General features: G+C 64.2%; 57 protein-coding genes (2 of these 57 running past the window's edge). 18 read left to right on the top strand and 39 right to left on the bottom strand.

The features are described 5' to 3' along the window. A protein-coding gene (locus ACT6QU_RS04410) for a hypothetical protein (protein WP_444562832.1) crosses the window boundary here: on the bottom strand, positions 1-707 show its 5' portion. It extends 634 nt beyond the left edge of the window; 707 of the gene's 1,341 nt are visible here — the first part of the coding sequence; it begins with the start codon at positions 705-707; its stop codon lies beyond the left edge, outside the window. Between the two features lie 365 nt (positions 708-1,072). Here ACT6QU_RS04410 and ACT6QU_RS04405 point away from each other — a divergent pair, with 365 nt between their 5' ends. Next, positions 1,073-1,552 carry a MarR family winged helix-turn-helix transcriptional regulator gene (locus tag ACT6QU_RS04405; protein WP_444562831.1) on the top strand — a complete coding sequence of 160 codons (480 nt, stop codon included), beginning with the start codon at positions 1,073-1,075 and terminating at the stop codon, positions 1,550-1,552. Positions 1,553-1,636: 84 nt separating this feature from the next. Further along, a complete protein-coding gene (locus ACT6QU_RS04400; RefSeq protein WP_444562830.1) occupies positions 1,637-3,358 on the top strand; it encodes a thiamine pyrophosphate-requiring protein in 1,722 nt (573 codons plus the stop codon). On the opposite strand, the gene ACT6QU_RS04395 is transcribed toward ACT6QU_RS04400, so the two are convergent. The 4 genes from ACT6QU_RS04395 to ACT6QU_RS04380 form a co-directional block, all read right to left on the bottom strand. Then, positions 3,355-4,479: an alpha-hydroxy-acid oxidizing protein gene (locus tag ACT6QU_RS04395; protein WP_444562829.1), complete on the bottom strand. Its 1,125-nt coding sequence runs from the start codon at positions 4,477-4,479 to the stop codon at positions 3,355-3,357. The genes ACT6QU_RS04400 and ACT6QU_RS04395 overlap by 4 nt on opposite strands. Positions 4,480-4,483: 4 nt before the next feature. After that, positions 4,484-5,785 carry a TRAP transporter large permease gene (locus tag ACT6QU_RS04390; protein WP_444563006.1) on the bottom strand — a complete coding sequence of 434 codons (1,302 nt, stop codon included), beginning with the start codon at positions 5,783-5,785 and terminating at the stop codon, positions 4,484-4,486. Then, the gene (locus ACT6QU_RS04385; RefSeq protein ID WP_444562828.1) at positions 5,785-6,288 is read right to left on the bottom strand and encodes a TRAP transporter small permease; all 504 of its coding nucleotides are present in this window, start codon (positions 6,286-6,288) and stop codon (positions 5,785-5,787) included. Before ACT6QU_RS04385 ends, ACT6QU_RS04390 begins: the two co-directional genes overlap by 1 nt. A 69-nt stretch (positions 6,289-6,357) precedes the next feature. Continuing rightward, positions 6,358-7,389 (bottom strand): TRAP transporter substrate-binding protein, encoded by a 1,032-nt coding sequence (locus ACT6QU_RS04380; protein ID WP_444562827.1) that lies wholly within the window; start codon positions 7,387-7,389, stop codon positions 6,358-6,360. Between the two features lie 230 nt (positions 7,390-7,619). On the opposite strand from ACT6QU_RS04380, the gene deoC reads away from it, so the two are divergent. From deoC to maiA, 4 genes are read left to right on the top strand one after another with little or no spacing between them, the layout of a single operon-like run. Next, positions 7,620-8,636, top strand: a complete 1,017-nt coding sequence (deoC, locus tag ACT6QU_RS04375; protein WP_024585818.1) for a deoxyribose-phosphate aldolase — start codon at positions 7,620-7,622, stop codon at positions 8,634-8,636. 25 nt (positions 8,637-8,661) lie between these two features. Continuing rightward, complete coding sequence (locus ACT6QU_RS04370; protein WP_444562826.1) at positions 8,662-11,025, top strand: aldehyde dehydrogenase family protein; 2,364 nt, start codon at positions 8,662-8,664, stop codon at positions 11,023-11,025. 16 nt (positions 11,026-11,041) lie between these two features. Beyond that, a complete protein-coding gene (gene hpaR / locus ACT6QU_RS04365; RefSeq protein WP_444562825.1) occupies positions 11,042-11,509 on the top strand; it encodes a homoprotocatechuate degradation operon regulator HpaR in 468 nt (155 codons plus the stop codon). Then, the gene (gene maiA / locus ACT6QU_RS04360) at positions 11,506-12,156 is read left to right on the top strand and encodes a maleylacetoacetate isomerase (RefSeq protein WP_444562824.1); all 651 of its coding nucleotides are present in this window, start codon (positions 11,506-11,508) and stop codon (positions 12,154-12,156) included. Before hpaR ends, maiA begins: the two co-directional genes overlap by 4 nt. Position 12,157: 1 nt before the next feature. Here the strand turns inward: maiA and ACT6QU_RS04355 are convergent, their stop codons facing one another. The 25 genes from ACT6QU_RS04355 to ACT6QU_RS04235 form a co-directional block, all read right to left on the bottom strand. Next, a complete protein-coding gene (locus ACT6QU_RS04355; RefSeq protein ID WP_444562823.1) occupies positions 12,158-12,298 on the bottom strand; it encodes a hypothetical protein in 141 nt (46 codons plus the stop codon). Positions 12,299-12,398: 100 nt separating this feature from the next. Then, complete coding sequence (locus tag ACT6QU_RS04350; RefSeq protein ID WP_024585822.1) at positions 12,399-13,088, bottom strand: ABC transporter ATP-binding protein; 690 nt, start codon at positions 13,086-13,088, stop codon at positions 12,399-12,401. Continuing rightward, the gene (locus tag ACT6QU_RS04345; protein ID WP_024585823.1) at positions 13,088-14,368 is read right to left on the bottom strand and encodes a lipoprotein-releasing ABC transporter permease subunit; all 1,281 of its coding nucleotides are present in this window, start codon (positions 14,366-14,368) and stop codon (positions 13,088-13,090) included. The genes ACT6QU_RS04350 and ACT6QU_RS04345 overlap by 1 nt, the downstream gene beginning before the upstream one ends. Further along, positions 14,365-15,693, bottom strand: coding sequence for a proline--tRNA ligase (gene proS / locus ACT6QU_RS04340; RefSeq protein ID WP_444562822.1), 1,329 nt, complete (start codon positions 15,691-15,693; stop codon positions 14,365-14,367). Before proS ends, ACT6QU_RS04345 begins: the two co-directional genes overlap by 4 nt. Positions 15,694-16,104: 411 nt before the next feature. After that, on the bottom strand, positions 16,105-16,371 hold the full coding sequence (locus ACT6QU_RS04335; protein ID WP_024585825.1) for a DUF1467 family protein: 267 nt from the start codon (positions 16,369-16,371) through the stop codon (positions 16,105-16,107). A gap of 103 nt (positions 16,372-16,474) precedes the next feature. Continuing rightward, complete coding sequence (mce, locus tag ACT6QU_RS04330) at positions 16,475-16,879, bottom strand: methylmalonyl-CoA epimerase (RefSeq protein ID WP_444562821.1); 405 nt, start codon at positions 16,877-16,879, stop codon at positions 16,475-16,477. A 104-nt stretch (positions 16,880-16,983) separates the two neighbouring features. Beyond that, positions 16,984-18,651, bottom strand: a complete 1,668-nt coding sequence (locus ACT6QU_RS04325) for a ribonuclease J (RefSeq protein WP_444562820.1) — start codon at positions 18,649-18,651, stop codon at positions 16,984-16,986. Then, complete coding sequence (locus ACT6QU_RS04320) at positions 18,651-19,493, bottom strand: biotin--[acetyl-CoA-carboxylase] ligase (protein WP_444562819.1); 843 nt, start codon at positions 19,491-19,493, stop codon at positions 18,651-18,653. The genes ACT6QU_RS04325 and ACT6QU_RS04320 overlap by 1 nt, the downstream gene beginning before the upstream one ends. Positions 19,494-19,497: 4 nt before the next feature. Next, positions 19,498-20,934 carry an NADH-quinone oxidoreductase subunit NuoN gene (nuoN, locus tag ACT6QU_RS04315; protein ID WP_444562818.1) on the bottom strand — a complete coding sequence of 479 codons (1,437 nt, stop codon included), beginning with the start codon at positions 20,932-20,934 and terminating at the stop codon, positions 19,498-19,500. 15 nt (positions 20,935-20,949) lie between these two features. Beyond that, a complete protein-coding gene (locus tag ACT6QU_RS04310) occupies positions 20,950-22,479 on the bottom strand; it encodes an NADH-quinone oxidoreductase subunit M (RefSeq protein ID WP_444562817.1) in 1,530 nt (509 codons plus the stop codon). After that, positions 22,479-24,464, bottom strand: coding sequence for an NADH-quinone oxidoreductase subunit L (gene nuoL, locus ACT6QU_RS04305; RefSeq protein ID WP_444562816.1), 1,986 nt, complete (start codon positions 24,462-24,464; stop codon positions 22,479-22,481). Before nuoL ends, ACT6QU_RS04310 begins: the two co-directional genes overlap by 1 nt. Before the next feature lie 7 nt (positions 24,465-24,471). Next, entirely contained in the window at positions 24,472-24,780 is a 309-nt protein-coding gene (gene nuoK, locus ACT6QU_RS04300; RefSeq protein WP_024585832.1) for an NADH-quinone oxidoreductase subunit NuoK, read from the bottom strand. Continuing rightward, entirely contained in the window at positions 24,780-25,400 is a 621-nt protein-coding gene (locus tag ACT6QU_RS04295; RefSeq protein ID WP_024585833.1) for an NADH-quinone oxidoreductase subunit J, read from the bottom strand. Before ACT6QU_RS04295 ends, nuoK begins: the two co-directional genes overlap by 1 nt. Before the next feature lie 116 nt (positions 25,401-25,516). Continuing rightward, on the bottom strand, positions 25,517-26,008 hold the full coding sequence (gene nuoI / locus ACT6QU_RS04290; RefSeq protein WP_024585834.1) for an NADH-quinone oxidoreductase subunit NuoI: 492 nt from the start codon (positions 26,006-26,008) through the stop codon (positions 25,517-25,519). Between the two features lie 2 nt (positions 26,009-26,010). After that, the gene (locus ACT6QU_RS04285) at positions 26,011-26,202 is read right to left on the bottom strand and encodes a hypothetical protein (protein ID WP_024585835.1); all 192 of its coding nucleotides are present in this window, start codon (positions 26,200-26,202) and stop codon (positions 26,011-26,013) included. Continuing rightward, positions 26,199-27,248: an NADH-quinone oxidoreductase subunit NuoH gene (gene nuoH, locus ACT6QU_RS04280; protein WP_024585836.1), complete on the bottom strand. Its 1,050-nt coding sequence runs from the start codon at positions 27,246-27,248 to the stop codon at positions 26,199-26,201. The genes ACT6QU_RS04285 and nuoH overlap by 4 nt, the downstream gene beginning before the upstream one ends. Positions 27,249-27,258: 10 nt before the next feature. After that, a complete protein-coding gene (nuoG, locus tag ACT6QU_RS04275; RefSeq protein ID WP_444562815.1) occupies positions 27,259-29,340 on the bottom strand; it encodes an NADH-quinone oxidoreductase subunit NuoG in 2,082 nt (693 codons plus the stop codon). Between the two features lie 62 nt (positions 29,341-29,402). Beyond that, a complete protein-coding gene (locus tag ACT6QU_RS04270) occupies positions 29,403-30,080 on the bottom strand; it encodes an NADH-ubiquinone dehydrogenase (protein ID WP_444562814.1) in 678 nt (225 codons plus the stop codon). 12 nt (positions 30,081-30,092) lie between these two features. Next, a complete protein-coding gene (gene nuoF, locus ACT6QU_RS04265) occupies positions 30,093-31,400 on the bottom strand; it encodes an NADH-quinone oxidoreductase subunit NuoF (RefSeq protein ID WP_024585839.1) in 1,308 nt (435 codons plus the stop codon). Further along, entirely contained in the window at positions 31,400-32,464 is a 1,065-nt protein-coding gene (nuoE, locus tag ACT6QU_RS04260) for an NADH-quinone oxidoreductase subunit NuoE (protein WP_444562813.1), read from the bottom strand. The genes nuoF and nuoE overlap by 1 nt, the downstream gene beginning before the upstream one ends. Then, positions 32,465-33,655, bottom strand: a complete 1,191-nt coding sequence (locus tag ACT6QU_RS04255) for an NADH-quinone oxidoreductase subunit D (RefSeq protein ID WP_024585841.1) — start codon at positions 33,653-33,655, stop codon at positions 32,465-32,467. Between the two features lie 9 nt (positions 33,656-33,664). Beyond that, the gene (locus ACT6QU_RS04250; RefSeq protein WP_444562812.1) at positions 33,665-34,270 is read right to left on the bottom strand and encodes an NADH-quinone oxidoreductase subunit C; all 606 of its coding nucleotides are present in this window, start codon (positions 34,268-34,270) and stop codon (positions 33,665-33,667) included. Positions 34,271-34,280: 10 nt separating this feature from the next. Then, on the bottom strand, positions 34,281-34,862 hold the full coding sequence (locus tag ACT6QU_RS04245) for a NuoB/complex I 20 kDa subunit family protein (RefSeq protein WP_024585844.1): 582 nt from the start codon (positions 34,860-34,862) through the stop codon (positions 34,281-34,283). Continuing rightward, positions 34,853-35,218 carry an NADH-quinone oxidoreductase subunit A gene (locus tag ACT6QU_RS04240; protein WP_024585845.1) on the bottom strand — a complete coding sequence of 122 codons (366 nt, stop codon included), beginning with the start codon at positions 35,216-35,218 and terminating at the stop codon, positions 34,853-34,855. Before ACT6QU_RS04240 ends, ACT6QU_RS04245 begins: the two co-directional genes overlap by 10 nt. Before the next feature lie 168 nt (positions 35,219-35,386). Further along, on the bottom strand, positions 35,387-38,836 hold the full coding sequence (locus tag ACT6QU_RS04235) for an indolepyruvate ferredoxin oxidoreductase family protein (RefSeq protein ID WP_444562811.1): 3,450 nt from the start codon (positions 38,834-38,836) through the stop codon (positions 35,387-35,389). A gap of 139 nt (positions 38,837-38,975) precedes the next feature. Here ACT6QU_RS04235 and ACT6QU_RS04230 point away from each other — a divergent pair, with 139 nt between their 5' ends. Further along, positions 38,976-39,434 (top strand): Lrp/AsnC family transcriptional regulator, encoded by a 459-nt coding sequence (locus ACT6QU_RS04230; RefSeq protein WP_444562810.1) that lies wholly within the window; start codon positions 38,976-38,978, stop codon positions 39,432-39,434. Between the two features lie 196 nt (positions 39,435-39,630). Further along, positions 39,631-40,572, top strand: coding sequence for an IS5 family transposase (locus tag ACT6QU_RS04225; RefSeq protein WP_444836861.1), 942 nt, complete (start codon positions 39,631-39,633; stop codon positions 40,570-40,572). A gap of 323 nt (positions 40,573-40,895) precedes the next feature. Here the strand turns inward: ACT6QU_RS04225 and greA are convergent, their stop codons facing one another. Together greA and ACT6QU_RS04215 are read right to left on the bottom strand one after the other, a co-directional pair. Next, entirely contained in the window at positions 40,896-41,369 is a 474-nt protein-coding gene (gene greA, locus ACT6QU_RS04220) for a transcription elongation factor GreA (RefSeq protein ID WP_024588872.1), read from the bottom strand. Positions 41,370-41,542: 173 nt separating this feature from the next. Next, positions 41,543-41,893 (bottom strand): DMT family protein, encoded by a 351-nt coding sequence (locus tag ACT6QU_RS04215; protein ID WP_024588873.1) that lies wholly within the window; start codon positions 41,891-41,893, stop codon positions 41,543-41,545. 122 nt (positions 41,894-42,015) lie between these two features. Between ACT6QU_RS04215 and ACT6QU_RS04210 the strand changes: the two genes are divergently transcribed. The 4 genes from ACT6QU_RS04210 (at position 42,016) to ACT6QU_RS04195 (ending at position 45,665) form a co-directional block, all read left to right on the top strand. Then, entirely contained in the window at positions 42,016-42,441 is a 426-nt protein-coding gene (locus tag ACT6QU_RS04210; RefSeq protein WP_444564435.1) for a DUF3775 domain-containing protein, read from the top strand. A gap of 68 nt (positions 42,442-42,509) precedes the next feature. After that, a complete protein-coding gene (locus ACT6QU_RS04205; RefSeq protein ID WP_444564436.1) occupies positions 42,510-43,406 on the top strand; it encodes an extensin family protein in 897 nt (298 codons plus the stop codon). Positions 43,407-43,496: 90 nt separating this feature from the next. Further along, entirely contained in the window at positions 43,497-44,324 is an 828-nt protein-coding gene (locus ACT6QU_RS04200; RefSeq protein WP_024588876.1) for an extensin family protein, read from the top strand. Between the two features lie 48 nt (positions 44,325-44,372). Next, positions 44,373-45,665 carry a hemolysin family protein gene (locus ACT6QU_RS04195; protein ID WP_444564437.1) on the top strand — a complete coding sequence of 431 codons (1,293 nt, stop codon included), beginning with the start codon at positions 44,373-44,375 and terminating at the stop codon, positions 45,663-45,665. Here ACT6QU_RS04195 and ACT6QU_RS04190 read toward each other — a convergent pair. After that, a complete protein-coding gene (locus ACT6QU_RS04190) occupies positions 45,662-46,258 on the bottom strand; it encodes an NADPH-dependent FMN reductase (RefSeq protein ID WP_024588878.1) in 597 nt (198 codons plus the stop codon). The genes ACT6QU_RS04195 and ACT6QU_RS04190 overlap by 4 nt on opposite strands. Before the next feature lie 89 nt (positions 46,259-46,347). On the opposite strand from ACT6QU_RS04190, the gene ACT6QU_RS04185 reads away from it, so the two are divergent. Continuing rightward, on the top strand, positions 46,348-46,740 hold the full coding sequence (locus ACT6QU_RS04185; protein ID WP_024588879.1) for a winged helix-turn-helix transcriptional regulator: 393 nt from the start codon (positions 46,348-46,350) through the stop codon (positions 46,738-46,740). 31 nt (positions 46,741-46,771) lie between these two features. Here ACT6QU_RS04185 and ACT6QU_RS04180 read toward each other — a convergent pair whose 3' ends face one another. After that, on the bottom strand, positions 46,772-47,161 hold the full coding sequence (locus tag ACT6QU_RS04180; protein ID WP_444564438.1) for an acyl-CoA thioesterase: 390 nt from the start codon (positions 47,159-47,161) through the stop codon (positions 46,772-46,774). 133 nt (positions 47,162-47,294) lie between these two features. On the opposite strand from ACT6QU_RS04180, the gene ACT6QU_RS04175 reads away from it, so the two are divergent. From ACT6QU_RS04175 to ACT6QU_RS04165, 3 genes are all read left to right on the top strand, one after another. Then, on the top strand, positions 47,295-48,923 hold the full coding sequence (locus tag ACT6QU_RS04175; protein ID WP_444564522.1) for a GMC family oxidoreductase: 1,629 nt from the start codon (positions 47,295-47,297) through the stop codon (positions 48,921-48,923). Between the two features lie 183 nt (positions 48,924-49,106). Further along, complete coding sequence (locus ACT6QU_RS04170) at positions 49,107-50,324, top strand: mandelate racemase/muconate lactonizing enzyme family protein (protein WP_444564439.1); 1,218 nt, start codon at positions 49,107-49,109, stop codon at positions 50,322-50,324. Between the two features lie 108 nt (positions 50,325-50,432). After that, positions 50,433-50,831 carry a hypothetical protein gene (locus ACT6QU_RS04165; protein ID WP_444564440.1) on the top strand — a complete coding sequence of 133 codons (399 nt, stop codon included), beginning with the start codon at positions 50,433-50,435 and terminating at the stop codon, positions 50,829-50,831. Here ACT6QU_RS04165 and ACT6QU_RS04160 read toward each other — a convergent pair. From ACT6QU_RS04160 to ACT6QU_RS04150, 3 genes are all read right to left on the bottom strand, one after another. Beyond that, positions 50,828-51,403, bottom strand: coding sequence for a transglycosylase SLT domain-containing protein (locus ACT6QU_RS04160; protein ID WP_444564441.1), 576 nt, complete (start codon positions 51,401-51,403; stop codon positions 50,828-50,830). The genes ACT6QU_RS04165 and ACT6QU_RS04160 overlap by 4 nt on opposite strands. A 67-nt stretch (positions 51,404-51,470) precedes the next feature. After that, a complete protein-coding gene (locus ACT6QU_RS04155) occupies positions 51,471-52,091 on the bottom strand; it encodes a flavodoxin family protein (RefSeq protein WP_444564442.1) in 621 nt (206 codons plus the stop codon). 47 nt (positions 52,092-52,138) lie between these two features. Next, on the bottom strand, positions 52,139-52,366 hold the full coding sequence (locus ACT6QU_RS04150; RefSeq protein ID WP_444564443.1) for a hypothetical protein: 228 nt from the start codon (positions 52,364-52,366) through the stop codon (positions 52,139-52,141). A gap of 159 nt (positions 52,367-52,525) precedes the next feature. Between ACT6QU_RS04150 and ACT6QU_RS04145 the strand changes: the two genes are divergently transcribed. Next, positions 52,526-53,317 (top strand): DUF1206 domain-containing protein, encoded by a 792-nt coding sequence (locus ACT6QU_RS04145; RefSeq protein ID WP_444564444.1) that lies wholly within the window; start codon positions 52,526-52,528, stop codon positions 53,315-53,317. On the opposite strand, the gene ACT6QU_RS04140 is transcribed toward ACT6QU_RS04145, so the two are convergent. After that, positions 53,314-54,225, bottom strand: a complete 912-nt coding sequence (locus ACT6QU_RS04140) for a DMT family transporter (protein WP_444564445.1) — start codon at positions 54,223-54,225, stop codon at positions 53,314-53,316. The genes ACT6QU_RS04145 and ACT6QU_RS04140 overlap by 4 nt on opposite strands. Further along, positions 54,222-54,653 (bottom strand): hypothetical protein, encoded by a 432-nt coding sequence (locus ACT6QU_RS04135; RefSeq protein ID WP_444564446.1) that lies wholly within the window; start codon positions 54,651-54,653, stop codon positions 54,222-54,224. The genes ACT6QU_RS04140 and ACT6QU_RS04135 overlap by 4 nt, the downstream gene beginning before the upstream one ends. Positions 54,654-55,232: 579 nt before the next feature. Between ACT6QU_RS04135 and ACT6QU_RS04130 the strand changes: the two genes are divergently transcribed. Next, a protein-coding gene (locus ACT6QU_RS04130; protein ID WP_444564447.1) for an AIPR family protein crosses the window boundary here: on the top strand, positions 55,233-56,101 show its start. Its footprint extends 886 nt past the window's final position; the window shows 869 of its 1,755 coding nt (coding positions 1-869); the start codon lies at positions 55,233-55,235; the stop codon falls past the right edge of the window.

The following is a 56,101-nucleotide window of genomic DNA, read 5'->3' as shown; positions in this document are numbered from 1 at the left end:
GGCGCGATGCCCGCATAGGGATGACCGCTCACCACTTCCCATGCGACCTCTTGCAAGGCCAGAGCCAGATCGGCGTTCAAGCCCTGGACGGGCGGGTTCAGCCGCCATGGCAAGCCGACCGGCGTCTGCCTGTTCATGGTCGCATAGTGAACCATCGTCGCGAAGTAGAACCCGATGGGCGGCAAGTGAATCCCATCGATGGGAAAGAAAGTCGCGTTGAAGTCGGATATGCCCGGCAGCCCGGGCGACAGATAGGTGTCATGCAGTTGCGCGAACGCCTCGCCGACCGGCGACAGGTAGACCCGGCCCGTTCCGATGTCGCTCGCAACCTGCTCGCAGACCGGCCCGTAAGCCTCGACCGCCAGGCGTGCGATCTCACGCTTCCAAAGTTCCCAGTCCGGGTCGCCGGCCCATCCGGGAATTTCCGGCCAGATCTGATACCAGTAGACGGCAAGGTCCGGATTGGCCGCCATGCCCTGGCTTCGCCATTGCTGAAGAAAAGTCCGGGTCGAGCCGCCGGATATCGAACCTTCGATCGGCCCGCCTTCGGCCAGCATCAACTGGTCGATCGCGCCGGCCGCCAACAGGTCGCGAATGCTTTCGCCTTCCGCCGTGGCATGGTCGGCCCAATTGTAGGACAGGGGCGCCCCGTTGATGACCTGATAGGTCGCCCGATCGCCGCTGATCTGTGCATAGAGCGGCGCCATTGCCGGAGAAACCAGAGAATGGCCGACAAAACCGACGTTACGTCGCTCCGATAAAGAATTTTGACCCGCCAGGGCAAGTTCCGGCAGGCCGGTTCCAAGACCCAGCCAGGCTGCAACTTTCAGGAGCGTGCGACGCGACAGTCGAGCGTTCATGGTTGCCAGCATATCCGACATGGCGAGCGCACGCTACATTTCGACGCCAGCCGGATCGACTTCCATTTGCAAGCCAATGCGATTTCCTGCGCCGCCCTGCCTCCGCTGGCGTTCCAGATTTTTTTCACCTCTCCCGGTTGTGTTCGCAATCGCGATTTGCGTGCAACAAGACAACGGGTAAGATCGAAACATGGGTCAACGGGAATTCATTCATGAATGAGGTAAAGCCGCTTCGGGTGGAGACGGAAAACATGTCGGGCGGAGACATCGTGCTCGGCAAGCTCGACGACTATATTGGCTTTCACCTGCGCCTTGCCCAGAACGCGTCGTTCCGCTCCTTCCAGCGCAAGACGGGACAGACCGATCTCAGGCCAGGCTGGTTCGCGCTGCTCAGCCTCATCAAGGATAATCCCGGCATCACGCCGATGACGCTTTCGCGCGCGTCCGGCCGCGACAAGTCGACCCTGACGCCGCTTCTGCGCGACATGATCCGCGACGGCTTCGTCGAAAAGCAGCCGATCGCGCGCGACCGGCGCAGCTATGCGCTCTTCGCCACGCCGGAAGGCTCCGCGCGGCTGGCGGATTTGGCACGCCATGCGGCGGAACACGACCGTCGGCTCGATCAGATCGTCGGCGATCAGAAGGCGGAGCTGCTTAACCTTCTGAGGCGAATCGCGGCCGAGATCGACTGAGCGCGCTTGCGCTGCTTTCAGAAAGATTGTTTGATACCAAACTAGTTTGAGCGCCAACTCGGCGCTTGGCTGCAGGAGGTATCGATGCTGAAAAGTTTCGCCGACAGGCCCGGTGACACCACGAGGATGACCGCGGGCGCCGCGCTCTTCGCGCGGCTCAAGGCGCTCGGCGTCGATTACGTCTTCTGCAATTCGGGCACCGATTTCCCGCCCATCATCGAAGGGCTTGCCGAAGCTTCGGCACGTGACATTCCCCTTCCCCACGCGATCGTCATACCGCACGAGCACGCTGCGATGGGCATGGCGCATGGCTATTATTTCGCGACCGGCAAGGCGCAGGCCGTGATCCTGCACACCAATGTCGGCCTTGCCAACGGGTCCATCGGCGCGATCAATGCGGCCGTCGACCAGGTGCCCATCCTCATGATGTCCGGCCGAACGCCCGTCACCGAGGAAGGCCGGTTCGGCGCGCGGACGGTTCCTATCGGCTGGGGGCAGGAAATGCGCGACCAGGCCGCGCTCGTGCGCGAAGCCTCCAAATGGGACTATGAGCTGCGCTTCCCCGAACAGGTCGGGCCGCTTCTCGACCGCGCCCACGCCATCTCCAATTCCCTGCCCAAGGGGCCGGTCTATCTGAGCCTGCCGCGCGAGGTTCTTTGCGAGGACGTGGCTGCGGCAGGTCTCGACGCTCCGGCGTCGATGCAGCCCACCCGCCCGGCTGCGGACATGGCGCTGATCGGCCAGGCCGCCCGGCTGCTCGCCGAAGCGCGCAATCCCCTCATCATCGCCCAGCGTGGCGCCGGCAGCGAGGCGGGCTTTGCCGCATTGTCCCAGTTCGTCACCGATTGGTCGATCCCGGTTTGCCAATGGTGGGCCGTCGCGACCGCCATCGCAACCGATCATCCCTGTTATGTCGGTGCCGATCCGATGCCGTGGCTTGGCGAGGCGGATGTGGTGCTGGTGCTCGATGCGCTCGCGCCGTGGTGGCCGGACATGCACCGGCCGGCATCGGGCGCAAAATTCATTCACATGGGCCCTGATCCTCTCTTCGCGCGCACGCCGGTTCGCAATTTCCGGTCCGACGTGACGATTACGACGCAGACCGACGAGGGCATTCTCGCGCTCGCAGCCGCGATGCGGCCGATGATGAACCGGCATGTCGGAGCCAGGATGCAGCGTCAGGCGCTGCTTGCCGAGCGTGTTCCGCAAATTCGCGCCGGCACCGCAAAGGCTGCCGCGCCAAGCGAGCCGATGTCGAAGGCCTATGTATCGAATTGCCTGTCGGACGCAGTATCTGGCAAGAACGCGACCATCCTGTCCGAACTTGGCTGCCCGCTCGACCCGATCGTCCTCGACCGGCACAATTCCTGGCATCAGGAGCCGCATGCGGGCGGGCTTGGCTGGTCGTTTCCCTGCGCGATGGGAATGCAGCTCGCCGACAGGACGAAGCTCGTCGTCGCCACGATGGGCGACGGCTCCTACGTCTTCTCGAACCCGGTCGCGTGCCATCAGATTGCCGAAGCGCTGGACCTGCCGATCCTCGTCGTCATCCTCAACAATTCGGAATGGGGGGCGGTGCGGCATTCGGTGACCGGGCTTTACCCGGAGGGCTATGCGGCCAAGGCCAACCGCATGCCCCTGACCTCGCTCGACCCCTCGCCCGACTTCACCAAGGTCGCCGAAGCAAGCCGCGCCTTCGCGGTCAAGGTTACGGCGGCCGCAGATCTGCCGCGCGCGCTGGCGAACGCGATCCGGCATATCGAGGAGAAGCGTCAGCTTGCGCTGGTCGAGGTCGCGATCGGCTAGTCCTGGAGGACGTCTCGGCCAAGGGCGGCGGCATTCGGGCAGCCGATCAGCGCCAGCGTGTTGTCGATCTCGAGGCGCAGCGTCTCGATCACCTGTTCGACACCTGCCTGTCCGGCGGCAGCCAGCCCGTAGAGTGTTGCACGTCCCAGCATGACGGCACCGGCGCCGAGCGCGAGCGCCTTGACGATGTCCGCCCCTCGGCGAAAGCCGCCGTCCACCAGAAGCGCCTTTCCCTCCGGAACGTCGATCCGGTCGATCATATCGAACCCCGCCACCACGTCCTCGAGTTGACGCCCGCCATGGTTCGACAGCACCACGGCGTCGACCCCCAGTGAGAAGCATCGCGCGCAGTCGGCCGGATCTGTCAGCCCCTTGACGATCAGCCGATGCGGCCACCGATCGCGCAGCGCCTTCAGGTCGTCCCAGTCGAAACTCCCATCCATCTGGCGCAGCATCAGCAATGCCTGGCTGTTTGCGTCCGTCGCCCCGGTCCTGCGCAGATTGGCCAGTTGCGGCGCGCCACCGCGCAACTGCTTCAGTGCCCAGCCAGGGTGGAGCGCGCAGTCGAGCGCGAAACGCGGCGTCATCTGGAACGGCACGCCGAAGCCGTTGCGAAAGTCGCGGTCGCGTCGCCCACCGACCGGCACGTCGACCGTCAGGACGAGGGTTCGATATCCCGCATTCAGCGCCCGATCGACGAATTGCCGCGCGGCGTCGCGGTTGAGGATGTAGAGCTGGAACCAGAGCTCGCCATCGACCTGGCGGGCGACGTCCTCGATCGACATGCTGGACGCGGTCGACAGCACGAACGGAATGCCGAACTTGGCGGCCGCGAGCGCCAGCGCCACGTCGCCCCCCGGCATGATCGCGCCGTTGAGACCGGTCGGGCCAATCAGAAAGGGCAGCGGGAGATGGCCGCCGAGCAACGGCACCGACATGTCGCGCTGGCTGACATTCGTCAGCGGTCTCAATTTCAACAGGCGCCGTTCGATCGCTTCGCGATTGCGGCGGACGCCGCGGTCGTCCCCCGCCCCGCCGTCGACATAGTCGAAGATCGCGCGCGGCAGCCGTCGCTTTGCCCGCCGGCGCATGTCCTCGACGCTGGCGAAGGAAGGCGCCACGATGCTACCGCATGGTCTGCGGCAGGAAGAGCACGATTGCGGGGAAGAGGATGATCAGCCCCAGCCTGACGATGTCCGTCATCACGAACGGCATGACGCCGGCATAGATTTTCTGCAGCGGCACGTCGCGCGCCAGCGAGTTGATGACGAAGACATTCATCCCGATCGGCGGCGTGATCATGCCCAGCTCCACCGTCATCACGATGACGACGCCGAACCAGATCGGGTCGAAGCCCAGCGCCATCGCGACGGGGAACAGGATGGGGATCATCAGGATGATCATGGCCATCGCATCGAGGATACAGCCGAGCGCGATCATGAACAGGAGGATCAGCAGAAGCGTCGGATACGCACCAAGTTCGAGGCCGAGCAGGAAGTTCGTCACCTTCTGCGGGGTCTGCGTGATGGTGAGGAAATAGCCGAACAGGATCGCGCCGATCAGGATCATGAAGATGCCGGCCGTCACCTGGATGCTTTCCAGAAGGCAGTCGAACAGACGCTTCAGCGGCAGTCGGCGGCGTGCCATGGAAATGACGATCGCGCCGGCCGCGCCCATGCCCGCCGCTTCCGACGGCGTGAAGATGCCGCCATAAATTCCGCCGATGATGAAGATGAAGAGAAGCACGATCGCCCAGACGCCGCGAAGGGCCGCGAGGCGCTCGCCCCAGCCGATCCGCTCCTGCACCGGGATCTCGATGCCTCGAAATCGGATGTAGAGCTGCACGGTGACGAGATACATCACCATGGCCAGGATGCCCGGTATCAGGCCGGCGATGAAGAGCTGGCCAATATCCTGCTCGGTCATGACGCCGTAGATCGCGAGCACGATGGAGGGCGGGATCAGGATGCCGAGCGTCCCGCCCGCCGCGATCGATCCGGTCGCCAGCGTATCGGGATAGCCGTAGCGCTTCATCTCGGGCAACGCGACCTTGGCCATGGTGGCGGCCGTCGCCACGGACGATCCGCAGATCGCCGAAAAGCCGCCGCAGGCGGTGATCGTCGCCATCGCGAGTCCGCCCTTGCGGTGGCCGAGAAAAGCGTTGGCAGCCCGGTAGAGCTCGCCACTCATGCCCGAGGCCGAGGCCACCGCCCCCATCAGGATGAACATGGGGATCAGGCCGAGCGAATAGTCGGTGACGGTACGGATCGGCGAAATCGCCAGAAGGTTCAAGGCCGGGTCCCAAGCTGCCAGCAGGCCGAACCCGCCGACGCCGACCACGCCCATCGCGACGCCAATCGGGACGCGCAGGATCAGGAGCAGAAATAGGGCGACGAAACCGCCGACCGCTACGAAATCGGTGGTCATCATGAATGTTCAGCCGGATCGCCAAGAGGGGTGACGAAGCCGCGCAGGATGCGGGCGACGAGAACGAGAAGGCAAAGCCCTATGCCGAGCCAGGCGATGCCGTAGAAAGGCCAGATCGGGATCGCGAGTTCGAACGTGGTCTGGCGCGACAGGCGCACCCGGTCGACCTGCCAGAACAGCATCCATGCCATCGCCGCCATAAAGATCGCGAAGACGATGTCGGAAAAGACGTCGAGGATACGGCGGCCGGCCGGCGGCAGGATCTGCCAGAACAGATCCACCTGGATGTGGTCCTTGCGATATGCGGCGGCGGCGATGCCCCAGAAGATCGCCACGCCCAGCAGCAGGCGGCTGACGTCGAAAGAGCCGGGAAACGGCATCTGCAAGACGTAGCGCATGATCACGGCGGCGAAGGTGAGTATGGTGATGACGGCCAGAAAGACGGCCGCCGCCCCGTCGACGATCTGGACGACGCGCCGAAGCGCAGCTTCACCCTTGTTCATCCGTGCCGTCTCCTCCTGCGGATCGTACCGGCCGACCCCGCTTCCGCGGAATCGGCCGGGCTATGGACCTCAATATGCAGCGTCGCGCTCTTCGAGCGCATCGACAAGCCCCTGGAAGACGGCGTCGGCATCATGGCCGGCGCCGGTGACGGCCTGGGTCCAGCTATCCTTCAGGGGAGCTGCGGCCTCGCGCCACAGCGCGACTTCCTCGTCGGTGGGAACGTAGGCCTCGTGGCCTTCCATCGCGATCAGCTTTTCGCGGCCGGAATCCTCGTCGCCGGCCCACCCAGACGCCACGCGTTCGGCCCACTCGCTCGTGCAGTGGTCGTCGATCACCTGCCGCTGCGCCTCCGACAATCCTTCGTAGCGCGCCTTGTTGATCGTCCAGGCAAAGGTCGTCGCATAAAGCGGAAGGTCGAGATGGTTGGTCGCCACGCCCTCGATGCCGAAGATCAGGATCGAATTCCACGGGAAGGAAATCACGTCCGCGACGCCGCGCTCCAGCGCGTCGCGCGATTCGGGAGCCGAAACCTGGAAGTTCTGGCCGCCGAGCGCCGAAACGAAAGCCGCCATCGTCGCGTGGGCGGGGCGTACGTTCAAGCCGCGCACGTCCTCGGGCACCTTGATCGCCTCGCGCGAATGGAAGGTGCCGGGCGAATGGAAGTGAACGAGGCAGGCCTTCACGTCGGCCATCTCCTGTTCGGAATATTCGCGATACCAGGCGTCCAGCGCAGCCGAACCTCCGGTGGCGTTCGACGCGAGAAACGGCAGTTCGCCGGCCGCGATGATCGGAAAGCGGCCCGGCTGATAGCCCGGATTGACGAAGGAGATATCGGCGATGCCGTCGCGCGCCATATCGTAGTGATCGCCCGCCTGCCCGAGCTGCTGGGCCGGGTAGATCGTGATCTTGATGGAGCCGCCAGACGCTTCCTGAATGGATTCGATCCATTCGGTCATGCCCATCACGTGCAGGGGATGCTGCGGCGGCAGCCAATGTGCGAAACGCAGTTCGACAGGCGCGTCCTGCGCCATTGCGGCGCTGGACATCAGCGCTGCGAAGCTGGCGGCGACGAGCGGTGCGGCAAGCAACTTCTTCGACATTGGGGTTCCTCCTCCCGTTGGCGCGTGCCGAGGGCCGGGAGTTCCTCCCATCCGGCCCTTGGCGAGAGTGGAGCCTATAACGAGGTCGACGCTGCTGGCAACTGCCTTGTTTGCACCCAAACTATTATGTTTCAAAACAATCCAGGGGCGGCGTATTGCGGTCCAGCATTCCACTTGGCGCGGTTTCGTGCGATATCGTGCGGGACAAGACGAACTGGAAAACAAGAACAATGACGGCAAAGCTCCAGGCCGCCACCCTGCACCATCTTCCCTCTGCCGGCGCAGCCAGTGACGGGCTCAAGCGCAATCCCGGCCAGCCGCTCGATCTTGGCTGGCTTGAGGCGATGCGCCACGTCAACAAGAGCGCGCTTGAACGCCGCGTCCAGACGCTGACCAAGCGCCGCTCGATCAAGGCCGACAATCAGGCCGCATGGCTTCTCAGATCGATTTCGCTGATGGACCTGACGACGCTTTCGAGCGACGACACGCCGGACCGCGTCAAACGGCTTTGCGCCAAGGCGCTCAATCCGCTGCGAGCGGATCTGGTGGCTGGCCTCGGCCTCACCGACCGGCCCATCCGCCCGGCCGCGGTCTGCGTCTACCATCCCTTCGTCGCGACGGCGGTCGCGGCACTCGAGGGCAGCGGCATCCATGTCGCGGCGGTATCCACCGCCTTCCCGCACGGCCTTGCGCCGCTCGAGACGCGGCTTGCCGAAGTCCGTGCCTCGGTCGCTGACGGTGCCGACGAGATCGACATCGTCATCCCGCGCGGCCTCGTCTTCGGCGCCCGCTGGCAGGAACTCTATGACGAGATCGCCGCCTTCCGCGAAGCCTGCGGCGAGGCGCATCTGAAGGTCATCCTCGGCACCGGCGATCTTGCGACGCTGCGCAACGTCATGCTCGCCTCGATGGTGGCGATGATGGCCGGCGCCGATTTCATCAAGACCTCGACCGGCAAGGAAAGCGTCAACGCGACGCTGCCCGTCGGCCTCGTCATGGTGCGTGCCATCCGCGAATATTACGAGCGAACCGGCCTCTTCATCGGTTTCAAGCCGGCAGGCGGCATCTCCACCGCCAAGGCCTCACTCGACTGGCTGGTCCTGATGCGCGAGGAACTCGGCCGGCGCTGGCTGGAGCCGGATCTCTTCCGCTTCGGCGCATCGAGCCTTCTGACCGACATCGAGCGCCAGCTCGAACATCACCTGACCGGGCGCTACTCCGCCGCCCACCGTCACGCCATGGCCTGACGGCCGAAACCCGGAAGCTTGAGTCGTGAACATTCTGGAACGTTATGACGCCATGGAATATGGCCCCGCCCCCGAATCCCGCTCGGAAGCCGACCGCTGGCTGGCCGCGCGGGATCTGGCCGCATCGCTCTTCATCAACGGCGATTGGGTGAAGCCGGCCTCCGGCAAGACCTTCGAGACCCGCGAGCCCGCTTCGGGCAAGCTGCTCGCCACGCTCGGCGAGGCGGGCGCTGCGGATATCGACGCCGCCGTCGCGGCCGCCCGCAAGGCGCTGCCGAAATGGCAGGCGCTGTCGGGCTATGAGCGTGCGCGCCATCTTTATGCGATCGGCCGCGCGATGCAGCGCCATACACGACTCTTCGCGGTGCTGGAGTCGCTCGACAATGGCAAGCCGATCCGCGAAACCCGCGACATCGACGTTCCGCTGGCGATCCGCCATTTCATCCATCACGCCGGCTGGGCGCAGGCGCTCGACAAGGAATTTCCCGGTCACAAGGCCGCCGGCGTCGCGGGCCAGATCATCCCCTGGAACTTCCCGCTCCTGATGCTCGCCTGGAAGATCGCGCCGGCGCTCGCCGCCGGCTGCACGGTCGTCCTCAAGCCGGCCGAGTTCACGCCACTCACTGCCGTTCTCTTCGCCGAAATCTGCGCCCGCGTCGGCCTGCCGAAGGGCGTCGTCAACATCGTCCAGGGCGGCCCTGAAGCCGGCTCCGCCATCGTCGACCATGCCGACATCGACAAGATCGCCTTCACCGGTTCGTCCGAGGTCGGCAAGATCATCCGCAAGGCGACCGCCGGCACCGGAAAGAAATTGTCGCTCGAACTCGGCGGCAAATCCGCCTTCATCGTCTTCGAGGACGCCGATCTCGATTCCGCCGTCGAAGGGCTGGTCGACGGCATCTGGTTCAACCAGGGCCAGGTCTGCTGCGCCGGCTCGCGCCTCCTCGTGCAGGAAGGCATTGCCGAACGTTTCGTCGAAAAGGTCAAGGCGCGCATGGGCAAGCTTCGGCTTGGCGATCCGCTGGACAAGAACACCGATATCGGCCCGCTCGTCGACAGGACGCAGTTGGAGCGTGTGCGCCGTCTTGTCGCGCAGGGCGCGTCCGAAGGCGCGATCTGCTGGCAGCCGGACTGCGCGGTTCCGACAGAGGGCCACTACCACCTGCCGGTTCTCGCCACCAATCTCGCGCCGGCGAACGTCCTGGCGCAGGAGGAGGTGTTCGGCCCCGTCCTCGCCGCGATGACCTTCCGCACGACCGACGAAGCGGTGTCGATCGCCAACAACACCCGCTACGGCCTTGCTGCTTCGGTCTGGAGCGAGAACATCAACCTCGCGCTCGACGCTGCGCCCAAGCTCAAGGCCGGTGTCGTCTGGATCAACGGCACCAACATGTTCGATGCCGCCTGCGGCTTCGGCGGCTACCGCGAGAGCGGTTTCGGCCGTGAAGGCGGGCGCGAGGGCATGGCGGAATATCTCGTCGCGCCTATGGCGAAATCGGCCGATCTGGCGCCGGCCAAGGCCGTCGTGTCCACTTCGGCCGCCGATGGCGCGGGCATCGACCGCACGGCCAAGCTCTATATCGGCGGCAAGCAGGTCCGGCCGGACGGCGCCTATTCTATGCCGGTCACCGGCGCCAAGGGACGGCTCGCCGGCGAAGTCGGCATCGGCAGCCGCAAGGACATTCGCGACGCGGTGTCCGCCGCCCACGCCGCCAAGGGCTGGGCATCCGCCACCGGCTACAACCGCGCGCAGGTGCTCTATTTCTTCGCCGAGAACCTCGACGCACGCGCCGACGAATTCGCAACCCGCATCGCGGATTTGACCGGTGCATCCGCTCGCGCATCGCGCGCCGAGGTCGATCTCTCGGTCGAGCGGCTGTTCGCGCTTGCCGGCCTTGCCGACAAGTATGAAGGCCGGGTCCACCAGCCGCCTGCCCGCGCCGTGACGCTTGCCCTTCAAGAGCCGGTCGGCGTCATCGGCGTCGTCGCCTCCGACGACCAGCCGCTTCTCGGCCTGATCTCGCTGATCGCGCCGGCGTTGGCGATGGGCAACAGCGTCGTCGCGGTGCCGTCCGCCCGCCATGCGCTCGTCGCGACCGACCTCTACCAGGTCATGGAAACCTCCGACCTGCCGGCCGGCGCGGTCAACATCGTCACCGGCCCGGCCCGCGACCTCGCCAAGGTTCTGGCGATGCACGACGATGTCGACGGGCTCTGGGTGGTGGCCGACAAAGACACATGCCGGACGGCGGAAGCCGAATCCGTCGGCAATCTCAAACGGGTGTGGACATCGACTGGAAAGTCCGTCGACTGGTCGGTACAGCCGCACGATCTTCTCCTGCCGCGCGCGGTTGAGGTGAAAAATGTCTGGGTTCCGTATGGCGACTGAAACCGGGAAGCGAGCGATGGGCAAGGAAAACGGCGTTCTGGAAGATACGTTGCTGCCGCGCGACACGTCCCGCTCCCTTCCACTCTCGCTGTTGCGCGCGCGCGAAGCCGTCATGGTCCGTTTTCGACCATTGTTGGCCGTTCATGACCTGACCGAGCAGCAATGGCGCGTCATCCGCATCCTCGGCGAAACGAGCCCGCTCGACGCGACCGAGGTCGCGGAACGGGCCTGCGTCCTCGCCCCCAGCCTGACCCGGATCATCAAGTCGCTCGAAGAGCGCGGCATCATCCGGCGCGAGCGCGACCATGCGGATGCGCGCCGCACGCTGCTCAGCCTCAACGAGGCCGGGTTCGACCTGATCCGCGACGTAACTCCGCAAAGCGTCGCGATCTACTCCGTTCTGGAAGCACGCTACGGCCGCGAAAAGACCGAGCATCTGATCGACATGCTGAACGAACTGGCGGCGATGAAGGACGGCGCATGAGCCGGGTCGTCCTGCACAACTACTTCCGGTCTTCCACCTCCTACCGCGTCCGCATCGCGCTCAATCTCAAGGGCGTCGACTACGACTACATTGCGCACCATCTGCGCCACGGCGAACACCGGGACCCGGCCTTTTTGGCAGTCAATGCCCAAGGATTGGTGCCGGCACTGGTATGGACGGACGGCACCGTCCTCACGCAGTCGCTGGCGATCTGCGAATTTCTCGACGAAGTGATCCCACAGCCCGCGCTTCTTCCCGCCGATGCGGCCGGCCGCGCACGGGTTCGGGCGATCGCGCAGATGATCGCATGCGAAATCCATCCGGTGAACAATCTGCGTGTTCTCAACGCGCTACGCGCGCGCTACGGGGCCGACGACGCTGGCATCGCCGACTGGTTCCGGCATTGGGTCAACGAAACATTTGCGCCGCTTGAAGCGATGCTCGCGGCGAGCCCGCAGACGGGCCGCTTCTGCCATGGAGACGAGCCGGGCCTGGCGGATATCTGCCTCGTCGCTCAGGTCGCGAACAATGCGCGCTTCAATGTCGACATGACGCCCTATCCGACCATTTCGCGCATTCGCGACGCGTGCATGGAACGAGCCGCCTTTGCAGACGCTGCGCCTGCCCGGCAGCCCGACGCCGAATAGGTCAGTTGGCGGATGTCGCCGCGACCGGGGGATTGATCAGAGCGAGCCGCGCCATTGGGTCCGCCTGCACGTCGCCGAAGAAGTAAAACGATCCTGCCACGAGCGCGCCGATCAGCGCGGTGGAGATAAACCTGCCTGCCATTTTCTTATGTCCCGCTGGCGCCGGAGCGCCGTCCCTTCAAAGGACAAATGGCCGGGCTGGGGGATCGTTCCCTTCCCGGCACAATTTTCACGGGTATCGATCAGGCGACGACTTCGACGACCTTGCCTTCGGCCAGCGTGACGCGCCGGTCCATGCGGGAGGCGAGTTCGTGGTTGTGCGTGGCGATCAGCGCCGACAGGCCCGACTGGCGCACGAGCGCTTCGAGCGCGTCGAAAACGTAGCCTGCCGTCGCCGGGTCGAGGTTTCCGGTCGGCTCGTCCGCCAGCAGAAGCCGGGGCGCGTTGGCGACCGCGCGGGCAATCGCCACGCGCTGCTGCTCGCCGCCCGAAAGTTCAGCCGGGCGATGCGTCCCGCGATGGCCGATCTTCATGTAGTCGAGAAGCTGCGCCGCACGCTCGGAAGCTTCCTTCGATTTCAAACCGCGCACGAGTTGCGGCATCATGATGTTCTCGAGCGCCGAGAATTCGGGCAGCAGATGATGGAACTGGTAGACGAAGCCGATCTCGTTGCGGCGGATCGCCGTGCGGTCATCATCCGACAATTGCCCGCACTCCTGCCCGTTCAGCACGACATCGCCCGAATTCGGCCGTTCGAGCAGCCCGGCGGTGTGGAGCAGCGTCGACTTGCCGGCGCCGGACGGCGCAACAAGCGCGACCATCTCGCCTTGGCCGATCGTGAAGTCGGCGCCCTTCAGGATGACGAGCTTGCCCGCCGCATCCTCATAGAAGCGCTCGACACCCTTGAGCTGCAATACGGTCTTTGCCGCCATCATTCGTACCTCAGCGCATCGACCGGATCGAGCTTCGCAGCCCGCCATGCGGGAAAGAGCGTCGCCAGGAACGATAGCGCGAGCGCCATCAGGACCACCGAGACGGTTTCTGCGATGTCCATGCGTGCCGGCAACTGGCTCAGGAAATAGAGCTCCGGATTGAAGATCGTCGTTCCCGAGAGCCAGGAGAAGAACTGGCGGATCGATTCGACGTTGAGGCAGACGACCACGCCGAGAACGACCCCGGCGATCGTTCCAACCACACCGATGGCCGCGCCCGTCATGAAGAAAATCCGCATCACCGCGCCGCTCGTCGCGCCCATCGTGCGCAGGATCGCGATGTCGCGCCCCTTGTCCTTCACCAGCATGAAAAGGCCGGAGATGATGTTGAGCGCGGCGACGAGCACGATCAGCGTCAGGATCATGAACATGACGTTGCGCTCGACCTGCAGCGCGGAGAAGAAGGTCTGGTTGCGTTGTCGCCAGTCGGTCAGGAAGACCGGCCGCATCGCCGCGTCCTCGATCGCGGGCCGCAACTGGTCGACCGCGTCGGGGTTGTCGACGAAGACCTCGATCGACTGCGCGACGCCATCCGAATTGAAGAAAAGCTGGGCCTCCTCGATCGGCATGAACACCACCGACGCGTCATATTCCGACATGCCGAGTTGGAAGACCGCGATGACGGGGTAGGATTTGACGCGCGGCGTCGTGCCGAACGGGGTCACGTCGCCGTCGGCGGACGCGAAGGTGATCGGATCGCCGACCGTGATCCCCAGCGCCTCCGCCATGCGGCTGCCGATCGCGACGCCCTGGTCGCCCGCAAAGCCTTCGAGCGAGCCCTGCTGGATGTTGCCGGACACGCTGTCCATCTTGGCAAGGTCCTCGGCGCGCACGCCGCGGATCAGCGCGCCCGTTCCCGCCGTACGGCGCCCCGATGCGAGCACCTGCCCGTCGACATGCGGGATCGCATAGCGCACGCCGGCAATACCATTGAAGCGCGCGGCGATCTCCTCATAGTCGTCGAGCCCGCTCTCGATCGGCTGGACGACGAGATGGCCGTTGATGCCGAGAATGCGGTCGAGCAATTCGGCGCGGAACCCGTTCATCACTGCCATGACGATGATCAGCGTCGCCACGCCCAGCATGATGCCGATGAAGGAAATCATCGAGATGACCGAGATCACCGTTTCCTTGCGCTTGGAGCGCAGATAGCGCCATGCGACCATGCGCTCGAAGGCCGAAAACGGCCCGGCGCCCTTCTTCGACACCGCTTCGCTCATGCGGCAGCTCCCAGTTCGCGCACGACCGCATCGAGGGACACGGTGCGGCGCTCGCCGGTCTTGCGGTTCTTGATCTCGGCCTCGTTGGCGGCGACGCCGCGCGGGCCGACGATCACCTGCCAAGGCAGGCCGATCAGGTCGGCGGTGGCGAACTTGCCGCCGGCACGGCTGTCCGTGTCGTCATAGAGAACGTCCCGACCGGAAGCGCCGAGCTCGGCATAGAGCCGGTCGCAGGCCGCGTCGCAGCCGGCATCGCCGGACTTCATGTTGATCAGGCCGACGTCGAACGGCGCGACCGCGTCCGGCCAGACGATGCCGTTCTCGTCGTGGCTCGCCTCGATGATACCGGCGACGAGGCGCGACGGGCCGATGCCGTAGGAGCCCATCGAAACGAAATGCTCCTTGCCGTCCGGGCCCTGCACCTTGGCCCCCATGGGCTTGGAATATTTCTCGCCGAAGTGGAAGATGTGGCCAACCTCGATCCCGCGCGCGGCGAGCTTGTCACCATCGCCGACGGTGCTCCACGCGCCCTCGTCGTGCATCTCCTCTGTCGCCGCATAGGGCGTCGTCCAGCGCTGCACGATCTCGGCCATCGCCGCATCGTCGCGAAAATCGGTGTCCGCGCCCGGCACGGTCAGGTCGAGATAGGCCTTGTCGCAGAAGACCTGGCTCTCGCCGGTCTCGGCCAGAATGATGAATTCGTGCGAAAGGTCGCCGCCAATCGGGCCGGTATCGGCACGCATCGGGATCGCCTTCATGCCGACGCGCGTAAACGTGCGCAGGTAGGAGACGAACATGCGGTTATACGCCGCCTTCGACGCTTCGTAGTCGATGTCGAACGAATAGGCGTCCTTCATCAGGAATTCGCGCGAGCGCATGACGCCGAAGCGCGGGCGCACCTCGTCGCGGAACTTCCACTGGATATGGTAGAGATTGAGCGGCAGGTCCTTGTAGGACTTGACGTAGGAGCGGAAAATCTCCGTCACCATCTCCTCGTTGGTCGGGCCGTAGAGAAGATCGCGGTTCTGGCGATCCTTGATGCGCAGCATCTCCTTGCCGTAGTCGTCGTAGCGGCCGCTTTCGCGCCACAGCTCGGCGGACTGGATGGTCGGCATCAGGATTTCGTGCGCGCCGGCCCGGTCCTGTTCGTCGCGGATGATCCGGTTGACCTTGTCGAGCACGCGCTTGCCCAGCGGCAGCCAGGTGAACGAGCCCTGCCCCTGCTGGCGGATCATGCCGGCACGCAGCATCAGCCGGTGCGAAACGATCTCGGCCTCGCGGGGGTTTTCCTTCAGGATGGGAAGAAAGTACTGCGACAAACGCATCAAGGACGTCCATTGAGAAAGAGAGAAGCGCGGAATCAAACGGCCGAACTGAGCCACGATCGCCCGCGCTTCATAGCCATTTCAGCGCTCCTTGAAAACCCGGGCGATGACGACACGCGACGGGGCCCGCACGTGCCGGAATTTTGTGCATTGCAGCACAAAATGCGGGCTTACAGCGCGAGAATTAAGGTGACATCGGTGCGACGATTGGTCTAGTCTCACCGTCATAACAGAGAAGGCGAGCATTTTATTTCGCTTTCCGACGCGGTCAAAGTCTTGGGAGGATGCGATCCTGGCGCGATTAACCCGCTGCCGCCTGTAACTGGAATGGATCGGACGCGTTCAAATTTGCAAGGCCTCGTGCCTTGCATTTTTTTTGGGCATCGAAATTAATCGATACTTGTCACGTCGTCAGGCGCCGGGCCCGATTCTGGGAATGTCGTCGAAGCTCCATCCGAATACGGACGTCGCCAGGTAGAACGCGCCATAGATCAGCGCAGAGACGATGGTGGTGCGGATGACGGCCTTCAGCATGTGAGATCCCGCCGGCGCACTCGCCGTGGTGCCCAAGGTGACGTCCCCGTCTTCGTCCTGCGTGCGCAGGCCAAAGGGCAGCATCGCGAACAGCACCGTCCACCAGATGATGAAATAGACCGCGAAAGCGGAAATCCAGGTCATAGGTCGTCCTCATGCGGATCGCCGGCAACGGCCGCGATCATCGGTGCCGCCTCCCCTAGCCGAACTGCACCCTTGGGCAAACGTGTCGCTTGGTCGCGCGCCGTCAGACCTGTTCGAGCTCGACCAGCGTTCCCATGAAATCCTTCGGGTGCAGGAAGATCACCGGCTTGCCGTGGGCGCCGATCTTCGGCTCGCCGTCGCCCAGCACACGCGCGCCGAAAGCCTTCATGCGGTCGCGTGCCGCCCGAATGTCGTCTACCTCATAGCAGACATGATGCATGCCGCCCGACGGGTTCTTCTCGATGAAGGTCTGGATGCTCGACCCTTCGCCCAATGGTTCCAGAAGCTCGATCTTGGTATTGCCGACATCGACGAAGACCACCGTCACCCCATGCTCCGGCAGCGCCTGCGGCTCGGACACCCGCCCCCCCAGCGTATCGCGGTAAAGCGCGGTCGCGGCGGCAAGGTCCGGCACGGCGAGGGCTACGTGGTTGAGGCGTCCAAGCATCGGCTCTCCCCTTGGTGAATGGTGAATGGTGAATGGTGAACTGGAAGGGATCTATAGCGGTGTCAAGCGCGCCGCCGGCTTCCATTCACCATTCACCGCGCGCTTTAGCGCGTGACGAACACCGTCACGATCGGCTTCTTGCCCCAGGCGTCATTCGCGGCCGAACGCACAGCGCGGCGCGCCGCCTCGGACACCATGTCGAGATCCTTGCGGCGCTGGCGTGGAATGCTTTCCACCGCACCGATCGCCGCGTCCAGCATGATGTCCTCGAGCGCTTCGCCCTTGGCATCCGTCTCGGCGACGCCGATGGCGACGATGTCCGGCTCGCCCGCCATCTCGTAGCGATCGTCGAGGACGACGTTGAGGACGACATGACCGGCGAAGGCCAGCTTGCGCCGGTCGCGCACGCCGACTTCCTGCTCGGTGCCGATGATGCGGCCATCCTTCATCAGGCGGCCGAAGGGCACCGTCCCGACGATTTCGGCGGCGCCCGGCGCAAGGCGGATCATGTCGCCATTGCGCACCTGGGCGACCTCGGGGATGCCGGCGCTCGCTCCGAGCGAGCCTTGCGCGACCAGATGCGCGGCTTCGCCATGCACCGGCACGAGGATGCGCGGCTTGACCCAGGAATACATCTTGAGCAGTTCACTGCGACGCGGATGGCCCGACACGTGGACCAGCGCGTCGCCGTCTTCGACGATCTTGATACCCTGCTCGATGAGCTGGTTCTTGATCTCGAGAATCGCCTTTTCATTGCCAGGAATGACGCGCGAGGAAAAGACCACCGTGTCGCCGGCGGTCAGCGCGACATGCTTCATCTCGTCACGCGCAAGCTTGGCGAGAGCGGCGCGCGGCTCGCCCTGGCTGCCGGTGCACAGCACGACGACGTTCTCGCGCGGAATGTAGCCGTAATCCTCTTCCTGAAGGAAGGGCGGCAGGCCGTCGAGATAGCCGAGCTCGCCGGCGACGTCGATGACGCGCTTCAACGATCGTCCGAGCACGAGAACTTGGCGGCCGGTGTCGCGCGCGGCCTCCGCGATCGAGACGATGCGGCCGACATTGGACGAGAAGGTCGTGATCGCGACGCGACCGACAGACTTCTCGATGACGCCGCGAATGCCTTCGCTGACTGCCTGCTCGGACGGCGAATCGCCCTCACGCATGGCATTGGTCGAATCGCAGATCAGCGCCGTCACACCCTCTTCGCCGATCTGGCGAAAACGGTTCTCGTCGGTCATCGGCGGCAGGTTGGGGGCCGGATCGAGCTTCCAGTCGCCGGTGTGGACGACCGTGCCGACCGGCGTGCGGATCGCCAGCGAAACCGGCTCGGGGATCGAGTGCGTCACGGCGACGGCCTCGATCTCGAACGGGCCGATCTTGAAGCGCTCGCCCGCCTTGTAGATGTTGACCGGCGGCTTGACGCGGACATTGTCCGAAATGCGCTTGGCCTCGAGCATCGCCGCTGAGAACGGCGTCATCCAGACGGGCGCTTTCAGCTTCGGCCAGGTGTCGAGCAGCGCGCCGTAGTGATCCTCATGCGCGTGCGTGATGACGATGCCGCGCAACCGGTCGATCTGGCTTTCGATGAAGCGCGTGTCGGGCAGCACCAAATCGACGCCGGGCAGCGTCGGGTCGGGGAACGTCACGCCGACATCCACCACCAGCCATTCGCGCTTGGCCGCCGGCCCGAAGCCGTAGAGCGCGAAGTTCATCCCGATTTCACCGACCCCGCCAAGCGGGCAAAAGACGAGTTCGTTCTTGTCGTCTGCCATTAATCTCCTGCTTTCTCGTCTAGACTTGCGGAAGCGACGGCGCCGAAATGAACGTCGCCGGCCGCGATCCTGATTGTGTTTCCGTCATTCTCCCGGATGACGAACCGGCATTCCTCATCGATCGTCTCGAAGCGGCCGCGTACCACGCGTCCTTCCGCGCGCACCGCCACCTCCGATCCGAGACCCGCCGCCTTGGCGAGCCATTTTTCCCTGATGGCGCCAAGGCCGCGACCCTCGCGCCACAAACGCTCATTGTCGATCCACGCGTCGGACAGCGCCAGAAACAGGTCCTGCGCGTTTATTCCCGCGCCCATCTCATTCAGCGACGTCGCCGGATAAGGCACGTCCTGGGGGTACGTCACGACATTGACGCCGATGCCGATCACCAGCGCATAGCGCGCCGGGTCCAGCATGGCCGATTCGAGCAGGATACCCGAAAGCTTCGCGCCATGTGCGAGAACGTCGTTCGGCCACTTGAGCTCGAAGCGCCCCCTGCCCGCAGTCGAGCCGCCATCGACGCCGATGCCGATCCGCGCCTGCGGCACCACCGCCTCCAGCGCATCCGAAAGCGCGAGCCCGGCGACGAAGCCGAGCGCTGCCGCCTGTCCGAGCGGTACGTCCGGCGTCAGGAGAAGCGAAGCGGCGAGATTGCCGCGCTGCGTCTGCCAGGGACGGCCACGCCGCCCGCGACCTGCCACCTGATGGTCGGAGACGAACCATGTGCGTCCCTGCCCACCGGCCCTTGCCCGGTCGAGCGCTTCCGCATTGGTCGAACCGACCGTGTCGAAGACTTCCAGGCCGTAGCCGGCAGCGAGCGCCGAAGGTGCAAGCGCGAATGCCATGCCGTCAGAAGAAGCTGCGCGCGGCGGCCTCGGCCATGGTGCCGATCGGGCCACCGATCAGCACGTAGAACAGGACGAACGCGCCGGACGCGCCGAGGACGAGGCGCAGTTCGCCCGCCATCGGCACGAAACCACCCGCCGGCTCGTCGAACCACATCAGCTTGATGATACGCAGATAGTAGTAGGCGCCGACGACGGAGGCGATGACGCCGATGATCGCCAGCGGATAGAGCTGCGCTTCGATCGCGGCGAGGAAGACGTACCACTTGCCCCAGAAGCCTGCGAGCGGCGGGATGCCGGCGAGCGAGAACATCAGGATCGTCAGCAGCGTCGCCATGACGGGATTGGTCGAGGACAGGCCCGCCAGTTCGTCGATCTGTTCGACGTGCCCATCCTTGCGGCGCATGGCGAGGATGAAGGCGAAGGTGCCGAGCGTCATGGCGAGGTAGATCAGCATGTAGATCGCGACGCCGCGCACACCCGCCTGGCTATTGGCGGCAAGGCCGACCAGCGCGAAGCCCATATGGGCGATCGACGAATAGGCCATCAGGCGCTTGATGTTGCGCTGGCCGATCGCGGCGAAGGCGCCGAGCGCCATCGAGGCGATCGAGATGAAGACGATGATCTGCTGCCAGTCCGGCGCGACCGGCTGGAATGCACCGACCGTGACGCGCACCAGAAGCGCCATGGCGGCGATCTTGGGCGCGGCGGCGAAGAAGGCCGTCACCGGCGTCGGCGCGCCTTCATAGACGTCCGGCGTCCACATGTGGAACGGGACGGCCGAAATCTTGAAGGCAAGGCCTGCCAGAACGAAAACGAGACCGAAGACGAGACCGAGCGAGCGTTCGCCACCGGACAGCGCGGCCGCGATCTCGGTGAAGCCGGTATTGCCCGTATAGCCGTAGACGAGCGAGATGCCATAGAGCAGCATGCCCGAGGACAGCGCGCCGAGGACGAAGTATTTCAGGCCGGCTTCCGTCGAGCGAACATTGTCGCGATTGAAGGCAGCAACGACGTAGAGCGCGAGCGACTGCAGTTCGAGGCCCATATAGAGCGTCAGCATGTCGTTGGCCGACACCATGACCATCATGCCGAGCGTCGCCAGCATGATCAGGACCGGATATTCGAACTTGTCGAACTTCTCCGCCTTGGCGAAGCCGACCGACATGACCAGCGTCACGACCGCACCGATGACGGTCAGCACCTTCATGAACCGGGAGAACGGGTCGGCGACGAACGCGCCCGCGAAGCCCTCGCCATAGTCCGAGAAGAGCAGCATCCACGCGCCGACGCCGATCAGCACCGCGACGGCAAGCCCCGTCACCGTCATGTTTGCGCGCGGCCCCGAAAAGACGCCGATCATCAGGAGAACCATGGCGCCGACCGCCATGATGATCTCCGGCGTGACGAGGGCGAGGCTCTGGGACAGGTCTAGGGTCATGGTCTTTTCCGCGCCTTACTGCTGCGCTGCGGTCTGAAGGCCGTCGGCCGCGGCAGCTTCCGCCGCTTCGATCGACAGGTTCACATTGTTGACGAGCGCCTCCACCGAGGCGGCGGTCACGTCGAAGATCGGGGCCGGATAGACGCCGAAGAGGATGACGAGCGCGACGAGCGGATAGATGATCGCCTTCTCGCGCCCCGACAGGTCGAGCAGCCCCTTGAGGCTCTCCTTGGTCAGCGCACCGTAGATGACGCGGCGATAGAGCCACAGCGCATAGGCGGCCGACAGGATCACGCCGAGCGTCGCCACGAGTGCAACGAGCGTATTGACCTGGAACACGCCGAGCAGCGTCAGGAACTCACCGACGAAACCGGACGTTCCCGGCAGGCCGACATTCGCCATCGTCAGGATCAGGAACACCACCGCATATTTCGGCATGTTGTTGACGAGGCCGCCATAGGCGGAAATCTCGCGGGTGTGCATCCGGTCGTAGACGACGCCGACGCACAGGAACAGCGCGCCCGAGACGAGGCCGTGGCTGAGCATCTGGAAGATGCCGCCCTGGATGCCTTCCGGGTTCATCGCGAAGATGCCCATGGTCACGTAACCCATATGGGCGACCGACGAATAGGCGATCAGCTTCTTGATGTCCTCCTGCATCAGAGCGACGAGCGAGGTGTAGACGATCGCGATCGCCGACAGCCAGAAGATCAGCGGCTGGAAGTAGATCGACGCATCCGTGAACATCGGCAGCGAGAAGCGCAGGAAGCCGTAGCCGCCCATCTTCAGGAGGACGGCTGCCAGGATCACCGAACCGGCCGTAGGCGCCTCGACATGCGCGTCCGGAAGCCAGGTATGGACGGGCCACATCGGCATCTTCACCGCAAAGGAGGCGAAGAAGGCGAGCCACAGCCATTGCTGCATGCCGACGGGGAAGTCGTGCGTCATCAGCGTCGGGATGTCGGTCGTGCCGGCTTCCCAGAACATCGCCATGATGGCGAGCATCATCAGGACCGAGCCGAGGAGCGTGTAGAGGAAGAACTTGAACGAGGCATAGACGCGCTGCTTGCCGCCCCACACGCCGATGATGATGAACATCGGGATCAGCACGGCTTCGAAGAAGACGTAGAAGAGCACGAGGTCGAGCGCGCAGAAGACGCCGATCATCAGCGTTTCCAGGATCAGGAACGCGATCATGTATTCCTTGATGCGCTTCTCGATCGCATTCCACGAGGCAAGGATGCAGATCGGCATCAGGAAGGTCGTCAGGATGACGAACAGCATCGAAATGCCATCGACGCCCAGATGATAGGAGATGCCCGAATCCAGCCAGTCCACCTTCTCGACCATCTGGAAGCCGGGATCGGCATTGTCGAAACCGAGCCAGATGAAGATCGAGAGCAGGAAGGTGAAGACGGTCGTCAGGAGCGCGACGTTGCGGATGTTGCGCCGCGCGGAATTCCCCTCGTCCCGGATCAGGAGGATCAGGAACGCGCCAACCAGCGGCAGGAAAGTGACCGTGGAAAGAATGGGCCAGTCGGTCATCAGAAGGAGCTCCCGAGCATCATCCACGTGACGAGCGCGGCGATGCCAATCATCATGGCGAAGGCGTAGTGGTAGAGGTAGCCGGTCTGCAGCTTGACGACGCGGTTGGTCACATCGACGACGCGCGCGGAGATGCCGTCAGGGCCGAGCCCGTCGATCACCTTGCCGTCACCGGTCTTCCACAGGAAGCGGCCGAGACGCATGGCGGGACGTACGAACAGGAAGTCGTAGAGCTCGTCGAAATACCACTTGTTCAAGAGGAACTGGTAGAGACCATGATGGCGCGCTGCCAGTTCGCGCGGCTTTTCGGGCGAGCGGATGTAGAACTCGTAAGCCGTCAGGAAGCCGATGACCATGGCGAGGAACGGCGACGCCTTCACCCAGAACGGGACTTCGTGGAACTCGTGGAGAATGTGGTTCTCCTCGGCCATGAAGATCGCGCCCTTCCAGAAGGCATCGTAGCTGTCGCCGACGAAGAAGCCATAGAAGAGCACGCCCGCGAACAGCGCGCCGACGGCGAGGATGTAGAGCGGCACCAGCATCACCGGCGGCGATTCATGCACATGGTGCATGACATCCGCGGTCGCCCGCGGCTTGCCGTGGAAGGTCATGAAGATCAGGCGCCACGAATAGAAGCTGGTGAAGACGGCGGCGATGACGAGCAGCACGAAGGCGGGACCCGCGAACGCGTTGTGCGCGGCAAACGCGCCCTCGACGATCGCGTCCTTGGAGAAGAAGCCGGCGGTGCCGATCATCGTCGCGGGAATGCCCACGCCCGTCAGCGCGATCGTGCCGATTATCATCATCCAGTAGGTGCGGGGGATGAGCCGGCGCAGACCGCCCATGCGGCGCATGTCCTGCTCGTCCGAGACGGCGTGGATCACCGAGCCGGAGCCGAGGAACAGGAGCGCCTTGAAGAAGGCGTGCGTGAAGAGATGGAAGATCGCAGCAGCATAAAAGCCGGTGCCGATCGCCACGAACATGTAGCCGAGCTGCGAGCAGGTCGAATACGCGATCACGCGCTTGATGTCGTTCTGGACGAGGCCCACGGTCGCGGCGAAGAAGGCCGTGATCGCGCCGATGAAGGTGACGACGAGCAGTGCGGTGTGGCTGAGCTCGAACACCGGCGACAGGCGCGACAGCATGAAGACGCCGGCGGTGACCATGGTCGCCGCATGGATCAGCGCGGAGACGGGTGTCGGGCCCTCCATCGCGTCCGGCAGCCAGGTGTGCAGCGGCACCTGCGCCGACTTGCCCATCGCTCCCATGAAGAGCAGCAGGCAGATGACGGTGACGGCAGTCGTCTGTTCGAGACCGTAGCCGAGGAAGTTCAGCACGACCGGCCCAGCTTCCGCACCCTCGACCGGCGCCATCGTGGCGGCAGTTGCGAAGATGGTGTCGAAATTGACCGAGCCGAACAGCACGAACAGTCCGAAAATGCCGAGCAGGAAGCCGAAATCTCCGACGCGATTGACCACGAACGCCTTGATCGCAGCCGCATTCGCCGACGGCTTCTTGTACCAGAAACCGATCAGCAGATAGGACGCGAGGCCAACGCCCTCCCAGCCGAAGAACATCTGGATGAGATTGTCAGACGTCACCAGCATCAGCATGGCGAAGGTGAAGAGCGACAGGTATGCGAAGAAGCGCGGCCGATGCGGGTCGTGGTGCATGTAGCCGATCGAATAGATGTGGACGAGCGCCGACACGGTGTTCACGACGACCAGCATCACCGCCGTCAGCGTGTCGATCCTCAGCGCCCAGGACGCATCGAGCGCACCCGACTGTATGAAGCGGAGAACCGGTACGGTGAAGCCTTCCGTGTCGCCGAGCGCGACCTGGAAGAACGCGACCCAGGACAGGACCGCCGCGATCACCAGGAAACCGGACGTCACATATTCCGACGCCTTGGCCCCGATCGCGCGACCGCCGAGGCCGGCGATCAGGAAGCCGAGAAGCGGAAGAAAGACGATGGCGTGATACATGAGCCCCTCAGCCCTTCATCAGATTGACGTCTTCGACCGCGATCGAGCCGCGGTTGCGGAAGAAGACGACGAGAATTGCAAGACCGATGGCGGCTTCCGCCGCGGCGACGGTCAGGATGAACAGCGCGAAGACCTGGCCGACCATGTCGCCCAGCGCGGCGGAGAACGCGACGAAATTGATGTTGACGGCGAGCAGGATCAGCTCGACCGACATCAGGATGACGATGACGTTCTTGCGGTTCAGGAAGATGCCGAAGACGCCGAGCGTGAAGAGCAGCGCCGAGACGGTCAGATAATGCGCGATGCCGATTTCCATCAAAGACCCCTGCCCGTTTCGACCTTCTTGACCTCGATCGCGGTTTCTGGCGTGCGTCGAACCTGCGTGGCGATGTCCTGCCGCTTGACGCCGGGCTTGTGGTGCAGCGTCAGGACGATCGCGCCGATCATGGCGACGAGCAGGATCAGCCCGGCGATCTGGAAGAAGTAGATGTAGTCCGTATAGAGAATGTCGCCGAGCGCAGCCGTATTGTGGCGCGTTGCGGCGTCGGGAATGGGCTGCGCGATCTGCGCACCGATTTCAGGCGCGAACGCGTAGCCGCCGGCGACGATGATCAGCTCCGCCGCGAGAATGATGCCGACGAGCCCGCCCACCGGCGCATAATGCAACGCACCGCGCTTCAGGCTGGCGAAGTCGACGTCGAGCATCATGACGACGAACAGGAACAGGACCGCCACGGCGCCGACATAAACGATGAGCAGGATCATCGCGAGGAACTCGGCGCCCGTCAAAAGGAACAGCCCGGCCGCGTTGAAGAAGGTCAGGATCAGATAAAGGACGGAATGCACGGGATTGCGGGACGCAATCACCATGAATGCCGCGCCCACCGCTATGAAGGCGAACACGTAGAAGAAGATCGCTTCTAGTCCTGTCAGCATGGGTTCCCCCGGATTTCATCGAAGGCCGGGACTCATCCCCGCCATTGGCATTCGGCCTGCGCCCGAAGCCGCGTGTCTCTTAGACGGAAGGTGTGCTTCCGTCCACTCTCCAAGCCTCAGCGATAGGGCGAGTCGATCGCGATGTTGCGCGCCAGTTCGCGCTCCCACCGGTCGCCATTCGCGAGCAGCTTGTCCTTGTCGTAATAGAGCTCCTCACGGGTCTCCGTGGCGAACTCGAAATTCGGTCCCTCGACGATGGCGTCGACCGGGCAGGCTTCCTGGCAAAAGCCGCAATAGATGCACTTCACCATGTCGATGTCGTAGCGCACGGTGCGGCGCGTGCCGTCATTGCGGCGCGGGCCGGCCTCGATGGTGATGGCCTGCGCGGGGCAGATCGCCTCGCACAGCTTGCACGCGATGCAGCGCTCTTCGCCGTTGGGATAGCGGCGCAGCGCATGTTCGCCGCGAAAGCGCGCACTGGTTGGCCCCTTCTCGAACGGGTAATTCAGCGTGCCCTTGGGCGCGAAGAACTGCCGCATCGACAGGAAAAAGGCCTTCACGAACTCCAAAAGGAGCAGCGATTTCGCGGCCTGGGCAAGAGCTGACATCTTCAGTCTCCGAACACGTACGGGGCTACGAAGTAGCCGATGACCGGGAGCAGCACCAACTGGGTGAACCCGGCAACATTGAGTGCGGTCTTCGTCTCGGCGAGATCGACGCGCGTGGCCAGAAGCCGCAGGAAGGCGAAGTCGACGAGCGCGATTCCCAATCCCACGAGGCCTCCGATCAGCGCGATGCTCATGCCGCCATCGCTTCCCACAATTTGATGAAGCTCGCGGTCGCGACCACCATGAAGAGCGAGATCGGCAGGAAGACCTTCCAGCCAAGACGCATCAACTGGTCGTAGCGGTAGCGCGGCACGAACGCCTTCACCATGGCGAACATGAAGAAGACGAAGCAGACCTTGATCAGGAACCAGATGACGCCCGGAACCCAGGTGAACGGCGCGAAGTCGAAGGGCGGCAGCCATCCACCGAGGAACAGGATGGTGGTCAGCGCGCACATCAGAACGATCGCGACATATTCCCCGAGGAAGAAGAGCAGGAACGGCGTCGACGAATATTCGATCATGTGACCGGCGACGAGTTCCGATTCGGCTTCCACCAGATCGAAGGGCGGCCGGTTCGTCTCGGCCAGCGCCGAGATGAAGAAGATCACGAACATCGGGAACAGCACGATGAAGTGCCAGTCCAGGAACGAGCCCGGCAGACCGAGCATGGTGCCAAGGCCGGTCTGCTGCGCCAATACGATGTGCGTCAGGTTCAACGAGCCGACGAGCAGCAGGACCGTGACGATGACGAAGCCGATCGAGACCTCGTAGGAAACCATCTGTGCGGCCGAGCGCAGCGCGCCGAGAAACGGATATTTCGAGTTCGAGGCCCAGCCGCCCATCAGCACGCCGTAGACTTCCAGCGACGCGATGGCGAAGACGAACAGGATGCCGACATTGACGTCAGCGATCGCCCAGCCATTGGCGACCGGGATCACCGCCCAGGCCGAAATCGCCAGAACAGCCGTCACCAGCGGGGCGAGCAGGAACACGCCCTTGTTGGCGCCGGACGGGATGACCGGCTCCTTGAAGACGAACTTCAACAGGTCGGCGAAGGCCTGCAAAAGGCCCCACGGACCAACGACGTTCGGGCCGCGGCGAAGCTGCACCGCCGCCCAGATCTTGCGGTCGGCATAAAGCAAATACGCGACGAGGATGAGAAGAACGACGATCAGCACGACAGACTGAAGCAGGATCAGCAGGCCGGGGCCGACATAGGTCGAGAAAAAAGTGTCCATTGCCCCTGCCCTATTCGGCTGCCTGCCTGAAACCGTCCCGGGCGAGCGCGGAGCACTCGGCCATCACGGCGGAAGCGCGCGCGATCGGGTTGGTCAGGTAGAAGTCCTTGATCGGCGACACGAAAGCCGCCTCGTCGAAATCGCCCGTGCCGCTCTTCAGCGCCGAAACATGCGCCACGTCGGCCGTCGCGATCTCGTCGATGGCGGCGAAATGCGGATACTCCGCATAAAGCGCGGCGCGAAGCTGCGGCAGCGAATCGTAGGGCAGCTTGTGGCCGAGCACATCCGAAAGCGCCCGCAGGATCGCCCAGTCCTCGCGCGCATCGCCCGGCGCGAAGCCGGCGCGGTTGGCCATCTGAACACGACCCTCCGTGTTGACGAAAGTGCCCGACTTTTCCGTATAGGTCGCGCCCGGCAGGATCACGTCAGCGCGGTGCGCACCGGCGTCGCCATGGCTGCCGATATAGACGGTGAAGGCCGAGCCGAGGCCGGCCATGTCGAACTCGTCCGCGCCAAGCAGGAAGGCGACGTCGAGCGCGCCCATCATGCCGGCGACATCCTTGCCGCTTGTCCCCGGCACGAAGCCGACATCCAGCCCGCCAACACGCGAGGCCGCATTGTGCAGGACGGCGAAGCCGTTCCACTCGGCGCTCGCCGCGCCCACGGACGTCGCGAGTTCGGCTGCCAGCGCCAGCACCGCCGCGCCGTCAGCGCGGGCAAGAGCGCCTTGGCCAACGATGATCATCGGCCGCGCGGCATTCGAAAGCACCTTGGCGAAGTCGAGCTTGCCGGCGACGAGTTCGCGCAGCGTCTCCGCACCTCCGCCGATGCGCTCTGCGTCATAGCGCAGGTCGCCGATGTCGCCGACGACGCCGATCGGGAAATTGCCCATGCGCCAGCGCTTGCGGATGCGCGCGTTGAGCACCGACGCCTCGAAGCGCGGGTTGGCGCCGATGATCAGCAGTGCATCGGCATCCTCGATGCCTTCGATGGTCGGGTTGAAGACGTAGCTCGCACGGCCATTGGCCGGATCGATCTTCGCGCCGTCCTGGCGGCAGTCGATATTGGCCGACCCGAGCGCCGTCATCAGGCCCTTCAGGGCATACATTTCCTCGACGGTCGCCAGATCACCTGCAATCGCGCCGATCCGGTCACCGGAGGTCTTCGCCACCGCGTCCTTGATCGCGCCGAAGGCTTCGCCCCAGCTTGCCGCCGTCAGCTTGCCGTTGCGGCGCACATAGGGGCGGTCGAGGCGCTGCGTCCTGAGGCCGTCCCAGATGAAGCGGGTCTTGTCGGAGATCCACTCCTCGTTGATCGCCTCGTTGACGCGCGGCATGATGCGCATCACCTCGCGGCCGCGCGTATCGACGCGGATCGCCGAGCCGACGGCGTCCATCACGTCGATGGATTCCGTCTTGGTCAGTTCCCAGGGCCGCGCCTGGAAAGCGTAGGGCTTGGAGGTCAGCGCGCCGACTGGGCAAAGGTCGATGACGTTGCCCTGCAATTCGGACGTCATCGCGTTTTCGAGATAGGTCGTGATCTCGGCGTCTTCGCCGCGACCAATGAGGCCCAGCTCCGAGATTCCAGCCACTTCCGTCGTGAACCTCACGCAGCGCGTGCAGTGGATGCAGCGCGTCATGATCGTCTTGACCAGCGGTCCGATATACTTGTCTTCGACCGCGCGCTTGTTTTCGTGATAGCGCGAGGCGTCGACGCCGAAGGCCATCGCCTGATCCTGCAGATCGCATTCGCCGCCCTGGTCGCAGATCGGGCAGTCGAGCGGATGGTTGATAAGCAGGAATTCCATCACGCCTTCGCGCGCCTTGCGCACCATCGGCGTGTTGGTGAAGATTTCCGGCGCTTCGCCGTTGGGGCCGGGGCGCAGGTCGCGCACGCCCATGGCGCAGGAGGCGGCGGGCTTCGGCGGTCCGCCCTTCACCTCGACGAGGCACATGCGGCAATTGCCGGCGATCGACAGGCGCTCGTGGAAACAGAAGCGCGGCACTTCCGCGCCCGCTTCCTCCGCCGCCTGAAGCAGCGTGTAGTGATCGGGAACCTCGATCTCTTTGCCGTCTACCTTGAGCTTCGCCATCTTGCCTCTAACCCCGGCGGCACCAGCCGCCCAACAGTTCCGGCCTCGTGGGCCGGGAAATTTCAGGACCGCTTGCGGCCCGCACCCTTTGAACCGGACTTGGGGCCGGATGCAAGGCTCTTTGCCTGCTGCACCCACCCGTCCCGGTCAATTCGCCCGCCAAAGCCGAGTTGGTCTTCCAGCCATGCGATTTCGGCGTCTACGAGCGCCGCCACCTGACCGTAAGTCCAGATGCCGAACCCGTTCAAAACCTGTTCCAGCTTCGGGCCGACGCCCGAAATCGCCTTCAGATCGTCCGGCCGGGCCGGCTTGGCCTTGCGCACCGGCGCGCGCATCGCGTTCTCGGCCGCCGCCTTCACGTCACCCAGCAGCGCTTCGGCGGCCCGCGTCGATGCGACCGACGCATCGCGCGCGATCTTCTCGACATCGGCCTCGACCGTCCGCGCCAGGCTCGCAACTTCGTCGGCCGCGTTGACCGAAACCAGCTTCAGGCGCGGCTGCGGCGCCGTCGCGTTTTCCGCTTCCGTCTCCGCCAGCATGCGCCGCGAAGCCTCCGTCGCGCCCGCCATCGCGCCCATCCACAGGCCGAAGGCGTGGCTTGCCATGCCGAAGCCGATCGCGGACGCCGCCGCCATGCCGGCGACCGGATGCGCCATCAAATTCGCCATGCCGGCGAACTGATCGGGCATCGACGCCTTGCTCAGCTTGGCGAAATCGTCGAACGGGTTCTTCTCGGCCATCGCTTGGCGTCTCTACTCCGCCGCAACCAGCGCCGGCTCGGCGCGGTGGCTGTTGCGCGTGAACTCGTCGATACGGCGCTCGATCTCGGGGCGGAAGTGCCGGATCAGGCCCTGGATCGGCCATGCGGCCGCGTCGCCCAGCGCGCAGATCGTGTGGCCTTCCACCTGCTTGGTCACATCGAGCAGCATGTCGATCTCGCGCTTCTGCGCTTCGCCGCGCACCAAGCGCTCCATCACGCGCCACATCCAGCCGGTGCCCTCGCGGCACGGCGTGCACTGGCCGCAGCTCTCGTGCTTGTAGAAATAGGAGAGCCGCGCGATCGCCTTCACGATGTCGGTCGACTTGTCCATGACGATGACCGCCGCGGTGCCGAGGCCGGACTTCAGGTCGCGCAGCGAATCGAAATCCATCGGCGTGTCGATGATCTGCTCGGCCGGCACCAGCGGAACGGACGAGCCGCCCGGAATGACCGCGAGGAGATTGTCCCAGCCGCCGCGAATGCCGCCGCAATGGCGGTCGATCAGCTCGCGGAACGGGATCGACATCTCTTCTTCGACCGTGCACGGCGTGTTGACGTGGCCGGAGACGCAGAACAGCTTGGTGCCGACATTGTTCGGCCGTCCGAAGCCCGCGAACCAGCCTGCGCCGCGGCGCAGGATCGTCGGCGCAACGGCGATCGATTCGACGTTGTTCACCGTCGTCGGGCAGCCATAGAGGCCGACATTGGCCGGGAATGGCGGCTTCAGGCGCGGCTGGCCCTTCTTGCCCTCGAGGCTTTCGAGCAGCGCCGTTTCCTCGCCGCAGATGTAAGCGCCCGCGCCGTGATGGACGAAAACGTCGAAATCCCAGCCATTCTTGTTGTTCTTGCCGAGGAAGCCCGCATCATAGGCCTCGTCGATCGCGCGCTGTAGCGCCTCGCGCTCGCGGATGAACTCGCCGCGCACATAGATGTAGGCCGTGTGCGCGCCCATGGCGAAGCCGGCGATCAGGCAGCCTTCGACCAGTGTGTGCGGATCGTGGCGCAGGATTTCGCGGTCCTTGCAGGTGCCGGGTTCGGATTCGTCTGCGTTGACGACGAGATAGTGCGGGCGCTCGTCCGATGCCGCCTTGGGCATGAACGACCATTTGAGGCCGGTCGGGAAGCCTGCGCCGCCGCGGCCGCGCAGTCCCGAATCCTTCATCTCCTGAATGATCCAGTCACGGCCCTTGGCGATCAGTCCGGCAGTGCCGTCCCAATGCCCGCGCGCCATCGCGCCTTTCAGCGACTTGTCGAAGCGGCCGTAAATATTGGTGAAGATGCGGTCCTTGTCCTGCAGCATCACTTGTCTCCGCCTTCATCGCCGGTCTTCGGCTTTTTCGCACGTGCCGGCTTCTTCACCTCGGCCGCGCCTTCCGGCGAGGGCTTGCCCGGCTCTGCCTTCGTCTCGGATTTCCGGCGGCGGCCGGCAGGGCCAATCGGCTCGCCCTCCATGTCCTCCGGTGCGCGATAGTCGGCTGGCGTCCCGTCCTTTTTGTCGGGATGCTCGCGCGCGGTCACCTCGCCCTCGACGGACGGTTCGGCCAGATCGGCGGCAGCCTTGTCTTCCTTCGGCGCCTCGACGCTGGCGGCCTTCTCGGCGGCCGGATCGGCCTTGACCGGCGACGGCGACTTGATCGACGGATCGGTCTCGGGCGCGGCGGTCTTCGGCTTCGCGGCCTGCGACGGCGCGACTTCCGGCTGGTCGCCGCCGGCCTTCTTCGGCTCCGCCTTGCGATTCGCCTTCAGAACGGCCTTCTCGTCGGCCAGCGACGTCAGCCCGCTCTCCGGCGCTGAAAAGACGCGGTCGATCTGCGGACCCGTCGGCACGGCTTCGCCCCTGCCCGCGTCGAACTCGTCGATGATCTCGGCCAGGCGCTCGGGCGTCAGGTCCTCATAGGCATCCTTGAAGATCATGACCATCGGCGCGTTCACGCAGGCGCCCTGGCACTCGACCTCTTCCCAGGACAGCGTGCCGCCCTCGTTCAAATGGAACTGGTCGTGGTGGATTTTCGAACGGCAAACATCCATCAGCGCTTCGGAGCCGCGCAGCATGCACGGCGTCGTGCCGCAGACCTGAATGTGCGCCTTGGTGCCCACTGGCTTCAACTGGAACTGCGTATAGAAGGTCGCGACTTCGAGGACGCGGATCAGCGGCATTTCAAGCATCTGTGCGACGTGCTCGATCGCCGCCCGCGTCACCCAGCCATCCTGCTCCTGCGCGCGCATGAGCAGCGGAATGACGGCCGACTGCTCGCGTCCGGCCGGATACTTCTGGATGGTCTTTTCGGCCCAGTCCAAATTCTCGCCTGTGAAGGCGAAGGCTGGCGGCTGGAATTGCGGGTCTGCGAGACGGCGTACGGACATTTAGCGGTCGACCTCACCAAACACGATGTCGAGGGAGCCGAGAACGGCGGAGACGTCGGCCAGGAGATGGCCGCGGCAAAGGAAATCCATCGCCTGCAGATGTGCGAAACCAGGCGCACGCAGCTTGCAGCGATAGGGCTTGTTGGTGCCGTCGGCGACCAGATAGACGCCGAACTCGCCCTTCGGCGCTTCGACGGCGGCATAGACCTCGCCGGCCGGGACGCGATAGCCCTCGGTGTAGAGCTTGAAATGGTGGATCAACGCTTCCATCGAGCGCTTCATCGCCTGCCGCTTCGGCGGCACGATCTTGCCGTCCGTCGACGAGACGGGACCGACCTTCTCGGCGCCCAGCAGAAGATCGACGCACTGGCGGATGATCTTCGCAGACTGGCGCATCTCTTCCATGCGGATCAGGTAACGGTCGAAGCAATCGCCGTTCTTGCCGATCGGCACGTCGAAATCCATCTCGGCGTAGCATTCATAGGGCTGTGACTTGCGCAGATCCCAAGCCGCGCCCGAACCGCGCACCATGACGCCCGAAAAACCCCAGGCCCAGGCGTCCTCAAGGCTGACGACGCCGATATCGACGTTGCGCTGCTTGAAGATGCGGTTGCCCGTCAGGAGATCGTCGAGATCGTCCATCATCTTCAGGAACGGATCGATCCAGCGGCCGATATCCTCGACGAGCTGGTCAGGCAGATCCTGATGGACGCCGCCCGGACGGAAATAGGCAGCATGCATGCGGCTTCCCGAGGCGCGCTCGTAGAACACGCACAGCTTTTCGCGCTCCTCGAAACCCCAGAGCGGCGGCGTCAGCGCACCGACGTCGAGCGCCTGCGTCGTCACATTCAGGATGTGCGACATCACCCGGCCGATCTCCGAATAGAGAACCCGGATGATCTGGCCGCGCTTCGGCACTTCGATGTCGAGCAACCGCTCGACCGCAAGCGCGAACGCATGCTCCTGGTTCATCGGCGCGCAATAATCGAGCCGGTCGAAATAAGGAACGGCTTGCAGATAGGTCTTGTGCTCGATCAGCTTCTCGGTGCCGCGATGAAGCAGCCCGATATGCGGATCGACACGATCCACGACCTCGCCGTCGAGTTCCAGCACAAGGCGCAACACGCCGTGAGCCGCCGGGTGCTGCGGCCCAAAGTTGATGTTGAAGTTGCGTACGGACGTTTCAGCCATTTCGGCGCCTCAGTTCGCTTTCGCTTTTTCGTCACCGGGCAGCACGTAATCCGTGCCCTCCCAGGGCGAGAGGAAGTCGAAGTTGCGGAATTCCTGCTTCAGTTCGACGGGCTCGTAAACCACGCGCTTGACCTCGTCGTCGTAGCGAACCTCGACGAAGCCGGTCAGCGGGAAGTCCTTGCGCAGCGGATGCCCCTCGAAACCGTAATCGGTCAGGATGCGGCGCAGATCCGGGTGGCCGGTGAAAAGGACGCCGTAGAGATCGTAGGTTTCGCGCTCGAACCAGTCGGCACCGGGGAACACCTCGGTCGCGGACGGGATCGGATTGTCCTCGTCCGTCCTGACTTTCAAGCGGATGCGCTGGTTCGTGTAGGGCGAGAGCAGGTGATAGACGACGTCGAAACGCTTTTCGCGCGCCGGGTAGTCGGCACCGCAAATGTCGATGATCGACACGAAGCGGCACTGCACGTCGTTCTTCAGGAACTCCAGCACGTCGATCAGGTCGCTCGGCTCGACATGGATCGTCAGGTCGCCGAATGCGACCATGGAATCCTGAACCTGCGCGTCGAGCCGCTCCTTGATATAGGCGGCGAGGTCGTTGAGGGCTTCGCTCATGCGTCCTGTCCTAGCGCTCGATCGTGCCGGTGCGGCGGATCTTCTTCTGCAGCAGAAGAATGCCGTAGAGCAGCGCTTCAGCCGAAGGCGGGCAACCCGGCACGTAAATGTCGACCGGCACGATGCGGTCGCAGCCGCGCACGACCGAATAGGAATAGTGATAGTAGCCGCCGCCATTCGCGCACGAGCCCATCGAGATGACGTAGCGCGGCTCTGGCATCTGGTCGTAGACCTTGCGCAGCGCCGGCGCCATCTTGTTGGTCAGCGTGCCGGCGACGATCATGATGTCGGACTGGCGCGGCGACGCGCGCGGCGCGACGCCGAAGCGCTCCGAATCGTAGCGCGGCATCGAGGTGTGGATCATCTCCACGGCGCAGCATGCCAGGCCGAACGTCATGAACATCAGCGAGCCCGAGCGTGCCCAGGTGATCAGCGCCTCGGACGAGGTGACGAGAAAGCCCTTGTCGTCCAGCTCTTCCTTCACATTCAGGAAGAACGGATCGTCAGAACCGATCGGGTTGCCCGTGCGCGGGTCGACGAGACCCTTGGGCTTCGGCGCGACGAGGGTCTGGGAGTTATCCATCAATCCCATTCCAGCGCTCCCTTTTTCCATTCGTAGATGAAGCCGATCGTCAGCACGCCCAGGAAGATCATCATCGACCAGAAGCCAAGCATGCCGATCTCGCCGAACGAGACCGCCCAGGGGAAGAGGAACGCGACTTCAAGGTCGAAGATGATGAACAGGATGGCGACGAGGTAGAAGCGGATGTCGAACTTCATGCGCGCGTCGTCGAAGGCGTTGAAGCCGCACTCATAGGCCGACAGTTTTTCCGGGTCGGGGTTGCGGTAGGCCACGAGGAAGGGCGCCGCGATCAGCGCGATGCCGACGATCAGCGCCACACCCATGAAGATCACGATGGGCAGGTATGAGGCGAGCATTTCGTTCATGAACCGACTTCCCGTTGAGCGTCGATCCCTGACTATAGCGGGGTGGCGCTGAGAGAAGTAGCGCCGCTCTTTCGCAAGCCTGAAACGGGACCGGCAATGGGCCTTGTTGCAACGCGGCGAGGGTTAGCGCAGCGATCTTGAGGACGCAAGCCTAACCTTGGGCCCCGGTCACAAATCGTGAGCGCTCCCCTGGAGTGAGGCGAGCGCCGCATCCAACTTCGGCCGCACCTCGGCCACCGCCTTGTCCTTCACCGGCCCGAACCCGCGAATCTGCAGCGGCAGCGCCATCGCCTCGGCAATGGCCGTATGGGTCTGCGGCGAAAGCCGCGCGAGCGCCTCCTCGATCTTCGCCTCGTACCAGCCGATCAGCCCGCGCTCCATGCGTCGCTCGGCCGTGTAGCCGAAAGGATCGAACGCCGTGCCGCGCAGGCGCTTCATGCGCGCAAGCACATGGAACGGCTTCCTGATCCACGGTCCGAACGATCGCTTCAGCGGCCGCCCTCGTGCATCCGTTCCAGCATTCAGCATCGGCGGCGCGAGGTGGTGAACGATCTTCCAGTCGCCTTCGAATTCGGCGGCGAGCTTCGCCTTCAGCCCCGTCTGCGTGTGCAGCCGCGCGACCTCATATTCGTCCTTGTAGGCCATCAGCTTGAACAGCGACCGTGCCACCGCTTCCGTCAGCTTCTGCGATCCCATCGCGGCTTCGGCACCACGCACGCGATCGACCATCATCCGATAGCGGCTCGCATAGGCCGCATCCTGATAGTCGACCAAAAACGCCTCACGGCGCAGGATGATCTGGTCCAGTGTTTCGCCCGCAACTGGCTTCGGCTTGAACAGTCCCGACACCGCGTCAGGCTTCGCCGCCGCCAGCCGGCCGATCAGGAAGGCGCGATGGTTCGCCTCGATCGCGACGCCGTTGAGTTCGATCGCCTGCCGCAGCGCCTCGTGACCGACCGGCACGAGCCCGAGCTGCCAGGCGAAGCCGAGCATCATGACATTGGCGAACACCGTGTCGCCCATCAGCCTTTCGGACAGTGCGTTGGCGTCCACCGCCGTCAGCGCGCCCTCGCCCACGACGCCGGCGATCGCCGCCAGCCTCTGGTCCACGGCAAGGTCCGCGTCGCGCTTGCGGACGATGTCGCCGGTCGGCATCTTCGCGAGGTTGACCGCCGCCTTCATGCCCGCGCGATAGGTCATGGAGGCCTTGGGCGAGGACGAGACGACGATGTCGCAGCCGATCAGCGCATCGGCCGCCCCGCCATCGATCCGCACCTGATGGATCGCCTGCGGGCTCGCCGCGAGCCTGACGAAGGACAGCACCGGGCCGAATTTTTGCGCGAACCCGGTGAAGTCGAGCACGGTCGCGCCCTTCGCTTCGAGATGCGCCGCCATCGTGACTAATTGCCCGACCGTTACGACTCCCGTTCCACCGACGCCGGTGATGAGCAGGTCGAACGGTTTTTCCAGCGCCGGGATTTCAGGCGCGGCAATATCCGCTGCCAACGCCGCCAGATCGAACTCGACGCCACTCTTCTTCCTGCGCGTCGCGCCCTCGACCGTCACGAAGCTCGGGCAAAAGCCGTTTAGGCACGAAAAATCCTTGTTGCAGGACGACTGGTTGATGCGCCTCTTTGTGCCGAACTCGGTCTCCAACGGCTCGACCGACAGGCAGTTCGATTCGACCGAACAATCGCCGCAGCCCTCGCAGACGAGTTCGTTGATGACGACGAACTTCTTCGGGTCCTCCATCGTCCCGCGCTTGCGCCGGCGCCGCTTCTCGGTCGCGCAGGTCTGCTCGTAGATCAGCACCGACACGCCCGCGACGTTGCGCAGCTCCCGCTGCACCGCGTCCATCTCGCGGCGATGATGCAGCGTCGTTCCGGCGGGAAAGTCCCGCATCGAGAACTTGTCCGGATCGTCGGAGACGAGCGCGATCCTCTCCACGCCCTCCGCGCGCACTTCGGCGGCGATTGCGTGGACGGAGATCGGGCCGTCCACCGGCTGGCCGCCGGTCATTGCCACCGCGTCGTTGAACAAGATCTTGTAGGTGATGTTGGCCTTCGCCGCGATCGCCTGCCGGATCGCCATCGAACCGGAATGATAGTAGGTGCCCTCGCCCAGATTTTGGAACACGTGCCCCTTGCCGGTGAAGAGTGAGGAGGCCGCCCAGTTCACCCCCTCGCCGCCCATCTGGATCAGCGAACTCGTCTCACGGTCCATCCAGGATGCCATGAAATGGCAGCCGATGCCGGCCAGCGCCTGCGAGCCTTCCGGCACCTTGGTCGAGGTGTTGTGCGGGCAGCCCGAGCAGAAATAGGGCGTGCGCGTCGCGCCCGGCACGTTGAGCGCGATGCGCGGGGCCTCAGCCAGCCTGCGCGCCCGCTCCATGAATCCGTGCCCCGGGAATATTCCGTCGAGCCGCTTCGCCACGATCGGCACGAGCTGGCGCGGCGACAGTTCCCCCGTCCACGGCACCAGCCGTCCGCCCGCCTCGTCGCGCTTGCCGACCATGCGCTTGGGCTTGTCGCCCGGCCAGTCGTAGAAATACTCCTTGAACTGGCTCTCGATGATGCCGCGCTTCTCCTCGATGACGAGGACTTCCTCTTTGCCGCGCACGAAGTCGAGCGCATCGCGGCGCGCCAGCGGCCAGACCATGCCGACCTTGTAGATGTCGATGCCGAGTTCGCGGCATTCCGCCTCGCCGATGCCGAGCAGCCGCAGCGCCTCCATCAGGTCGAGATGGCCCTTGCCGGTCGTCACGATGCCGAACTTGGCGTCGCGCACCTCATAGATGTGCCGGTCGATCGGATTGGCTTCGGCGAAGGCGAAGACCGCCTGCTTCTTGGCCTCCATCCGCTCCTCGATCTGCGGTCCCGGTAGGTCCGGCCAGCGATAGTGGAGCCCGCCCGCAGGCGGCGTGAAGTCCGGCGCCTCGAACCGCCGATCGGGCCGCAATTCGAACGACGCGCCCGATTCCACCGTCTCCGAGATTGCCTTGAAGCCGACCCACATGCCAGAATAGCGCGACAGCGCGTAGCCGTACTCGCCGAACTCCAGATATTCAGCGACGCTTGCCGGGTTCAGCGTCGGCATGAACCACGCCATGAAGGCGACGTCCGACTGGTGCGGCATGGATGACGAAACGCAGCCATGGTCGTCGCCGGCGATCACCAGCACGCCGCCATTGGGCGAGGAGCCATAGGCATTGCCGTGCTTCAGCGCGTCGCCGGAGCGGTCGACGCCCGGTCCCTTGCCGTACCACATGCCGAAGACGCCCTCGACCTCGCGCTTCGGGTTGGTTTCGACCTGCTGCGAGCCGAGCACCGCCGTCGCCGCCAGATCCTCGTTTACCGCCGGCAGGAACTCGATCCGCGATTCCTTCAGTTTCTTGCCGATCCGCCACAATTCGAGATCGAGACCGCCCAGCGGCGAGCCGCGATAGCCGGAAATGAACCCGCCCGTCGTCCGGCCCGTCTCGCGGTCACGCCGGGCCTGGTCCAGCGCAATTCGCACCAGCGCCTGCGTGCCCGTCATGAAGACGCGGCCGCGCTCCATCTCGTAGCGATCCTTGAGCTGGTAGCGGGCGAGTTCGCGGATGGGCTCGTGCGCGGTCATGGCTGGTCTCCCGATTGGCTGGCAACAGGATACGCCCGATCGGGTGAAAGAACTTGCCGATTTCCAGCGGCTGGTCCACCAATACGCAATCGGCTGCCGTCAAACGGCGATTCACCGGTCAATTCGTTCGGATATCGCGATGCAACTGGAAGAACAGGACCGCCGCCTTCTCATGATCCTGCAGGAGAACGGCCGTATCTCCAACCAGGACCTTGCCGACCAGGCCGGCATGTCGGCCTCGGCCTGCTGGCGCCGCGTGCGCGCGCTGGAGGAAGCCGGGATCATCAGCGATTACCGCGCCTTGCTCGATCCGGCTCAGGCGGGACTGACGTTCCACGCCATCGTCCACGTCACTCTCACCCGCCATGAGCACGGCCACGTCGACACCTTCATCGCCGAGGTCCAGCAAAGGCCCGAAGTCCTCGACTGCTTCTCGACCACCGGCGAAGCCGATTATCACCTGCGCGTCCTCTGCACCGACCTCGACGCCTACAACGCCTTCCTCGAAGGGTTTTTGTTTCGCCTGCCGGGGATAGCGAACGTACGCACCAATCTGGTGCTGAAAAGCATCAAGCACACGACGCGGCTGGCCGTCTAATTTTTGCATTCGCTCGACCCCCACCCTCTATCCCTCCCCACAAGTGGGAGGGAGTCGCCGACGCAGCGTCACACATTCCGATGCAGCACCCGGTTTATTGGATAAAGCGCCGCGCCGATGCCCTCCCTCCCCACAAGGGAGATCGTTGCAAAATTGGTTGTTTGTGATTCAGTCGTCTTTGTTTGGAGGCGGTTTGATGAGCGGTCAGCTTGGTTTTGGCGATGGGTGGATATCGGCCAGGGTCGGCCACAATGCGATGTTGGAGCGCCTGGCGGGCGAGGTGAAGTGGTATCGCTTCGAGAAGCTGCTTAGCTGTCTCAAGCCGGAGGGCGCCGGCCGGCCGGCCTTCGAGCCGGTGATGATGCTGAAGGCGCTGCTTTTGCAGCAATGGTACCGGCTGTCGGATGCCGAACTGGAGGAGGCGATCAACGACCGGGTGTCGTTCCGCAAGTTCCTTGGGCTGTCGCTTCAGGCGCCGTGCCCGGATCATACGACCTTGTGCCGGTTCCGCACCCGGCTGGCCGAGGCGGGACTTTCGGACAAGGTGTTCGCCGAGTTCGAGCGGCAGTTGGAGGCACGCGGGCTCTTACTCAAGCGGGGCACGATGGTCGACGCCTCGCTGGTGGCAACGCCGCACCGTCCCGCCGCGCCGGGGAAAGAGGCTGTCGATCCGGACGCTGCGGTGACGGCGCGCAAGGGCCGGCCCGGGTTGCACTACGGCTACAAGATGCATGCCGGCGTGGACCGGACCAGCCGTCTCATCCGCCGCGTCGTGCTGACACCGGCCAACATCAACGACACGGTGCCGGCCGACCGGCTGATCTGCGGCGACGAAGCGGCGGTCTATGCCGACAAGGCCTATGCCAAGCGCTCGCGCAGGGCGGCGCTGAAGGCGCAAGGCATCAAGGCGCGCATCATGCACAAGAGCTGGGGCGGTGGTCCGGCGTTGACCGCCTGGCAAAGGCGCCACAACGCGCTGATCGCCCCGATCCGCGCCGAGGTCGAGGGCGTCTTCGCCACCTTGAAGCGATGGTTCGGCTGGAGCCGCGTGCGCTATCGCGGCGTCGCGAAGAACGAAAGCCACCTCCACCTCGCCGCCACCGCCTACAACATGAAGCGCGCGCTCAAGCTCGCCTGAGGCCGCCGAAGCGCCAAAAGCAGGGCGCCGCGCCCCGGGCCACAGGCCAACCGGGTCGGGCCAAGCTGCGAAAACCGCAGACAAACGCCTTCGTGCAGCATCAAAATGCTCGCTACACCGATTTTGCAACGATCCCCACAAGGGGGAGGGAGTCCATGAGCGCCACGCCTCAACGGTCAATGCACCACCCCGTTTCACGGCCAAACTCCACGCTGACGCCTCCCTCCCCCTTGTGGGGAGGGATAAAAGGTGGGGGTCACTTCAAAAAGGAATCGAACCTCAAACCGTCCAGCAACACCTGTCGGCGTTGCTCGAAGCCACCCTTAAGCCCAGCGTAGCTTCACAATCTCATACCCACGCGCCCCGCCGGGCGCATTGACCTCGATCTCATCACCCACACCCTTCCCGATCAGCGCACGCGCGATCGGCGAGGAGATGGAGATGCGGCCGGCCTTCACGTCGGCTTCCTGGTCGCCGACGATCTGGTAGGTCTTTTCTTCCTCGGTGTCCTCGTCGACGAGGACGACGGTCGCGCCGAACTTGATCGTGTCGCCAGACAGCTTCGACACGTCGATCACTTCGGCGCGCGCGGTCAGGTCTTCGAGTTCGTTGATGCGGCCTTCATTGAGGCTCTGCGCTTCCTTGGCGGAATGATACTCGGCATTTTCCGAGAGGTCGCCATGGGCGCGCGCTTCGGAGATCGCCTCGATGATGCGCGGCCGCTCTTCCTGCTGGCGCCAGCGCAACTCTTCCTTCAGCGATTCGAAACCGGGGCCGGTCATCGGGACCTTGTTCATTTCAGTCGACCTTTCGTCGTAATTCCTGTCGTTTCGTTTTCTTTTTCGACGGCGGGGATTAACGCAAAAGGACGGCCCGGCAGCCTCGGCTAACGAACCGTCCAAATCCCTGATCCCGACAATATAGCAATCGATCGCCGATTTTCACGCAAATTCTGGCGTCCTGCGCCAGATCACGACCGAAAGATGAGCGCGGCCCCTGCCGCAATCAGGATGAAACCGGCGACATGGTTCAAGGTGATCGCCTCCTTCAGATAGAAGACCGAGAACAACACGAAGACGCAAAGCGTGATCACCTCCTGCATCGTCTTCAATTGCGCCGCCGAATAAGCCTCGTGGCCGATCCGGTTGGCAGGCACTGCCAGCCAGTATTCGAAGAACGCGATGAACCAGGAGATCATCACCACGGCATAAAGCGGCGCGGCCTTGTATTTCAGGTGCCCGTACCACGCGAACGTCATGAAGACGTTCGAGGCAACGAGCAGCAGGATCGGCAGGACCTTGGCGGAAAGGATGAACGACATCGGGGCGGGAACCGGTTGCAGGAGCGCCTGCTTTCCGCCCGAACCGGACATCTGTCAATTCCCGCCTTGTGGAACCCGTCCGCGATGCTGCTATAGTGCCTGCCATGTCTGGGAGAGCGAATGTGCAGCAGCGCTTGCAGCCTGAATTCGATCTGACGATCGATCCCGAAACGGTGCGCCAGTTCGTTCTCAAGGCGCGCGCCATCTCCGCCGCCCTCAACGATGAATATGACGCCGGCCACGAGCACGAGGTCGAACTCGACGATCAGTCGCGCGATCGCCACGCGCATGACGGGCTGGCAGAGGAAGAAGAGCAGAACCTCACCGCATCCGAACTGCGCGCCCTGATCGAGGATCTGAACGTCGACGAGGCGGCGGATCTTCTCGCCATCATGTTCATCGGCCGCGGCGATTTCGACGCGCGCGAATGGGATCAGGCGGTCGCGGAAGCCCGCCCGCGCATCAACAAGCGCGTGTCGACCTATCTTCTCGGCATGCCGATGCTCGGCGAATGGCTGGAAGAAGGCTTGGAGAAGATCGGCGCCTGAATAAAGCGCGACACCAAAATTGAGGTGCCATGCGGCATCGCTCGCCGCGCCGATGCGTTGTCGTCGCGATGCGCCCTTTTCTGATCCCCGTTTTCCCCGCCCTCATGCTCCTGTCCGCGTCTGCCTTCGCGCAGCAGGGCGGCAAGGTCGATCTGCCCGACGCGGCGCCCGTTCCGCAGGAACTGCCCGAAGGCGAGCGCGAGCCCGACGTCCCCCAAACCGAGGACCCCGAGAGCGCCGCCGAACCGGCCGACCCACAGGAGAGTGGCGAGGTCGCGGACGAACCGCAGGAACTGCCCGAAACGCAAGCAGCGCCCCTGCCGTCGCCTCGCCCCGACGCACCTGAAAGCCCGGAGCCGGACGCAGCGGTCGCCGATGAGGTGCCAGTCGACGCGCCTCGTTCACGCCAATCGACCGCGATGCCGTCCGGCGAAATCGCCTGCCGCGCGCGGCTTCGCGAACTGGGCGTCGCCTTTGAGGAGCACCCGCCCCAATCCGAGCCAGAGGGTTGCAAGATCGCCCACCCGCTTACCGTTTCCTCGCTGGGCGGCGGTGTCGCGCTGGAACCGGAAGGCGTGATGAACTGCGCCATCGCCGAGGCCAATGCCCGCTTCGTGCGCGATCAGGCGCAGCAGCAGGCGGCGCGCCATCTGTCCGCGCGCATCGCTGCGGTCAATCAGGTGTCCGCCTATATATGCCGTCCCCGCCACGGCACCCGCAAGCTGTCCGAACACGCCTTCGGCAACGCGCTCGACTGGGGCGCGGTCGTTCTGGAGGACGAGCGCCGCATCGACGTGCGCGCCTACCGGCGCGGCTCGCCCGAAGCGACGTTCTTCGCCGCCATGCGCAAATCGGCCTGCGGGCCGTTCACCACCGTCCTCGGCCCCGGCAGCGACGCCGACCATGCCGACCATTTCCATTTCGACCTCGCCGAGCGCTCCAACGGCTCGACCTATTGCCGCTGAACCGAGCCCGTTAACGCCGTCCGCCAGATTTCATTTACCCTTTTTGCTTACCTTCGATTCCGACGGGACAGGAAGACGGGTTTCAGTATCATGCGTAAAGCGTTCGGCGCGTATTTGCCGGGCAGGGTCCGCGCCGTCGCGAGCGTATTCGCGATAGCAGCAGGCGCCATTGCCTTTACTTCCTGTTCCGTCATCGACGTCATGTCGCCCGAGCCGCGCGCCGATGTCGGCTACACCTCCTCCATCGCATCCGTCACGCCGCGCGCGCCCGTCGCCTCCTCGTCGGGAATGCAGCGCCTCGTTCCGTCCAATCCCATGATGGTCGGCTATCCGCGCCTCAACCAGCCCTCTGCGCCGCAGGGCATGACGATGCCGGCCGCCGAAGCCCAGTGCCGGCAGCAATTGCGCCGCATGGGTGTCACCTATCGCGATCTCGCGCCGATCAACGAGGGCGGTTCCTGCCGCATCGATCATCCGATCCAGGTGTCGAGCCTTGCCGGCAACATCCGCATGCAGCCGGCCGCCACGCTCAACTGCCAGATGGCCCTCGCCTTCGCGACCTGGACCCGCAACGAACTCGCCCCATCCGCCCGCTGGAAATACCTTTCCGGCGTCAAGACGATCCATCAGGGCTCCAGCTATTCGTGCCGCCGCATCGCCGGCACCAACACCGCCTCCGAACACTCCAAGGGCAACGCGCTCGACGTCATGCGCATCGAGCTCAACAGCGGCCGCGACATCGACGTGCGCAAGCCCGGCTGGTTCGCCTTCCGCGAAAAGAGCCTCCTGAAGAACGTGCGCCGCGGCGGCTGCTCCTACTTCACCACGGTTCTCGGCCCCGGCTACAACGCCGCCCACGCCGACCATTTCCATTTCGACTTGAAAGGCCGGCGCAACGGCTACGTCGCCTGCCGCTGATTTTGCCTCTCGCGCCCGAGCGCGCGCTTTGGTAGTGAGCAAGGCATCATGCTCACCATCGAAATCGCGATCGTCGTCGTCCTCATCTGCGTCAACGGCGTTCTGGCCATGTCGGAACTCGCCGTGGTGTCGTCCCGCCCCGCCCGCCTGAGGGCGATGGCGGACGAGAACGTCTCCGGCGCCCGCAGCGCCATCCGCCTCGCTTCCGATCCCGGCCGCTTCCTCTCCACCGTGCAGATCGGCATCACGCTCGTCGGCGTCCTGTCGGGCGCGTTTTCGGGCGCGACGCTCGGCCTTCGCCTGTCTTCCTGGCTCCTGGAAGCCGGCCTGCCCGCCTCCGCGGCTAACCCGCTCGGCGTCGGCATCGTCGTCGCGCTCATCACCTACGGCTCGCTGATCATCGGCGAACTCGTCCCCAAGCAGATCGCGCTGAAGAACCCCGAGCGCGTGGCCGTCAGGGTCGCGCCGATGATGAAGCTCCTGTCACGCGTCGCGCTGCCGCTGGTCTGGCTCCTCGACATCTCGGGCAAGACAGTGCTGAAGCTGCTCGGCCAGGATTCCGAGGACAGCCAGAAAGTCACCGACGAGGAGATCGCCGCGCTGATGGCCGAGGCCGAAAGCTCCGGCGTCATCGAGACCGACGAGCGAAAGATGATCGCCGGCGTCATGCGGCTCGCCGACCGCTCGGTGCGCTCGATCATGACCCAGCGCCTCGACGTCGACTGGCTCGATGTCGACGCCCCGGCCGAAATCGTACGCCGCAAGCTGATCGAAACGCAGCACTCGCACCTGCCCGTCGCCGAAAACGGTATCGACGGCATGCTCGGCATCGTGCGCTCGCGCGACGTGCTCTCGCATCTTCTGTCGGGTCAGGAGATCGACCTGCGCGCAATCGTCAGGCAGGTGCCCATCGTCCACGATTATACCGACGCGCTCGACGTCCTCGCCACATTGCGCACGGCGGACATCCCGATGGCGCTGGTCCATGACGAATACGGAAATTTCGAAGGCCTCGTCACGCCGACCGACATTCTCGAGGCGATCGCCGGCGTCTTCCGCATCGATTCCTCGGAGGAAGAACCGGCATCGGTCGCCCGCGACGACGGGTCGTTCCTGTTGTCGGGATGGATGCCGGCGGACGACATGGCCGAGGCGCTGGGCCTGAAACTGCCCAACCGCCGCCCCTACGAGACGGTGGCCGGCTTCGTGCTCTCCCATCTCAACCACCTGCCGGAAACCGGCGAAAAGGTCGAAGCGCTCGGCTGGCGCTTCGAGGTGGTCGACATGGACGGGCGGCGCATCGACAAGGTCCTCGCCGCCCGGCTGGTGTCGGAGCCTTAGGCCGCTTTCGCTTCTTTTTCGTCCGCCGCCCGCGCAGCCTTCAACGCGTTTGCCAACCAGGCGAGCTGGTCGAGCATGCCGTTGGCGCCGTCATTGAGGTAGCCGAACTCGGCGAGGTCCTTGCCGTCGCGGGCTTCCATCATCACCGACCACATGATGTGAACGGCGGTCTTGACCGGCGCGAGCTGCAGTTCGATGGCGATCAGGCGAAGCTGCTCGACCGCACGGGCGCCACCGACACCGCCATAGCCGACGAAAGCCGCAGGCTTGTTGACCCAGCCGGCCGCGGCATAATCGAGCGCGTTCTTGAGGACGCCCGTCGGCGCGTGGTTATATTCGGCCGCGGTGAAGATGAAACCGTCATATTCGGCGATCTTGTCCTGCCACTTGCGCGCCACTTCGTTCTTCGACGGCGCCCAGGCGGGCGAGACTTCCTCGTCGAAAAGCGGCATCGGATAGTCGCGCAGGTCGACGACTTCGAAGGAAAGGTCGCTGCGCTTGTCCCCCAGCGCCTTGATCCACGCGGCGGGCTTGTCGCCAAAACGGCCCGGCCGGGTCGATCCGATGACGATTGCAATCTTTGGCTTGGCCATGAGAAACTCCTGTTGTCGGAAACTTGGTATCTTTTCGATACCGACACTACATAAGTGACCGACATACCGCTTCACAAGGAGGCACTTCATTGACACTCAGTCACCTGCACGAGACCGACACGTGCCGCGCCGTCAGCGGTATCCTGTCGCGCGTCGGCGACAAGTGGACGGTGCTCGTGATCGAAACGCTGGGCGACGGCCCGCACCGCTTTTCCGAATTGCGCCGCATGCTGGGCTCGATTTCGCAGAAGATGCTGACGACCACCCTGCGCGGGCTGGAGCGCGACGGCTTCGTCACGCGCACCATTTACCCGACCATTCCGCCGCGCGTGGATTATGAGCTGACACCGCTCGGCCGCGACCTGCTCGTGCCCGTCCGCGCGCTCGGCGAATGGGCGCGCGACAATCGCGGCAAGGTGGAGGCGGCCCGCTCGGCCTTCGACGCGGCGAACCCGGAAATGGCTCGCATTTCAGCAGCTTGAGACGGCCCCCGGAATCAGCCTGCGAAGGACTTCACTCAGCCGGAACGGCCTTCGGCTTGCCGTCGCTGTCGAGCGCGACCATGACGAAATCGGCATGCGTCACGCGCTCCATCAGGTCCGACAGATAGCGCTGCGCCCAGGCTTCGACGCGCAATGTCATCGACGAGCGGCCGACCTTGGTGATGTCGATATAGATGCACAGCGTATCGCCCACCTTCATCGGCTTGGCGAAGGACATTTCCTTCACCGCCGCCGTGACGACGCGGCCCTTGGCCCGCTCGGCGGCACGGATGCCGCAGGCCAGATCCATCTGCGCCATCACCCAGCCGCCGAAGATGTCGCCGGCCGCGTTCGCGTCGGCGGGCATGGCCAGCGTTCGCAGCGTCAGTTCGCCCACCGGATTGACGTCGCTGCGATTCATGGCCTGTCCCCTCATATGTGATGTCGTATTCCCGTAACGCCCGGTCGGAAAATCCACAAGCCATGCCGGATCGCGTTGCGAACTCACCTCCCGCTCCGGCTAAGCTTCGGCTTCCATTCGGCGAGGCCTCGACATTCCTTCCTCCGCACAAATCTTCGATTTCGTCATCATCGGCTCCGGCTCGGCCGGATCGGTCGTCGCCGAGCGCCTTTCCGCCTCGGGCCGCCACTCGGTGCTGGAGCTGGAAGCCGGCGGATCGGACCGGCGCTTTTTCGTCCAGATGCCGCTCGGCTACGGCAAGACCTTCTTCGACCCGCGCGTCAACTGGAACTACCGCGCCGAACCCGATCCCGGCCTTGGCGGCAATGCCGACCACTGGCCGCGCGGCAAGATTTTGGGCGGATCGAGCTCCATCAACGCCATGGTCTGGATCAGGGGCCACCGGTCGGATTTCGACGAATGGCGCGACGCCGGCAATCCCGGCTGGGGCTATGACGACGTCCTGCCGATCTTCAAAAGGATCGAGGACAACGAAGCCGGCGAAGACGCCTTCCGCGGTCGCGGCGGCCCCATCCACGTCACCGATCTCACTCGCCACGTTCACCCGCTGACCAACCGCTACATCGCCGCCGGCATCGAACTCGGCCTACCCGCCAATCCGGACTTCAACGGCGAGAACCAGGAAGGGATAGGCATCTACCAGATCACCACCCGCGACGGCCGCCGCATGTCCGCCGCCCGCGCCTTCCTGCGCCCCGCGATGAAGCGCCCGAACCTCCGTGTCGAGACCAACGCACTCGCCACGCGCATCCTCTTCGAAGGCAATCGGGCCATCGGCGTCGAATATCTGAAGAACGGCCGCACGATCGAGGTCCGTGCGGGCCGCGAAATCATCGTTTCCGGCGGTTCGGTCAACACGCCGCAACTGCTCCAGCTTTCAGGGATAGGCCCCGCCGATCACCTCGGCGCGCTCGGCATCGAAATCCGCCGCGACAATCCGCATGTCGGCCGAAACCTTCAGGACCATCAGGGCATCAACTACACCTTCAAGGCGCGTGAAAAGACGCTCAACCAGTTGCTGCGCCCATGGTGGGGCAAGCTCCTCGCCGGCTCGCGCTACCTCTTGACGCGCGACGGGCCGCTGGCGATGTCGATGAATCAGGGCGGCGGCTTCTTCCGCACCCGGCCCGACCTCGACCGCCCGAACATGCAGCTCTATTTCCAGGCCTTCTCCACCGTCCTGCCCCGACCCGGCGAACGGCCGATCCTCTCGCCCGATCCGTGGCCCGGCTTCTCCATCGGCCTCTCCAACTGCCGTCCGACCAGCCGCGGCGAGATCATGATCCGCTCCGCCGATCCGGGCGAACACCCGAAGATCGTCGCCAACGCGTTCTCGACCGACCACGACGTCGACGAAATGCTTGCAGCGGTGAAATTCCTGCGCCGCCTCGCCGACACCGACGCCATGCGCGGCCTGATCGCCGAGGAAGTCCTCCCCGGCCACTCCATCCAGAGCGACGAAGCACTAATCGACGACTTCCGCCGCCGCTCCGGCACGGTCTATCACCCCGTCTCCACCTGCCGCATGGGCCCCGCCCCCTCCACCTCCGTCGTCTCCCCCCGCCTCAAGGTCCACGGCATCGAAAGCCTCCGCATCATCGACGCCTCGATCTTCCCGAGCGTCGTCGGCGGCAACACGAATGCAGCGGCGATCATGACGGGATGGAAGGGAGCGGAGATGGTGCTGGAGGATTTGGGTTGACGTCGATGCTTACCCCACTCCGTCCCTTCGGGCCACCTCTCCCCTCAAAAGGGGAGAGGAACCCAAGCTGGATTGAGCGCAGCCATCGCGGCAGCATTCCTCTCCCCCGGGCAGGGGGAGAGGTGGCCCTAAGGGCCGGAGTGGGGGGTGCTCGCCACCGCCGAGACCAATGAAGGACCAACCATGAAAATCACCGACGTCAAAACCTGGGTAGTCGGCAACCCGCCCCCGCAGATCGGCGGGCGCTATTTCATCTTCGTCCGTCTCACCACCGACAGCGGCGTCAAGGGCTACGGCGAGGCCTACAACGCCACCTTCGGCCCCCATCTCACCGCCCAGATGATCGAGGACGTCGCCGCGCGCTACCTCGTCGGCACCGACCCGCACGACATCGAGAGTTTCTTCCGCCGCGCCTATTCCTCCGGCTTCTCCCAGCGCCCCGACATCTCGATGATGGGCTGCGTCTCGGCGCTCGAGATGGCCTGCTGGGACATTATCGGCAAGGAAGCGAACAAGCCCGTCTACAAGCTGCTCGGCGGGCAGGTCCATGAGCGCCTGCGCTCCTACACCTACCTCTATCCGCAGACCGGCAGCGTCTACCCGAGCGAGGCCGACAACGCCGACCGCAACGTCTATAACGACCCCGACCTCGCCGCCGGATGCGCGCTTCAATATGTCGAACAGGGCTTCAACGCCGTGAAGCTCGACCCCGCCGGCCCCTACACCGCCTTCGACGGCCACCAGCCGCGCCTCGTCGACATCGACCTCTCGGCCCGCATGATCAAGGCGATCCGCGAGGCGGTCTGCACGCGCGCCGACATCATGTTCGGCACGCACGGCCAGTTCACCGCGTCGGGCGCGCGGCGCATGGCGCGGGCGATCGAGCCCTACGACCCACTCTGGTTTGAAGAGCCCGTCCCGCCCGACATGCCGGAAGTCATGGCCGAGGTCGCACGCGCCACCTCGATCCCGATCGCCACCGGCGAACGCCTGACGACGAAGTGGGAGTTCGCGCGCGTCATCGAACAGCGCGCCGCCTCGATCCTCCAGCCCGACCTCGGCCGATCCGGCGGCATTCTGGAGACCAAGAAGATCGCGGCCATGGCCGAGGCGTACCACATCCAGATCGCCCCGCACTGCTATTGCGGCCCGATCGTCGGCGCCGCCAACATCCAGCTTGCCGCGACCTTGCCCAATTTCCTGATCCTGGAATCGATCCGGACATGGGACGGCTTCCATGCCGAGCTTTTGACCAGGAAGATCGAATGGCAGGATGGCTGGGTCATACCGTCGAAGGAGCCGGGCCTCGGCGTCGAGCTCGACGAGGCCGTCGCGGAGGCAAATCCATGGAAGGGAGAGGCTCTGCATCTCGCAATGGAGCCTCACCCGCTTTTCCCATAAAGCCCATGAAATCAGTCATTTGGCGGCCGTTAACAATTCGGCGAGCCAAGCCGTTACCGCGTCCGATCAGCGCTGCAGAAAAACGTGATTCGCTAAATTGGAGCCGCCGTGCAAATTTCCCCAGGGTCAAGGGACAATGGCCGTCGCTCGCGCAATCATTTCATTGTCGCCGCAAGAGTGATCGCAGGCGCCTCTTTCCTTTCGAATGCCCGCACTACCATTATTCATGGCCAGCGTCAGATCTGGCCCAGTCGGAATGCGGGGCCGCGTTTCGACGAGATACGGGAGGCCACGATGACTGTAAGTGCTTTGCGGGCCCGTTCCGGGCAAATGGAATTGCAGGACGACAACCGGTTGCGCGACGTGATCGATGCGGTGTTCGAAGAACTGGGACTGTCGGAAAAAGAGACCCCGCGCCGTGCGGTGGTCGAAGAGCGGATGCGCGATGCCTACCGGCGCGGCCCCCGCCACAACCTCAACCTCGTCGACGCGGGCCTTCGCGCCTAGCAGCCTTGTAGCTGGCCGGCATAGCTGTTCGCCATGTTCGTGGCGCGCTGCGCCGCCCGCTGCACGCCGGCATTGCCGCGCCACGAGCCGCGGGCATAGCCTGCATGTCCCGAGTAATACGCGAGATAGAGATTGTAGGCGTCCGTCTTGGCGATGCCGTTCGTCCGGTTACTGGTGGCGTGATACCAGCCGACGAAATGGATCGCGTCGCCGAAATTGGTCCGCCGTGCCGCAAACCGCCCCGTCTCGCGCTGGTAGCGCTCCCAGGTCCCATCCAGCGCCTGCGAATAGCCATAGGCCGTCGACTGACGTTTCCATGGAATGACGCCGAAGAGTTTCGTGCGCGGCGGCCGCGCCCGTGGCTCGAAATTCGATTCCGTATAGATCGTCGCCATCAGGATCGGCACCGGCACGCCGTACTCCCGCTCAACCCGCTGCGCATCGCGCCGCCAGTTTTCGAAGAAGCCGCTTCGCTGCGCGAAGATCGAGCATGAATTGGTGGTGTTGCTGGGAGCCGAGGCACAGGCCGACAGGCCAAGCGCCACGAGAACGGCGACAAACACGATACGCATCGCAAATCCTCTCGTCTTGAGAAGATTGCTAAACAGTAAACCTTAACAGACGGTTTTGATTCAGCTTTTAACCGACGCCCGGATACGTCTCGACCTTCAAAAGCCGCGCCAGATGGGCCGCGTTGGACGCCGCCATGTCCAGCGTCTGCTTCACCTTCTTCGGCACCTCGTCGAGGTCCTTGTAGTCGACCGATCCCATCGCCTCGCCGACCCAGTAGCACCCCGCATTGGCCGGCACCGTGAAGCCGACATCGTTCAGCGCCTGGAAGCACGCCGCATGGCAATGATGCGCGCCGTCCTCGTTGCCGACGATGGCGACCAGCGCCACCTTGCCGGCCGCCGGCATCCGGCCCTTGTCGTCCACCTCGCCGAGAAACGCGTCCAGCCGCTCCAGCACCCGCTTGGCGACGGAGGAGGGTTGGCCCATCCAGATCGGCGTGCCGAGGATGAAGATGTCGGCGGCGACGATCTTCTCGCGCAGCCCCGGCCAGTCGTCCCCCTCGCCCATGTCGCTCTCGACGCCGGGCTTGATGTCGTGGTCGAGGGCCCGGACGATCTCGCCGGTGACGCCATGCGGCGCGAATGCGTCGAGGAGGTCGGACAGCATCTTGTCGGTCGACGAGCTTTCGTCGGCGCTCGACGGCTTCAGGGAGCAGTTCAGTGCGAAGGCGGTGAGTGCGGCTGGCATGGCGTTCCCTTTCGTGACGGCTCTTGCCGCCCGAACGCCGCGAAACGTCAGAAGTTTCCCGGCCGCTTCCCGATCATGTCCATGCAGCGTCGCATCGAAAAATTCTCCGCCTTCTGCGCGTTGGCGAGCAGCAGCGTCAGCCGCGCATAGCCGGCACACCGCGCGGCGGCTTCGCTGGCGCGGGCATCGCTCATGGGCGGCATGATCAATGCGGCGGCGATGAGAGCCGCCATCGCCGACAGGGCAAGGGCCGACAGGGTGGACCGGAATTTCATAGGGATGATTCGTCCATGCTTTCGAACAGTCTAGACCCGGACAACGATCCGCTCCATGCCAGGTTCGATCACATCCTCGACGACGCGTGTCATGGTTAATCGGGGAACCGGACGCTTCATCACGCATTGCTGATCCACACCAACCGAGGGACCCGCAGAATGCACCAGGCAAAGGCATGGTTTCGGCCATTCGCAAGGATCGGCTATGCCGCGCGCGGGCTGATCTACACGGTGATCGGCTTCTTCGCCGCAACCGCCGCAATCGGGTCCGGCGAGACGATGGGCTCGCGCGACGCGCTCGACCGGCTGCTCGAGAGCGGCTTCGGCATTGCGGTCGCCTACATACTGGTTCTCGGCCTTGCCTGCTATGCGCTGTGGCGCACGATCCAGTCCGTCTTCGACACCGACGACCACGGCACCGACGCCAAGGGCATCGCGGTCAGGGGTGGACTGATAACCTCCGCCATCGCCTATTCCACGCTCGCATTCTACACCGCCTCGCGGATCAGGGGGACAAGTTCGGACAGCGAATCCGGTGGCGGCATCGCCGACGCCATTGCCGGCTTCGTCGGCACCGGAATCGTCTCGACGATCATCGCCGCCTGCCTCGCCGGCGCTGCAATCGCCCATGTGATCAAGGCGGTGCGCGAGAAATATGCCGACCACATCGAGGCGGATGCGACGAAGATGAAGGTGATCCACCCGATCGCCAAGACGGGGCTGATCGCGCGTGGTGCGGTCTTCGCGATCCTGGCGTTTCTCGTCGCGCTGCAGGCGTGGCGCGGCGGCGGAACGGGCGAGGATGTCGGCTCGGAACAGGCGCTTGACTTCGTCCAGTCGCTCCCCGCCGGAAGCCTTCTCCTCGCCGCGATGGGCATCGGCCTCCTCGCCTTCGCCGCTTATTCCTTCACGCAGGCGCTCTATCGCCGCATCAATGTCGAGGACGCTTAGGCTTCCGAAGGTCTGGGTTGGGCGAGGCTGCGCTCGCGAAAGAGGATGTAGAGCCCGGCCGCCATGGTGATGGCGATACCGATGGCGGCGAGGCCGTTCGGCAGGTCGGCGAAGACCAGCCAGCCGATGAAGGTGGCGAAGGGGATTTCGAGATACTGCACCGGCGCGACGGTGGCGGATGGCGCAAAGCGCAGCGACCACGTCATCAAGAGATGGCCGCAGGTGCCCAGCACGCCGATGCCGAGCAGCAGCCAGGTCTCGGTCGCGTTCGGCGTCACGATGCCGAAGAACGAATCCGTCCGCCCCCAGGTGAGCGCGAGGATCAGCACCAGCACTGGCGTGCCGATGAAGCCGGAAATGGTCTGCAGCGCGAGCGGATCGCATTCCTTGGCGATCTGCCGCGAGACCAGCATGTAGAAGGCGAAGGTGAAGGCGACGACGATCGGCAGGAAGGCCGGCCAGCCGACTTCGGCGAAGCTCGGCTGCACGACGAGCAGCGTGCCGATGAAACCGACCGCGCAGGCGGCGATGCGGCGCGGGCCGACCTCTTCGCCCAGGATCGTGGCGCCAAGCACCAGCATGATGAACGGCATGACGAAGGCGATGGCGACGGCGTCGGCCAGGGGCAGATAGCGCAGCGAGGTGAACATCGCGCCGATGCCGACGATGTGGAGCGCGGTGCGCAGGAAGGTCATGCGCAGCACATAGGGGCTCATGCGCAGCGAAATGCCGATGGCGAAGATGATGGGCAGCAGGATGACGGCCTGGATGGCAAAGCGCACGGCCAGAAGCTGCACCAGCGGGATCGTGTCGCCGAGGATCTTCGCCGTCGCATCGCCGAGCGGCGCGATGGCGCAAAAGCCGATCATCAGGAGGATGCCGAGCATCGGCCGGTCGTGGTGGGTCATGCCTTCCGCTTAGCCGCCCGCCTTCCCCGCGACAATGGCGCAGCGTTCGTTTCGGCACCGGACCAGCGGGCGAGCGCCGCCGCTTCGCGCGTGGCGCGGGCGCATTGCGCGCGCCAGGCGATCAGGATGCCGAGCACCATGGCCTGAAAGTCTCGCTCCGTTTCCGCACTGAACTGCGCCCCGCAGGCCGCGCCCGCCTCGATGTCGCCCGCGCGGCAGGCATTCGCGCGCCGGCAAGCCGCACGCGGGCAAAAATGCGGCAGCCCGGCCATGCCGGATTTGAGCCGGAACGCGGTGAGGATTTCGGCCTCGGGATAAGGCGGCGCGGCGACGAGCGCGCCGACCCCCTCGCGCAGCACGCCGACATGACGGGCAATGCGCACCTCGCGCGGCTCCCAGCTATTCGGGTCGTAAGGCTCGTCCTGCATGGTCTGTCTCCTCGGCTGGATTTCGGGCGTGCGAAGGCGGCCGCGCCCTTTAGCCGGGCACGGCATGGGTCGGGAAACGGGCGGCCGTCCGGTTCGCCAGTTTGTTTTTGGTATTGCGACCCGAACGGCCGTCCGTCGGTGGCTGTCACGCTCTCGGCCGGTCACAGACGATCCTTTAGGGACGCCCGCGGCTTTTCCCGCATGGCTTGGGGTTGCGCTTGTCGCGCGCGCCTCACCACGCCGGCCTGTTCCGTGCCTTCACGAGCCTTCGGCGAACCACGCCTCCGGGGGAAGTCACCGCCGCCCTCCCAAAACCCGGTTCCGGCTCCGGTTCCCGCGAGGGCGATGGGAGGGAGAATACGGGAGGTGGCGGGGGTGGGGATAAGGTTTTTGGGGGCGCTAGGATTGTCGCGGATGTGAATGTCGGGATTCGCGAGGAGACCGTCAGCCCTTATGCGCTCTACGCGGTGAAGCGAGCGTAGCCATTGCACTCTGCACGAGAACGGCAATACGAATCTCTGTTGGTTCACCACATGCTGTTTGATAGGTTATTGACTGCATTTTTGACGGGAACGCGCAATGGATTCGGTTACTCAAGCATTAGTAAGAGACTTTGTTGAAAGTCACGCCCTCACAGGGCTGCCTGCGGACAAGCAATTTGAGCATTTTGCAGCGTATAGCGTTGTCAGTTCCCATTACACCGAGGACTTTGATACATCGGACTTGGTCGTGGGTGACGGCCAAGATCTAAACGTCGATGCCTTCGCGGTAAAGGTGAATGGTCGGCTCGCCGATGACGCCGACTACATCGACGACGTGTTGGCATTGAACGGATACTTGGACGCCGAGTTCATTATCGTGCAGGCGAAATCCTCCTCCACTTTCGACGGGTCAGCAATCATCGCTTTGGGCGATAATCTTGTGAACGAAATTTTTTCCGACGCTCAGAAGCTTCCCTTGAATGACGATGTGAGGAAACTTATCGAGATCAAAGAGCGCATTCTTCAAAACGCGTCTCGACTAAAAGATAACCCAGTTTGCCGCGTCTACTACGTCTGCACAGGTAACTGGACAGAAGATGCTTATCTTGTCGAGGCGATTAAACGTAAAAGGCAGGACCTTCTCGACACCAATTTATTCTCTGAAGTAATTTTCGAGCCGTTGGGCGCCCGACAGATTCAAGCACTGTACAGGGCAACAAAGACAAGTATTTCTCGTGAGGTAAAATTCGAAAAACTCATTACTCTACCAACTATCGATGGTGTCAGCGCCTCTTATCTCGGCGTCCTTCCAGTCAAGGAATTCCTCAAGCTGCTTGTTGATGATGACGGTGATATAATTAAATCTGTGTTTGTGGACAATGTGCGCGATTTCCAAGGCGAGAACCCCGTCAATGCCGACATAGCCAAGACTATTACAGATGGCCTTTTCGACCAGTTCGTACTTCG

Source organism: Aliihoeflea sp. (genome assembly GCF_052435475.1).
In the GTDB taxonomy this organism is placed as follows: Bacteria; Pseudomonadota; Alphaproteobacteria; order Rhizobiales; family Rhizobiaceae; genus Aliihoeflea.
This window is presented reverse-complemented; position numbering and strand designations above follow the sequence as displayed.

Coding starts and splice junctions, on each gene's coding strand:
- ACT6QU_RS04405 (WP_444562831.1), top strand. CDS start 1,073: ATGAATGAGGTAAAGCCGCTTCGGGTGGAGACGGAAAACATGTCGGGC.
- ACT6QU_RS04400 (WP_444562830.1), top strand. CDS start 1,637: ATGCTGAAAAGTTTCGCCGACAGGCCCGGTGACACCACGAGGATGACC.
- ACT6QU_RS04390 (WP_444563006.1), bottom strand. CDS start 5,785: ATGACCACCGATTTCGTAGCGGTCGGCGGTTTCGTCGCCCTATTTCTG.
- ACT6QU_RS04385 (WP_444562828.1), bottom strand. CDS start 6,288: ATGAACAAGGGTGAAGCTGCGCTTCGGCGCGTCGTCCAGATCGTCGAC.
- ACT6QU_RS04380 (WP_444562827.1), bottom strand. CDS start 7,389: ATGTCGAAGAAGTTGCTTGCCGCACCGCTCGTCGCCGCCAGCTTCGCA.
- deoC (WP_024585818.1), top strand. CDS start 7,620: ATGACGGCAAAGCTCCAGGCCGCCACCCTGCACCATCTTCCCTCTGCC.
- hpaR (WP_444562825.1), top strand. CDS start 11,042: ATGGGCAAGGAAAACGGCGTTCTGGAAGATACGTTGCTGCCGCGCGAC.
- maiA (WP_444562824.1), top strand. CDS start 11,506: ATGAGCCGGGTCGTCCTGCACAACTACTTCCGGTCTTCCACCTCCTAC.
- ACT6QU_RS04355 (WP_444562823.1), bottom strand. CDS start 12,298: ATGGCAGGCAGGTTTATCTCCACCGCGCTGATCGGCGCGCTCGTGGCA.
- ACT6QU_RS04350 (WP_024585822.1), bottom strand. CDS start 13,088: ATGGCGGCAAAGACCGTATTGCAGCTCAAGGGTGTCGAGCGCTTCTAT.
- ACT6QU_RS04345 (WP_024585823.1), bottom strand. CDS start 14,368: ATGAGCGAAGCGGTGTCGAAGAAGGGCGCCGGGCCGTTTTCGGCCTTC.
- proS (WP_444562822.1), bottom strand. CDS start 15,693: ATGCGTTTGTCGCAGTACTTTCTTCCCATCCTGAAGGAAAACCCCCGC.
- ACT6QU_RS04335 (WP_024585825.1), bottom strand. CDS start 16,371: ATGACCTGGATTTCCGCTTTCGCGGTCTATTTCATCATCTGGTGGACG.
- mce (WP_444562821.1), bottom strand. CDS start 16,879: ATGCTTGGACGCCTCAACCACGTAGCCCTCGCCGTGCCGGACCTTGCC.
- ACT6QU_RS04325 (WP_444562820.1), bottom strand. CDS start 18,651: ATGGCAGACGACAAGAACGAACTCGTCTTTTGCCCGCTTGGCGGGGTC.
- ACT6QU_RS04320 (WP_444562819.1), bottom strand. CDS start 19,493: ATGGCATTCGCGCTTGCACCTTCGGCGCTCGCTGCCGGCTACGGCCTG.
- nuoN (WP_444562818.1), bottom strand. CDS start 20,934: ATGACCCTAGACCTGTCCCAGAGCCTCGCCCTCGTCACGCCGGAGATC.
- ACT6QU_RS04310 (WP_444562817.1), bottom strand. CDS start 22,479: ATGACCGACTGGCCCATTCTTTCCACGGTCACTTTCCTGCCGCTGGTT.
- nuoL (WP_444562816.1), bottom strand. CDS start 24,464: ATGTATCACGCCATCGTCTTTCTTCCGCTTCTCGGCTTCCTGATCGCC.
- nuoK (WP_024585832.1), bottom strand. CDS start 24,780: ATGGAAATCGGCATCGCGCATTATCTGACCGTCTCGGCGCTGCTCTTC.
- ACT6QU_RS04295 (WP_024585833.1), bottom strand. CDS start 25,400: ATGCTGACAGGACTAGAAGCGATCTTCTTCTACGTGTTCGCCTTCATA.
- nuoI (WP_024585834.1), bottom strand. CDS start 26,008: ATGTCAGCTCTTGCCCAGGCCGCGAAATCGCTGCTCCTTTTGGAGTTC.
- ACT6QU_RS04285 (WP_024585835.1), bottom strand. CDS start 26,202: ATGAGCATCGCGCTGATCGGAGGCCTCGTGGGATTGGGAATCGCGCTC.
- nuoH (WP_024585836.1), bottom strand. CDS start 27,248: ATGGACACTTTTTTCTCGACCTATGTCGGCCCCGGCCTGCTGATCCTG.
- nuoG (WP_444562815.1), bottom strand. CDS start 29,340: ATGGCGAAGCTCAAGGTAGACGGCAAAGAGATCGAGGTTCCCGATCAC.
- ACT6QU_RS04270 (WP_444562814.1), bottom strand. CDS start 30,080: ATGGCCGAGAAGAACCCGTTCGACGATTTCGCCAAGCTGAGCAAGGCG.
- nuoF (WP_024585839.1), bottom strand. CDS start 31,400: ATGCTGCAGGACAAGGACCGCATCTTCACCAATATTTACGGCCGCTTC.
- nuoE (WP_444562813.1), bottom strand. CDS start 32,464: ATGTCCGTACGCCGTCTCGCAGACCCGCAATTCCAGCCGCCAGCCTTC.
- ACT6QU_RS04255 (WP_024585841.1), bottom strand. CDS start 33,655: ATGGCTGAAACGTCCGTACGCAACTTCAACATCAACTTTGGGCCGCAG.
- ACT6QU_RS04250 (WP_444562812.1), bottom strand. CDS start 34,270: ATGAGCGAAGCCCTCAACGACCTCGCCGCCTATATCAAGGAGCGGCTC.
- ACT6QU_RS04245 (WP_024585844.1), bottom strand. CDS start 34,862: ATGGGATTGATGGATAACTCCCAGACCCTCGTCGCGCCGAAGCCCAAG.
- ACT6QU_RS04240 (WP_024585845.1), bottom strand. CDS start 35,218: ATGAACGAAATGCTCGCCTCATACCTGCCCATCGTGATCTTCATGGGT.
- ACT6QU_RS04235 (WP_444562811.1), bottom strand. CDS start 38,836: ATGACCGCGCACGAGCCCATCCGCGAACTCGCCCGCTACCAGCTCAAG.
- ACT6QU_RS04230 (WP_444562810.1), top strand. CDS start 38,976: ATGCAACTGGAAGAACAGGACCGCCGCCTTCTCATGATCCTGCAGGAG.
- ACT6QU_RS04225 (WP_444836861.1), top strand. CDS start 39,631: ATGAGCGGTCAGCTTGGTTTTGGCGATGGGTGGATATCGGCCAGGGTC.
- greA (WP_024588872.1), bottom strand. CDS start 41,369: ATGAACAAGGTCCCGATGACCGGCCCCGGTTTCGAATCGCTGAAGGAA.
- ACT6QU_RS04215 (WP_024588873.1), bottom strand. CDS start 41,893: ATGTCGTTCATCCTTTCCGCCAAGGTCCTGCCGATCCTGCTGCTCGTT.
- ACT6QU_RS04205 (WP_444564436.1), top strand. CDS start 42,510: ATGCGCCCTTTTCTGATCCCCGTTTTCCCCGCCCTCATGCTCCTGTCC.
- ACT6QU_RS04200 (WP_024588876.1), top strand. CDS start 43,497: ATGCGTAAAGCGTTCGGCGCGTATTTGCCGGGCAGGGTCCGCGCCGTC.
- ACT6QU_RS04195 (WP_444564437.1), top strand. CDS start 44,373: ATGCTCACCATCGAAATCGCGATCGTCGTCGTCCTCATCTGCGTCAAC.
- ACT6QU_RS04190 (WP_024588878.1), bottom strand. CDS start 46,258: ATGGCCAAGCCAAAGATTGCAATCGTCATCGGATCGACCCGGCCGGGC.
- ACT6QU_RS04180 (WP_444564438.1), bottom strand. CDS start 47,161: ATGAATCGCAGCGACGTCAATCCGGTGGGCGAACTGACGCTGCGAACG.
- ACT6QU_RS04170 (WP_444564439.1), top strand. CDS start 49,107: ATGAAAATCACCGACGTCAAAACCTGGGTAGTCGGCAACCCGCCCCCG.
- ACT6QU_RS04160 (WP_444564441.1), bottom strand. CDS start 51,403: ATGCGTATCGTGTTTGTCGCCGTTCTCGTGGCGCTTGGCCTGTCGGCC.
- ACT6QU_RS04155 (WP_444564442.1), bottom strand. CDS start 52,091: ATGCCAGCCGCACTCACCGCCTTCGCACTGAACTGCTCCCTGAAGCCG.
- ACT6QU_RS04150 (WP_444564443.1), bottom strand. CDS start 52,366: ATGAAATTCCGGTCCACCCTGTCGGCCCTTGCCCTGTCGGCGATGGCG.
- ACT6QU_RS04145 (WP_444564444.1), top strand. CDS start 52,526: ATGCACCAGGCAAAGGCATGGTTTCGGCCATTCGCAAGGATCGGCTAT.
- ACT6QU_RS04140 (WP_444564445.1), bottom strand. CDS start 54,225: ATGACCCACCACGACCGGCCGATGCTCGGCATCCTCCTGATGATCGGC.
- ACT6QU_RS04135 (WP_444564446.1), bottom strand. CDS start 54,653: ATGCAGGACGAGCCTTACGACCCGAATAGCTGGGAGCCGCGCGAGGTG.